At 37.7% G+C, this 57,671-nt stretch carries 39 protein-coding genes, 4 tRNA genes and 1 other RNA gene (2 of these 44 cut by a window edge); 23 read left to right on the forward strand and 21 right to left on the reverse strand.

Features of this window, described 5'->3' with window-relative positions; translation table 11 throughout:
- Window positions 1-2,092, forward strand: partial view of an NAD-dependent DNA ligase LigA gene (gene ligA, locus PVV64_RS01745; protein WP_273759368.1) — the 3' portion only. It extends 59 nt beyond the left edge of the window; only the last 2,092 of its 2,151 coding nucleotides appear in the window; its start codon lies off the left edge, out of view; the stop codon is at window positions 2,090-2,092.
- 742 nt (window positions 2,093-2,834) lie between these two features.
- On the opposite strand, the gene PVV64_RS01750 is transcribed toward ligA, so the two are convergent.
- From PVV64_RS01750 to PVV64_RS01760, 3 genes are read right to left on the reverse strand one after another with little or no spacing between them, the layout of a single operon-like run.
- Window positions 2,835-4,661: an aminopeptidase P family protein gene (locus PVV64_RS01750; RefSeq protein WP_273759369.1), complete on the reverse strand. Its 1,827-nt coding sequence runs from the start codon at window positions 4,659-4,661 to the stop codon at window positions 2,835-2,837.
- Window positions 4,662-4,675: 14 nt separating this feature from the next.
- On the reverse strand, window positions 4,676-5,545 hold the full coding sequence (locus PVV64_RS01755; protein ID WP_273759370.1) for a 50S ribosomal protein L11 methyltransferase: 870 nt from the start codon (window positions 5,543-5,545) through the stop codon (window positions 4,676-4,678).
- Between the two features lie 28 nt (window positions 5,546-5,573).
- Window positions 5,574-6,152, reverse strand: a complete 579-nt coding sequence (locus tag PVV64_RS01760; protein ID WP_273759371.1) for an SCO family protein — start codon at window positions 6,150-6,152, stop codon at window positions 5,574-5,576.
- A gap of 130 nt (window positions 6,153-6,282) precedes the next feature.
- Between PVV64_RS01760 and PVV64_RS01765 the strand changes: the two genes are divergently transcribed.
- Window positions 6,283-6,912, forward strand: coding sequence for a DapH/DapD/GlmU-related protein (locus tag PVV64_RS01765; RefSeq protein ID WP_273759372.1), 630 nt, complete (start codon window positions 6,283-6,285; stop codon window positions 6,910-6,912).
- Between the two features lie 69 nt (window positions 6,913-6,981).
- Here PVV64_RS01765 and PVV64_RS01770 read toward each other — a convergent pair whose 3' ends face one another.
- The 5 genes from PVV64_RS01770 to ssrA form a co-directional block, all read right to left on the reverse strand.
- Entirely contained in the window at window positions 6,982-9,315 is a 2,334-nt protein-coding gene (locus tag PVV64_RS01770) for an ATP-dependent helicase (RefSeq protein ID WP_273759375.1), read from the reverse strand.
- Between the two features lie 117 nt (window positions 9,316-9,432).
- Window positions 9,433-9,684, reverse strand: coding sequence for a ribbon-helix-helix domain-containing protein (locus tag PVV64_RS01775; protein ID WP_273759377.1), 252 nt, complete (start codon window positions 9,682-9,684; stop codon window positions 9,433-9,435).
- A 10-nt stretch (window positions 9,685-9,694) separates the two neighbouring features.
- Window positions 9,695-9,877, reverse strand: coding sequence for a DUF4169 family protein (locus PVV64_RS01780; RefSeq protein ID WP_273759379.1), 183 nt, complete (start codon window positions 9,875-9,877; stop codon window positions 9,695-9,697).
- 12 nt (window positions 9,878-9,889) lie between these two features.
- Window positions 9,890-10,435: an SspB family protein gene (locus PVV64_RS01785; RefSeq protein WP_273759380.1), complete on the reverse strand. Its 546-nt coding sequence runs from the start codon at window positions 10,433-10,435 to the stop codon at window positions 9,890-9,892.
- Window positions 10,436-10,608: 173 nt separating this feature from the next.
- Window positions 10,609-10,961: a transfer-messenger RNA gene (gene ssrA, locus PVV64_RS01790) on the reverse strand.
- A 110-nt stretch (window positions 10,962-11,071) separates the two neighbouring features.
- On the opposite strand from ssrA, the gene PVV64_RS01795 reads away from it, so the two are divergent.
- A complete protein-coding gene (locus tag PVV64_RS01795; protein ID WP_273759382.1) occupies window positions 11,072-11,377 on the forward strand; it encodes a DUF2853 family protein in 306 nt (101 codons plus the stop codon).
- A 77-nt stretch (window positions 11,378-11,454) separates the two neighbouring features.
- Here PVV64_RS01795 and PVV64_RS01800 read toward each other — a convergent pair whose 3' ends face one another.
- From PVV64_RS01800 to PVV64_RS01810, 3 genes are all read right to left on the reverse strand, one after another.
- Window positions 11,455-12,762 carry an MFS family transporter gene (locus PVV64_RS01800; protein ID WP_273759384.1) on the reverse strand — a complete coding sequence of 436 codons (1,308 nt, stop codon included), beginning with the start codon at window positions 12,760-12,762 and terminating at the stop codon, window positions 11,455-11,457.
- Between the two features lie 522 nt (window positions 12,763-13,284).
- Complete coding sequence (locus PVV64_RS01805) at window positions 13,285-14,592, reverse strand: MFS family transporter (protein ID WP_273759386.1); 1,308 nt, start codon at window positions 14,590-14,592, stop codon at window positions 13,285-13,287.
- A 577-nt stretch (window positions 14,593-15,169) separates the two neighbouring features.
- Window positions 15,170-16,477: an MFS family transporter gene (locus tag PVV64_RS01810; protein WP_273759388.1), complete on the reverse strand. Its 1,308-nt coding sequence runs from the start codon at window positions 16,475-16,477 to the stop codon at window positions 15,170-15,172.
- 216 nt (window positions 16,478-16,693) lie between these two features.
- On the opposite strand from PVV64_RS01810, the gene PVV64_RS01815 reads away from it, so the two are divergent.
- From PVV64_RS01815 to PVV64_RS01845, 7 genes are all read left to right on the forward strand, one after another.
- Window positions 16,694-17,488 (forward strand): thymidylate synthase, encoded by a 795-nt coding sequence (locus tag PVV64_RS01815; RefSeq protein WP_273759390.1) that lies wholly within the window; start codon window positions 16,694-16,696, stop codon window positions 17,486-17,488.
- A complete protein-coding gene (locus tag PVV64_RS01820; protein WP_273759392.1) occupies window positions 17,485-17,994 on the forward strand; it encodes a dihydrofolate reductase in 510 nt (169 codons plus the stop codon). The genes PVV64_RS01815 and PVV64_RS01820 overlap by 4 nt, the downstream gene beginning before the upstream one ends.
- 118 nt (window positions 17,995-18,112) lie before the next feature.
- Complete coding sequence (hflK, locus tag PVV64_RS01825; protein ID WP_273759393.1) at window positions 18,113-19,258, forward strand: FtsH protease activity modulator HflK; 1,146 nt, start codon at window positions 18,113-18,115, stop codon at window positions 19,256-19,258.
- 2 nt (window positions 19,259-19,260) lie between these two features.
- Entirely contained in the window at window positions 19,261-20,196 is a 936-nt protein-coding gene (gene hflC, locus PVV64_RS01830; protein ID WP_273759445.1) for a protease modulator HflC, read from the forward strand.
- 154 nt (window positions 20,197-20,350) lie between these two features.
- Window positions 20,351-21,868, forward strand: a complete 1,518-nt coding sequence (locus PVV64_RS01835; RefSeq protein ID WP_273759395.1) for a Do family serine endopeptidase — start codon at window positions 20,351-20,353, stop codon at window positions 21,866-21,868.
- 561 nt (window positions 21,869-22,429) lie between these two features.
- On the forward strand, window positions 22,430-23,302 hold the full coding sequence (miaA, locus tag PVV64_RS01840; RefSeq protein ID WP_273759397.1) for a tRNA (adenosine(37)-N6)-dimethylallyltransferase MiaA: 873 nt from the start codon (window positions 22,430-22,432) through the stop codon (window positions 23,300-23,302).
- A 271-nt stretch (window positions 23,303-23,573) separates the two neighbouring features.
- Window positions 23,574-25,373, forward strand: a complete 1,800-nt coding sequence (locus PVV64_RS01845) for an acetolactate synthase 3 large subunit (protein WP_273719918.1) — start codon at window positions 23,574-23,576, stop codon at window positions 25,371-25,373.
- A gap of 654 nt (window positions 25,374-26,027) precedes the next feature.
- Here PVV64_RS01845 and PVV64_RS01850 read toward each other — a convergent pair.
- The 3 genes from PVV64_RS01850 to PVV64_RS01860 form a co-directional block, all read right to left on the reverse strand.
- Window positions 26,028-26,399, reverse strand: coding sequence for a TauD/TfdA family dioxygenase (locus PVV64_RS01850; RefSeq protein WP_273759399.1), 372 nt, complete (start codon window positions 26,397-26,399; stop codon window positions 26,028-26,030).
- A 527-nt stretch (window positions 26,400-26,926) separates the two neighbouring features.
- Complete coding sequence (locus PVV64_RS01855) at window positions 26,927-28,225, reverse strand: MFS transporter (protein ID WP_273759401.1); 1,299 nt, start codon at window positions 28,223-28,225, stop codon at window positions 26,927-26,929.
- Window positions 28,226-28,486: 261 nt separating this feature from the next.
- Entirely contained in the window at window positions 28,487-29,413 is a 927-nt protein-coding gene (locus tag PVV64_RS01860; protein WP_273759403.1) for a D-2-hydroxyacid dehydrogenase family protein, read from the reverse strand.
- Between the two features lie 1,042 nt (window positions 29,414-30,455).
- Between PVV64_RS01860 and PVV64_RS01865 the strand changes: the two genes are divergently transcribed.
- The 3 genes from PVV64_RS01865 (at window position 30,456) to ilvC (ending at window position 34,407) form a co-directional block, all read left to right on the forward strand.
- Window positions 30,456-31,577 (forward strand): ATP-dependent RecD-like DNA helicase, encoded by a 1,122-nt coding sequence (locus PVV64_RS01865; RefSeq protein WP_273759405.1) that lies wholly within the window; start codon window positions 30,456-30,458, stop codon window positions 31,575-31,577.
- A 78-nt stretch (window positions 31,578-31,655) separates the two neighbouring features.
- Window positions 31,656-32,390, forward strand: a complete 735-nt coding sequence (locus PVV64_RS01870) for a pyridoxine 5'-phosphate synthase (protein WP_273759407.1) — start codon at window positions 31,656-31,658, stop codon at window positions 32,388-32,390.
- A 997-nt stretch (window positions 32,391-33,387) separates the two neighbouring features.
- The gene (gene ilvC, locus PVV64_RS01875) at window positions 33,388-34,407 is read left to right on the forward strand and encodes a ketol-acid reductoisomerase (protein ID WP_273759409.1); all 1,020 of its coding nucleotides are present in this window, start codon (window positions 33,388-33,390) and stop codon (window positions 34,405-34,407) included.
- 100 nt (window positions 34,408-34,507) lie between these two features.
- Here the strand turns inward: ilvC and PVV64_RS01880 are convergent, their stop codons facing one another.
- On the reverse strand, window positions 34,508-35,908 hold the full coding sequence (locus tag PVV64_RS01880; protein ID WP_273759412.1) for an amino acid permease: 1,401 nt from the start codon (window positions 35,906-35,908) through the stop codon (window positions 34,508-34,510).
- 1,804 nt (window positions 35,909-37,712) lie between these two features.
- Window positions 37,713-37,788, reverse strand: a tRNA-Lys gene (locus PVV64_RS01885).
- A 475-nt stretch (window positions 37,789-38,263) separates the two neighbouring features.
- Between PVV64_RS01885 and PVV64_RS01890 the strand changes: the two genes are divergently transcribed.
- Window positions 38,264-39,817, forward strand: coding sequence for a TerC family protein (locus tag PVV64_RS01890; protein WP_273759414.1), 1,554 nt, complete (start codon window positions 38,264-38,266; stop codon window positions 39,815-39,817).
- An 897-nt stretch (window positions 39,818-40,714) separates the two neighbouring features.
- Here the strand turns inward: PVV64_RS01890 and PVV64_RS01900 are convergent.
- The 3 genes from PVV64_RS01900 to secD all read right to left on the reverse strand — a co-directional run bounded on the left by PVV64_RS01900 (window position 40,715) and on the right by secD (window position 46,052).
- Window positions 40,715-41,668 (reverse strand): YbhN family protein, encoded by a 954-nt coding sequence (locus PVV64_RS01900; RefSeq protein ID WP_273759415.1) that lies wholly within the window; start codon window positions 41,666-41,668, stop codon window positions 40,715-40,717.
- 6 nt (window positions 41,669-41,674) lie between these two features.
- Window positions 41,675-43,438: a YbaL family putative K(+) efflux transporter gene (ybaL, locus tag PVV64_RS01905; RefSeq protein ID WP_273759417.1), complete on the reverse strand. Its 1,764-nt coding sequence runs from the start codon at window positions 43,436-43,438 to the stop codon at window positions 41,675-41,677.
- Window positions 43,439-43,538: 100 nt separating this feature from the next.
- Window positions 43,539-46,052, reverse strand: a complete 2,514-nt coding sequence (gene secD / locus PVV64_RS01910) for a protein translocase subunit SecD (RefSeq protein WP_273759419.1) — start codon at window positions 46,050-46,052, stop codon at window positions 43,539-43,541.
- Window positions 46,053-46,683: 631 nt separating this feature from the next.
- Here secD and PVV64_RS01920 point away from each other — a divergent pair.
- From PVV64_RS01920 to PVV64_RS01930, 3 genes are all read left to right on the forward strand, one after another.
- On the forward strand, window positions 46,684-49,050 hold the full coding sequence (locus PVV64_RS01920) for a mechanosensitive ion channel family protein (RefSeq protein ID WP_273759423.1): 2,367 nt from the start codon (window positions 46,684-46,686) through the stop codon (window positions 49,048-49,050).
- Window positions 49,044-49,316, forward strand: a complete 273-nt coding sequence (locus tag PVV64_RS01925) for a hypothetical protein (RefSeq protein ID WP_273759424.1) — start codon at window positions 49,044-49,046, stop codon at window positions 49,314-49,316. Before PVV64_RS01920 ends, PVV64_RS01925 begins: the two co-directional genes overlap by 7 nt.
- A gap of 846 nt (window positions 49,317-50,162) precedes the next feature.
- Window positions 50,163-51,092 carry an outer membrane protein gene (locus tag PVV64_RS01930; protein ID WP_273759425.1) on the forward strand — a complete coding sequence of 310 codons (930 nt, stop codon included), beginning with the start codon at window positions 50,163-50,165 and terminating at the stop codon, window positions 51,090-51,092.
- A gap of 345 nt (window positions 51,093-51,437) precedes the next feature.
- Here PVV64_RS01930 and PVV64_RS01935 read toward each other — a convergent pair.
- Window positions 51,438-51,523 (reverse strand) — tRNA-Leu (locus PVV64_RS01935).
- A 145-nt stretch (window positions 51,524-51,668) separates the two neighbouring features.
- Here PVV64_RS01935 and ilvA point away from each other — a divergent pair.
- The 3 genes from ilvA (at window position 51,669) to PVV64_RS01950 (ending at window position 55,191) form a co-directional block, all read left to right on the forward strand.
- Window positions 51,669-52,946, forward strand: a complete 1,278-nt coding sequence (ilvA, locus tag PVV64_RS01940) for a threonine ammonia-lyase IlvA (protein WP_273759426.1) — start codon at window positions 51,669-51,671, stop codon at window positions 52,944-52,946.
- 36 nt (window positions 52,947-52,982) lie between these two features.
- Entirely contained in the window at window positions 52,983-53,513 is a 531-nt protein-coding gene (locus PVV64_RS01945) for a hypothetical protein (protein WP_273759427.1), read from the forward strand.
- A gap of 316 nt (window positions 53,514-53,829) precedes the next feature.
- Window positions 53,830-55,191: a DEAD/DEAH box helicase gene (locus PVV64_RS01950; protein ID WP_273759446.1), complete on the forward strand. Its 1,362-nt coding sequence runs from the start codon at window positions 53,830-53,832 to the stop codon at window positions 55,189-55,191.
- A 792-nt stretch (window positions 55,192-55,983) separates the two neighbouring features.
- On the opposite strand, the gene PVV64_RS01955 is transcribed toward PVV64_RS01950, so the two are convergent.
- Window positions 55,984-56,058: transfer RNA gene (locus PVV64_RS01955), tRNA-Asn, on the reverse strand.
- A gap of 187 nt (window positions 56,059-56,245) precedes the next feature.
- On the opposite strand from PVV64_RS01955, the gene PVV64_RS01960 reads away from it, so the two are divergent.
- The 3 genes from PVV64_RS01960 to PVV64_RS01970 form a co-directional block, all read left to right on the forward strand.
- A tRNA-Cys gene (locus PVV64_RS01960) sits at window positions 56,246-56,319 on the forward strand.
- 211 nt (window positions 56,320-56,530) lie between these two features.
- Window positions 56,531-57,205: a protein-L-isoaspartate O-methyltransferase gene (locus tag PVV64_RS01965; RefSeq protein ID WP_273759428.1), complete on the forward strand. Its 675-nt coding sequence runs from the start codon at window positions 56,531-56,533 to the stop codon at window positions 57,203-57,205.
- Window positions 57,206-57,302: 97 nt separating this feature from the next.
- A protein-coding gene (locus tag PVV64_RS01970) for a TolC family outer membrane protein (RefSeq protein WP_404978411.1) crosses the window boundary here: on the forward strand, window positions 57,303-57,671 show its beginning. Its footprint extends 891 nt past the window's final position; only the first 369 of its 1,260 coding nucleotides appear in the window; it begins with the start codon at window positions 57,303-57,305; its stop codon lies off the right edge, out of view.

Here is a 57,671-nt window from a genome sequence, read left to right on the forward strand (position 1 = left end):
GCTGGCAAAAGAGATTGCACGTCATGATATGCTTTATAATCGTGATGACCAACCTGAAATTTCTGATGCGCAATATGATGCTCTGCGTCGGCGCAACGCAGAAATTGAAGCTCTCTTTCCTGAACTTATGCGTCCTGATTCTCCTTCACATAAAGTTGGAGCACCGGTTTCTGAAAAGTTTGAAAAATCTGTTCATGCACAGCCAATGCTTTCACTTGATAATGCCTTTAGTTCTGAAGATGTCAGTGAGTTTATTGAGCGGGTTCGTCGCTTTTTGCGGTTGCCAGAAAAACAAGTCTTGGAAATAACCGCAGAGCCAAAGATTGATGGTTTATCTTTATCTTTGCGCTATGAAAAAGGGCAGCTTGTGTGTGCTGCAACACGTGGTGATGGAACTGTCGGTGAAAATGTCACGGCAAATGCACGAACAATTTTTGATATTCCACAAGTTTTGCAAGGAAAATTTCCTGATATTCTTGAGGTGCGTGGTGAAGTTTATATGCGGCGGGAGGATTTCCAAGCACTGAATGTGAAGCAACAAGAAAAGGGCAAATTAGCTTTTTCTAATCCTAGAAACGCAGCAGCTGGATCGTTGCGTCAACTCGACTCACGGATAACTGCCAGCAGAAAGTTACATTTTTTTGCTTATGCGTGTGGCGAAGTGAATGAAGTGTTTGCAACAACGCAAATGGAGATGATGAAAAAGCTCCAAGAATATGGGTTTGTCATCAATCCATTCACAAAAGTTTTTAAGACTGTAGGAGAGATTATTTCCTATTATCACGATATCGAAGAACGCCGTCATGCTCTAAGCTATGATATTGATGGGATTGTTTATAAGGTTAATGATTTGATGCTGCAAATGCGTCTGGGTTTTGTCTCTCGTTCGCCACGTTGGGCAATAGCGCATAAGTTTCCAGCAGAAAAAGCTATAACACTTTTAGAGGGGATTGATATTCAGGTTGGTCGTACAGGAGCCTTAACTCCTGTTGCACGCCTTGCTCCTATTACTGTTGGTGGTGTGGTGGTTACCAATGCAAGTTTACATAATGAAGATTATATTAAGGGCATTGGTCATAAAGGAGAACCCCTTCGTGAAGGGCGTGATATCCGTGTAGGTGATAGGGTGATTGTACAGCGTGCTGGTGATGTCATTCCTCAAATTGTTGATATTGTTGCTGAAAAGCGCCCTAAAGACTCTTCTGCTTTTGTTTTTCCTCATATCTGTCCAGCTTGTGGGAGTCATGCTGTTCGTGAGATAGGGGAAGCTGTGCGTCGGTGTACGGGGGGGCTGATTTGTCCAGCACAAGCGATTGAGCGTATTCGTCATTTTGTTTCGCGCAATGCCTTTGATATTGAGGGACTTGGAAAAAAACAGGTGGAGTTTTTCTTTCATGTTCAAGACGAGACGCTTCGTATTCATACACCAGCTGATATTTTTACTTTACAACGGCGCCAAGAAAATTCTCTGGTACGTTTGGAAAATATGGAAGGCTTTGGTATTGTTTCAGTGCGTAAACTTTATGATGCCATTAATGCACGACGAAAAATTCCTTTAAGCCGTTTTTTATTTGCCTTAGGAATTCGTCATGTGGGAGAGGTTAATGCCCGCCGTCTTGCACGTGCTTACCAAAATTATACGGCTTTTGAGACAGCGGTAAGGGCAGCAATCATATCCTGTGAGAAGAAGAATGAAGAAGGCAATGAAGCTTGGTTGGAACTTACCAATATTGAAGGGATTGGACCACAGGTAGGGAGTGCAATTGTTGATTTTTATGAGGAAGCACATAATCGTGAGGTGTTGTCTGTCTTGCTGCAAGAAGTAACGCCTCTTGATGAGGAGCCTGTTTTAACAGATTCCTCGCCCGTGGCAGGAAAGGTTATTGTTTTTACTGGAACTTTGGCACGTATGTCACGCGATGAAGCAAAGGCATTGGCGGAGAGATTAGGGGCAAAGACCTCAGGATCTCTTTCTAAAAAAACTGATCTTCTGGTTGCTGGACTTGGAGCAGGATCAAAATTGACTAAAGCACAAGAGTTAGGCGTTGAGGTTATTGATGAAGAGGCTTGGCTGAAGTTGATTGGTGGATAGGAGGTTTCTCACAAGTAGATGAATGGAGTAGTTTTAGTTATTCTTCCCAATGCCGGATTTTATGAACATGAGAAGTTCCTATGTCACTCTGGAGAAGCTTATAATTTTTCTTCAGAATGGTGACATAATAAGGAGATTTTTTTGCTTTGTTATGAGGAGAAAGATACAGCTTTTCATGTTTTGTGTGCTGATTTCAAGAATATTTTTCTACTCGTTTTTCAAAAAAATCGCATCACAGATGCAATGGAAGCACTCTCTTTTATTGCCAAGCAATAAATATATTTTTAATCTTGGAAAATTTGAAGAAATGGTGAGTAGGTTATTAAAGAATCCTTGTCAGAAAGGCATTTTTTGATATGGGGTTTTCTTTATTGAAAATAATTCTGAAATAGTATGTTTGAATTCGTGATTGGGTGCGTTTTTATACTGTTGATGATTGTGCAAAATGCCATAATGAATTGATTATGGTCGGCATGATAGAGATTATACTAAGGATTATAATGAAAGTTTCTCGGTGAGAAAATAAGAGACAGAGCCGTATAGAGGCAGTAAGGGATCTCTTTGTTAAGATTAAGAATGCTCCAGTGACTATGCTCTGTTTTACGTGGATGCGTGTCTATCATATCAGCAAAAAAATGAATCCTCTAAGAAAAATATTTCCTGATAGTCACATATTCTTTTCTTAAAGAGAAAAGGTTCAGTCTTTCGTAAGAAGCGCCAGAAGATGTTCATGCTCTCTGCTTTAAAGGGGCATGGTTGCTTCTTTTGCCCATTTTTTCTCTTCTTCATTTAAGTAAGGTGCATTGGTCTGATAGACATGCGCATGGTAGTCGTTGAGCCATTGTCGTTCTTCCTGTGTTAAAAGCTCTGGAAGAATCAGTTTTCGGTCAATGGGACAGTTTGTGAGTGTTTCAAATGAGAGCATTTCTCTTTTTCCACCATTGATTTTTTGCGCAGGTTTTACAATGAGCAAATTTTCAATACGAATACCAAAAGCCCCCTCGCGATAATACCCAGGTTCATTAGAAACAATCATTCCAGGAAGCAATTCTTGGCATCCTTTGCGTGAAATATTTTGCGGTCCTTCATGGACAGAGAGATAGGAGCCAACTCCATGACCTGTGCCATGGGCGTAATCAAAACCGGCGTTCCATAAGGAAATGCGTGCGAGAACATCAAGATCTTGTCCGCGTGTTCCTTTAGGAAAGCATGCCGTTGAAAGGGCAATCATGCCTTTGAGAACAAGAGTAAAACAACGTTTTTCTTCCTCTCCAATATTTCCAATGGCTACTGTGCGTGTGACATCTGTGGTGCCATCACGGTATTGTCCCCCTGAATCTACAAGATAAAGTTCACCAGCATTGAGTTGTCTATTTGTTTCATTTGTTACGCGGTAATGAACGATAGCACCATTTGCTCCTGCTGCGGAGATTGTATCAAAAGAGAGATCTTCCAGTTTTTTTCCCATTTCGTTCGCTGTATTTATACGGAACTCTTCTAATTTTTGAGCTGCTGAAATTTCATTCACAGTGCCTAATGTTTGTTTGTCTAACCAAGAAAAAAAACGGGTGAGTGCGACCCCATCACACAGATGCGCTCTGCGTGCACCATCTAATTCTGTACTGTTTTTAATGGCACGGGGGAGAGCAGCAGGGTCGGTCAGTGTGATGAAAGACTTTCCATTTTCTTCAAGTACCGTGCGTAATTTTTCGCATGCTAATTGTGGATCTAGAGCAAACACTGTTCCTTTTTGAAGATCATCTTTGATTTTTGCAATAAACTGTTCTGGTTCATATAATTTTGCATAACGTTGCAGATATTGTTTTTGTTCTTCACCAAGCTTTTTGCTGTCAATAAATAAGGCAGGTTTTTCGTTAATGTGAATGAGAGCAAAACAAAGAACAAAAGGTGTATTAGACACATCATTGCCCCGTATATTGAATATCCATGCAATAGAAGAGGGGTCTGTAAAAATAAAAGCATCAGCATGGGCTTTTTTGATATTTTGCTGAATTAAATTTAGCTTTTCATCACTATCCCATCCTGCATATTGGAGAGGATGAATTGACAGGGGAGATTGTGGGAATGGTGGTTGATCATGCCAGATAAGATCAATAGGATTTTGCCGAACTGCTATCAGCTTTCCACCTGCGTTTATTTCAAATGTTTTTTTCAAGGTATCTATAGCAGCAATGGTGTGGAGCCATGGATCAAAGCCAATAAAAAGATTTTTTCCATTTTTTTCAAGCCATTGTGAGGGAGGACAAGTTATGAGATCTTCATATTCAAAAATATGCGGATCAGTTTGTTGACGAACTTGGAGCTTATAGCGTCCATCGGTAAAGAGAATGGCTTGATTTTTTAAAATGAGTGCCACACCCGCTGATCCAGTAAAGCCAGTAAGCCAGCTAAGGCGTTGGGCGTGCGGGGGGACATATTCTCCTTGATGTTCATCGCTACGTGGAACAAGGAAGCCATCTAACCCGAGACGTTCAAGCTCTTTACGAAGGGAGGAAATGCGTCCCGCAGCATGCGTGGGATTTGTTGTTGCTACAAAGGATTGATACATAATAACCGTCCTTTTTATTTAAGATGTATCGTAACCCATCCTTGACGGTGGTATGTTTCAATATGTTTGAGACCTTGTTTTACATAAGCTTCTAGCACATGGGAATGTTGTTCTTCAAGAATTCCAGAGAGTATGAGTGATCCACCGCTTTGGAGTGCTTGGACCATTTCTTGTGCAAGTTCAATGAGCGGGTTGGCAAGGATATTGGCAATAATAAGATCAAAAGGTGCACGAGATGCAATCTCTTCATGAGCAAAACCTGTTGCAGTAACAGCTGTAATATATTCTTTTACGCCATTGAGTTCGATATTATGTTGGGCAACTTTGATCGCAATCGGGTCAATATCGGATGCAAGGACAGAAATCGGTTTGAGCATTGCGATGCCAATGGCTAAAACTCCACTCCCCGTACCAAGATCAAGGGCATTTTGTGGATTTTCTTGCTTCATCACCTTGGCAATCATTTCTAAACAACCGGCGGTTGTTCCATGATGTCCAGTACCAAAAGCTTGATTTGCTTCAATTTCAATAGGAAAAATATTCTGTGGAATGTCCTTGCGGTTATGGCTTCCATGTACAAAAAAAGGACCAGCACGTACAGGTGTTAGCCCCTCAAGGCTTTGTTTAACCCAATCAATATTGGGCAAAATTTCACAGTTAATTTTATGAGGATCAACAGAAAGAATTTGTGCAAAATGCTGCAAAATACGCTCTTGGTTTTCTTTATCTACATAGAGTGAAAGTTCATAAATGGCGTTTTTTTCATCAATCTCTGCAAGAGCAAGGGGGTATCCTTCTTCGTCAAAGGCTGTTTCCATAACAGTATATAGTTGTTCTGCTTCATTTTTAACAGCATTATAATACAGACGAATTTGTTGCGACATTCTGTTCTTTCTTTAATCAGCTTTTTATTTAGTTGGAGACAAGTTTTTTAAGCCGTTCAATGGCGATATCATCTTTTAGTTCATTATCGCCCTCTTTTTCATAAGGAATGACACCATACAGTTTACCACCTTTTTTGAGCAAAAAAATCGCGGCTGTATGGTTATAGGTGTAATTCCCATCGGTTCCGGATACTTTTTCAGCAACAATTTTAAAAGAATTGACCATTTTATGAACTTTTTCAGGATCTCCACTGATCCCAATAATTCTATTGTTAAAATTACTGAGATAATCATGGAGTACTTGTGGTGTATCACGTTCAGGATCAACAGTGATGAACCATACCCCTAATTTATCAGCTTCAGAGCCAAGGGCTGTGAGCCAGCGATCAAGATTAAGCAATGTGGTCGGGCAAACTTCAGGGCACATGGTGAAGCCAAAGAAAACAATTGAAGGCTTACTTCGTATATCATCTTGTGTAATGGTATTTCCATTGGAGTCAGTGAGGGTAAAATTATCGCCTAAAGGCTTATTTCTTAACGCATCATAAAGAAAAATACCGGCAAGAAATATAGCTGTTAACCCTAAGATACGTATGACATTTTTCATAGTTTAACTCTCTTAAAAAGACAAAAAAACTGTAGCATTGGTGGGTTTGTTTTGCAATCGTTGTTTCATGGTTGATTTTCTTTGCTTGCTATGTCTTTTGTGTTCTTTTTAAGGAACAATTGGTGGATGGATGGAGAGAGAAAAAGATCTTCGATTCCATGAGAGTGAGCCTCGTATTCATACGACAGCACGATTGCATGGTTGTAAATTGGGGCGCTATGTGGAAATCAATGAACGGGTGGTTTTGCGTGAAGTAACGGTGGGAGATTTTTCTTATTTTGAGCGTAATAGTGAAGCTATTTATAGCGAGATTGGGCGTTTTTGTTCTATTGCATCCCATGTTCGTGTCAATGCGCTAGAACATCCTGTCGAGCGAGTTTCAACGCATAAAATAACATATCGTCCTAATGAATATTTTCGCTATATGCCATTAGATTGCTCTTTTCGTGAAAGGCGCCGTGCAAAGCGTGTTATTATTGGGAATGATGTATGGATTGGACATGGTGCGGTTATTATGCCTGGGATCACAATTGGGCATGGCGCTATCATTGGTGCTAACGCTGTTATAACTAAAGATGTTCTCCCCTATATGATTGTGGCTGGTGTTCCTGCAAAGCTGTTGCGGATGCGCTTTTCAGAAGGTGTGATTCAGGCACTTTTGGAGATGGCTTGGTGGGACTGGTCCCTTGATAAAATTTACAATGCATTGCCTGATATGCAAAATCTTACTATTGGGGCTTTTATTGACAAGTGGAAATAATATGCAAAATAACATAGAAAAGCGATTTTTCGTTTGGAAAGGTTATTTGTGTGATCTTTACCTTGTGCTTTAAGCTTTGCCTACAAAGTTATCGAGAACGCGCTTTTCTCCAGCTTTTTCAAACATAATGGTTAATTTATGATCATCTATTGCGGTGATATGGCCATAACCAAATTTTATGTGAAAAATCCGATCACCAATTACAAAGTTTGATGGTTCTTCAGAGACTGATTGGTTGATGATTTTTCCTTCAATGTTTTTTTGTGTACGCTTTTGTTTTGGTGTAACATAGTTATTGTTAAAGGAATTGGGGTATTTAAAGGAAGATCTTCCATAACCACCATAAGATGTTCCCATTTCTATGACTTCTATATGTTCTACTGGTAATTCATCTAGAAAACGAGAGGGCAGCGCAGGTTGCCAAAATCCATGAATTTTTCGATTGGATACAAACCATATATGTAAATGTTTTTTTGCTCTTGTTAGTCCTACATAAGCTAATCGGCGTTCTTCTTCTAATCCTAAGCGGCCGCCTTCATCCAATGAGCGTTGATGAGGAAAGAGGCCTTCTTCCCAACCTGGAAGAAAAACGGTTTCAAATTCAAGTCCTTTGGCGGAATGGAGAGTCATAATGTTGATTGCATCGGTATTTTCATTGTTTTCAGTATCCATAACCAGTGCGACATGTTCTAAAAAGCTTGGAAGGTTTTCAAATTGTTCTATTGAGCGGACCATTTCTTTAAGATTTTCTAGTCGTGTTGCTGCTTCGGGTGAGCGATCTTCTAGCCACATAGCTGTGTAGCCTGAATCATCAAGAATTGTTTCGGCAAGTTCTCTATGGGGTGTGCATTGCAGCATATTTTGCCAACGGCGGAAATCTTCAACAACGTTTCGCAAAGCACTGCGTGCCTTGGGTTTTAGCTCATCCGTTTCAATGATTGCGGCTGCAGCAGAAAAGAGAGGAATGGCGCGTGCTCGAGCGCTTTCATAAAGAGTGCGTAGGGTAGCATCTCCTAAGCCGCGTTTAGGTGTGTTGATAATACGCTCAAAGGCTAAATCATCTGCTGGTTGAACAACAACGCGCAAATAAGCCATGGCATCGCGTATTTCCATTCGTTCATAAAAGCGTGGACCACCAATGACGCGGTAGTTAAGACCAAGGCTTACAAAGCGATCTTCAAATTCACGCATTTGAAATGAGGCACGCACCAATATAGCCATATGATTGAGAGAATGACCAGCTTGTTGTGCGCGTTCAATTTCTTCTCCAATTGCACGTGCTTCTTCTGCTGAATCCCAAGCTGCATGAACTTTTACTTTTTCTTCTTTGCTCTTTATTTGATGAGAAAATAGTGTTTTGCCAAGTCTTCCTTGGTTATGAGAAATAAGATGAGAAGCCGTTTTAAGAATGTGTGATGTCGAGCGATAATTGCGTTCTAAACGAATAATTTTTGCAGGAGGAAAATCTTTTTCAAAACGCAAGATATTGTCAACTTTAGCACCTCGCCATCCATAAATGGATTGGTCATCATCACCAACACAACAAAGGTTAACGTGTCGCCCTTTAGATTGTTGTGCTAAAAGGCGGAGCCAAAGATATTGTGCTGTATTGGTATCTTGATATTCATCTACAAGAATGTAGCGAAATTGGGAATGATATTGGCGAAGAATATCTGGATTATGTTGAAAGAGAGAGATAGAATGAAGCAGAAGATCACCAAAATCACAGGCATTAAGACTTTTTAATCTCTCCTGATAGCTACGATAAAGTTCGCGTCCCATACCGTTACCAAAGGAATAGGTATCGCTTTCTGAAATGTGTTCTGGTGCAAGACCTTGGTTTTTCCAAGAATCAATCATTATGGCAAGGTTTCTAGCAGGCCAACGCTTATCATCCAATTCTGCAGCTTGAATAAGCTGTTTTAAAAGTCTGGTAACATCATCACTATCAAGAATTGTAAAATTGCTTTTTAAATTAACAAGTTCTGCGTGGCGGCGCAAAATTTTTGCACCGGTGGCATGAAAGGTTCCAAGCCAAGGCATACCTTCAACAATTTCACCAATAAGCTCACCAATACGCATTTTCATTTCACGTGCTGCTTTATTGGTGAAAGTGACAGCAAGTATTTGTTGAGGAGAGGCTAGTCCAGAACGCAAAATGTGGGAAATACGTGTTGTCAAAACGCGTGTCTTTCCAGTACCGGCACCTGCAAGAACTAACAGGGGGCCTTCTGTACTTATAACGGCTTGACGTTGTTCAGGATTGAGTTGTTCTAAATAACCGGTATCGAACTGTGTTTGTTCTTTTGTTGTTATCGCGTGGGTAGCGGCATTAGAACTCTGTTCATGAGGAGAGAGGGTATCTTCTTCAAAGAATGGTATGTGATCAGAAAAATTATTCATTATACCTTTTGTGTAGTCTTTTTTTTGTTTAAGTGCTAGATTTAAAAAACTTTAAAAAAAAACACCACATCTTCGGTTAAATTAAGAAAACAAAAATTGTAAAAATAACAATGAATATCAAATGCTTTGGGTGAGAATACTTTGCAGGGCATAGACACGTAATGAAGCTGAAAGATTTATCTGTTGTGGTCTTTTTCTGTCAATGTCCGTGATAATAAAGGCTAAAGATTGTCTTCTTTTACGCGCTATGGTTTTAAGAATGTCAAGAAATGGTTGTTCTAAAGATATGCTTGTTGCGTGTCCATCAATCCGAATGGATATTTTTTTCGTTACCACTTTTGACCAATCAATAGAATCATTTTCGTGCATTTTTCTACTCTTATTCGTCGTGGTGTAAACGATTTTGATCAAGAAATTTTTGTACCTTTAAAGCTTCTTTTTGCTCGAAAAGTTTTTCAACCTTGGTTCGTCCAAAACGATGGCGATTTTCTTCTGCATGAAGTGCTTTGTCTGCACGCTTTTTTCGCTTGCGAAATTGGCGAAGGTTAATTGGTTCTGTCATCAGCAAATTTATTTACTTTTTCCGAAAAGAATCTAATGAAACAACATCAGCGCTTTGTTTTGTATCATTATTTGAAGGTTCCTTATTTGTGCTGAGCTTTTGTTCTTTTGGAAGCGTATTTTCTTTTTTTTGTTTATCCGATAACACGACAGGTGCGGGTGAGCTCTTTTCCGAAATTTCACTCTCCTCAGAGGTCAGATTTGAGGGCAGATCAAATGCTGCTTCAAATGAAGCGACAGGGTCATAAAACACTTGGATAGAAGAAAAAGGAATCACCAATTTTTCGCTAATTTCTCTAAAAGAAAGTGTTACTTCAAAAGCGGTCTCCGAAACACTTAAATCTCTAAACTGATGTTGTAAGACAATAGTCATTTGTTCTGGATAACGATTTTTTAGCCGAGGAGAAATTTTTACGCCTGGAGTATCTGTTAAAAAAGTAATAAAAAAATGATGATTTCCCGGAAGCCCTGCTTTAGCAACTTCCGATAAAACTTTACGGATAACCCCACGAAGCGCATCCTGAACGAGAATATCGTAGCGGATTTGATCTTGAACCATCGAAGTTTATTCCTTTTATTTCACGTAGCAGATGAGCATGTGCAATATTGTGCAATAGAATGTATTTTTAAGCTAGTAATATTTTATCGACTATGCACTTAAATTAACTGAAAAAAGAATATGAAATTCTGCGACAAATCATATCTGAGAGATCAGCCAATAACATTTATAAGAGTGAAGGCTTCTGTTGCCAGGTGCCTTCGGACCCCGCTTAAACCTGCGACGGTTTAAGACTTAATTTGAAGCATTCACACCACCTTAGGCAGCGAGACGTGCTTCCGCATAGTTGTCATTTGCAACTACTCATTTAGTCCGATAACGGTGGTACTATGCCGAGTAAAAGAGCAATCTTTACACTCTTGTCGATCCTATTTCGCCCCCACCAAAATATACCTTCTCTTATACTTTGGTGGAGGCGCCGGGTACCGCCCCCGGGTCCAATAAGCTTATTTCATTGTCCATTTATTACCATAGCTGGCAAGCCAGCTCTTTAAATATAGATGAAGAATGGTCTTTGTAAAAGGGGGGTTGTTAATATTTTAAATCCTCTAATTATTTACAAGGTTATTATACAAGGTTATTATAAGCGCGGCTGTAAAGTATAGCCGCTCATTCTTGGAGAGGAGATGGCAAACAATGACAAATGATCTAGCAGATATTAAACTATATGATCCAAATCCCGATGAATCTGCCGTAGAACGACTTGGCCGTCGTCTAGCTTTGGTCATGCAAAAGCAGGATGCATCGCTTGTTGCTACATCAGATCCAAAAGAATTAGAGCGCGTTGAAAAATGGGCTCAAGATGTGTTAGGTGCTGATGCGCAAAGTGTTAAAGCCGCTGTTTCGAAAGTTGCGGAGATGATGTCTGGGGATCGTAGAAAAAGTCGTATGACTTTTTATTATTTACTCGCGAAGCAACTCAATGCGCTTGATAAAATTTAAATAATATTGAATAAGAATTTTTATGTGAAGGATAAAAAAGCCCAAGAAATTGGGCTTTTTTTATTTCATACAAAGCGTTAATGAGCCTCATCCTTTTCGAGGTATCCTCCTTTACTCATACTTGGGACAAAGAGCAGTGCAATGAAGGCAACGATCATGACACCGGTTATATAAAAATAAAACAGTGTTTCATGTCCTATATCTTTTAAACCAAGTGCTACGTATTCAGCAGAACCACCAAATAATGCATTCCCAATAGCGTGGGAGAGACTTACACCTAATGCTCGTACTGAAGTAGGGAACATTGCTGATTTTACGACACCGGAGATGGATGTATACATGCTCATAATACAAAGCATTCCAATAATGACAAATAAAGCAACCCATGCACTATGCGTGTTGCCGATTATACTCAGCCCAGGAAACGTAGTGAGTGCAGAGAGTATACTCCAAATGATGAGTAAAGTTTTTGTGCCAATTTTATCAGCTAATACACCTGCTAGGGGCTGAAAAAGGACAAAAATAAACAGGGCGGCAGTCATTATCGTTGTGGCAGTATGTTTATCAAATCCGGTTGTTGTGACCAGATATTTTTGCATATAAGTGGTGCAGGTGTAAAAGGTGAGGGATCCTCCTGATGCAAAGAGAGCAATGACCACAAAGGCTTTACTGTGTTTGCTAAAAAGCTCTCTAAGACTACCAGTGTGTTTTTTAGAGCGACTTTCTTTGGTGGTTGTTTCATGAAGCGAACGACGCAGATAAATGGCGACTACTGCTCCACAGCCACCGATGGCAAAAGGAATACGCCAGCCCCATGATTTTAATTGATCTTCGTTAAGGTAAAGTGCTAAAATAAAGATAATAAAACTCGCGAGAAGCTGTCCCGTGATTAGTGTGCCTGATTGGAAAGAAGCAAAAAAGCCACGATGTTTTTTTAGGGCAACTTCGCTCATATAAGTTGCTGCAGTGCCATATTCACCACCCGCTGAAAGTCCTTGCATCATGCGGATTAAAAGCAGAAGGATTGCTGCTGTTATACCAATGGTTTCGTAAGTAGGGAGTATGGCGATGAGGAAAGAACCCCCACACATCATAAAAATAGATATCAGCATTGAGTTTTTGCGTCCATAACGGTCAGCAATGAAGCCGAACATCCATGCCCCAATCGGGCGCATGAGAAAACCAATAAAAAAGACTCCTGCACTTTTTAACAGTTGTGTAACAACATCACCATCTGAGGGAAAAAATTGTGATGCAAAATAAATTGACGCAAATGAGTAAACGTAAAAATCATACCATTCTACGAGGTTGCCTGATGCACTAGCTATGATAGCAAAAATACGTTTTTTCCTATCATCTGATGCGAAAATTGTCTCATTTTCCATGAAATGTTCCCCTTCTAAATTTATAGTTTATTTTTTATAGTTAAATTTGTTGTACGCTTTGTATTATCAAAATGCAATTGTCTCTCGTAATTCTTATGAAAGCTATTGGAGAGGGCTTCTTTTGTTTATGACTAAACCGTTTGAGATTTTATTTTGTAGAGGATTTAAAATGCATCATAGAGAATCGCAAAAGGAAGTGCGTTGAAAAAGTGCTTCAAGCTGGGTGAAATGTTGATAAAAAGGATGATAGCTGTTTTTAAAGGTGATGATATGAGAGGACAGGTCATAGATTTTTAAAAGTTTTGATTATTTCATGACTTAACAATTAAAGATATTTGCTGAAATCTAAACAACATAGAGTTTGAGAGAGGTGTTGTCACCATATAGGTGAGAACACTATTTTTTACCTTTAAGGTAGACTACAAGAAGTAAATTATTTTATATTTCTGCTTCTTTTTTTCATTTTTATAGGATTCATTTAAAAAAGCCCAACGTTGGGCTTTTTTATTGTGTGTAGAAATTTTAATGGATCTCATCGTCTTTCAGGTATCCTCCTTTATCTATATCTGGCATCAAGAGAATTGAGATGAGTGCAATGAGCATCATAGCGATGATGTAAAAAGGGAAGACAGTTTCATATCCCATATCTTTTAATCCAAGTGCTACATATTCAGCAGAACCACCAAACAGTGCATTACCAATGGCAAAAGCAAGCCCCACTCCTATTGCGCGGACTGAAGCAGGGAAAAGTTCTGCTTTTATGATACCAGCAATGGAGGTATAGAGACTCATAATACACAGCATTCCGATAATGATGAAGAGCGCAGCCCATGCATTGTGAGCATTCCCAATCATTTTAAGGACAGGAATTGTACAGATAATGGATAGAACACTCCAACCAATAAGCAAAGTCCTTGTGCCAATTTTATCAGCTAGAGAACCAAAGAGAGGCTGGAGCAACACAAAAACAAAGAGTGCTGCCGTCATTATCGTTGTCGCAGTGTGTTTATCAAAGCCAGTGGTGGTAATCAGATATTTTTGCATGTAAGTGGTGTATGTATAAAATGTGAGCGATCCTCCCGCTGTAAAGCCAATAACCAAAAAGAAAGCTTTTATGTGGTTGCGTAAAAGCTCTTTAATACTCCCAGCATGTTTATGAGAGCGACTTTCTTTTGTGGTTGTTTCATGAAGCGAACTACGCAGATACATTGCAACCATTGCTCCAAAGCCTCCAATAACAAAAGGAATACGCCAGCCCCATGCTTTTAACTGATCTTCAGTGAAGTAAAGAGCTAGAACAAATATAATAAAACTCGCAAGAAGCTGTCCCGTAATAAGTGTAGCATACTGGAAAGACGCAAAGAGCCCACGGTGATTTTTAAGGGCAACTTCACTCATATAAGTTGCTGTTGTACCATATTCACCACCAACGGAAAGTCCTTGGAACATACGGATTAAAAGCAGAAGGTATGCGGCTGTTATTCCTAAGGTTTCGTAGGTGGGAAGTATCGCAATAAGGAATGAGCCACCACACATCATAAAAACAGAAATAAGCAGTGAGCGTTTGCGTCCATAACGGTCAGCAATGAAGCCAAATAGCCATGCTCCAATCGGGCGCATAAGAAAGCCTATAAAAAAAATTGCTGCAGTTTTTAACAATTGTGCAACGGTATTATCATCTGCAGGAAAGAATTGCGAAGCAAAATAAATCGATGTAAAAGAATAAACATAAAAATCATACCATTCTACAAGATTTCCAGATGCACTGGATATGATCGCAAAGATACGTTTTCTCGTATCATGCGGTGCTGAAGTTGTGTCGCTTTTCATGAAGTGTTCCCCCTTTTAAATCTATTTTTTATTTTTTAGTTAAAGTTGATAATAATTTGTACCATCAAAATTCAATGATATAATAGTCATTTTTTATAAAAGTTGTTTAAAAGAGTCTTTTGGACTTGGGAACTTGTGATATGCAGAGGGTAGAGTTGTAGTAAAATATGTTTTTATTCTACACATAATGTTGCGATAATCCGTACTGTTTACGTTAAAGAATACTGTTGCTGCTCATTTTCTTTCATGCTTGCATTATTGCATAAAAGAGGGTGGGTGCGTTTTCACGGAAAGAAGGCATTTTAAATAAAATTTTATTATTATTGATAAAAAGAATGAATGTTTGTGAGCTCAGGTAAGTGTTTTTGAATCTTGAATGCACAATGTATTGATTGGAAAAAAGACTTACTTTATGTGTGCTAATAGGAAATATGTACTCCTCATAATTTACGTTATAGAAAAGAATGTTGCTTTTACTGTAAGAAGGGGAGGATAACAATGACTATCAATACCTTATTTTTATATTACGAATATAACAAAAAGCCCAAAATGTTGGGCTTTTTGTTAACGTAAAAGTTTAATGAATATCATCTCCTTGAAGATATCCTGTTTTTCTGGCATCAGGCATCAAGATAACTGCGATAAATGCAATGATCATCATGCCGGTTATATAAAAATAGAAGATAGATTCATAGCCAATATCTTTTAAGCCGAGCGCTACAGCTTCAGCAGAGCCTCCAAACAGTGCATTAGCAATAGCATAAGAGAGCCCAACTCCCATGGCGCGTACTGAAGCAGGGAACATTTCCGCTTTGACGATACCAGAAATAGACGTATAAAAGCTCATAATGCATAGCATCCCGATAATGATGAGAAGAGCAATCCATGTATCGTTGGTACCGGCAATCATTTTAAGTCCAGGAATCGTGAAGATAATAGATAAGGCACTCCACATGAGAAGTGAAATTTTTGTGCCTATTTTATCCGCTAAAAAGCCAAATGCAGGTTGAAGTAACATAAAAACAAACAGTGCAGCAGTCATTATCGTTGTCGCTGTATGTTTATCAAATCCAGTAGTTGTGATCAGATATTTTTGCATATAAGTGGTGTATGTGTAAAATGTCAGTGATCCTCCTGCTGTAAAGCCAATAACGAGAAAAAAAGCTTTTCTATGATTGCGTAAAAGCTCTGTAAGGCTACCAGCATGTTTTTGAGAGCGACTTTCTTCTGTGGTTGTTTCATGAAGAGAACGACGAAGATAAATGGCAACAATCGCTCCTAATCCACCAATTGCAAAAGGAATACGCCAGCCCCATGCTTTTAATTGGTCTTCTGAGAGATAAAGGGCAAGAACAAATATAACAAGGCTGGCTAAAAGTTGGCCACCAATAAGGGTGGTATATTGGAAAGAACTAAAGAATCCACGATGATTTTTTAAGGCAACTTCACTCATATAAGTTGCTGTTGTGCCATATTCACCGCCAACCGAGAGGCCTTGAAGCATTCGAAGCAAAAGTAAAAGAACTGCTGCGGCCATTCCAATGGTTTCATAAGTAGGAAGTACGGCGATTAAGAACGAACCACCGCACATCATAAAAACAGAAATAAGCATTGAGCGCTTGCGCCCATAACGGTCAGCAATAAATCCAAAAAGCCAACCGCCAATTGGGCGCATAAGAAAACCAATGGCAAATACACCTGCAGCTTTTAAAAGTTGTGCAACAACATTGCCATCTGAGGGAAAGAATTGTGATGCAAAGTAAATCGATGTAAAAGAATAAACATAAAAATCATACCATTCAACCAAATTACCTGATGCACTGGATACGATAGCAAAGATACGTTTTCTCGTATCATGTGGTGCTAGAGTTGTTTCATTCTCCATAAGTCTATCCCTTTAATTTGTGTCCATGTGTGTTGATTACCCCTGTATTTATTCCCCCAAGAATTGTCTATAGTATTTTGTCTTTTGCGTCAAAAGTTTAATCGGATCATGGTAATTTCTTGTGCAAGATGTTGGAGAAGAGAAATTTAAATTGTATTTTTATGAATTTTACAGTTTTTATTTTCTATAATTAAGAGAATCGGCCATAATATCCATATGAAAACTTACCTTGATCTTTTATCTCATGTTTTAAATTATGGTATTGATCGTACTGATCGCACCGGTGTTGGAACGCGATCGGTTTTCGGCTATCAGATGCGGTTTGATTTACAGGCTGGATTCCCATTATTAACAACAAAGAAGCTGCATTTGCGTTCAATTATTTATGAACTTTTATGGTTTCTTAAAGGTGATACAAATATCGCATGGTTGAAGGAACATGGTGTATCGATTTGGGATGAATGGGCTGATGAGAAAGGGAATCTTGGTCCTATTTATGGTTATCAATGGCGTTCTTGGCCTGCTCCTGATGGAAAACATATCGATCAAATAAGTAATCTTTTGTCTATGATTAAAGAAACGCCTGATTCTCGTCGCTTAATTGTATCAGCATGGAATCCAGCATTGATAGAAGAGATGGCTCTTCCCCCATGTCATTGTTTTTTCCAATTTTACGTTGCTGATGGCAAATTATCTTGTCAACTTTATCAACGTTCAGCGGATATTTTTTTAGGTGTTCCATTCAATATTGCTTCTTATGCGTTGTTAACAATGATGGTTGCGCAAGTAAGTGAGCTTAAAGTAGGTGATTTTATTCATACTCTTGGTGATGCGCATCTTTATTCTAATCATTTCGAACAGGCAAAATATCAGTTGTCTCGTAACCCAAATGCTTTGCCGTTTATGCGTATAAATTCAGAGGTAACAGATCTTTTTTCTTTTCAATTTGAGGATTTTGAATTGCTAAATTATGAAGCACAACCACATATTAAAGCGCCGGTGGCAGTATGACCCTTCCCATTTGTCTCATTGCAGCTGTTACAGAAAATGGTGTGATCGGTCGTGAAGGGGCTATGCCTTGGACGCTGTCAACAGATTTACAACGCTTTAAAGCTTTGACTTTCGGTAAACCCATTATTATGGGACGAAAAACTTGGGATTCTCTAGGGCGTCCTTTGCCAGGGCGGACAAATATCGTTATTACCCGCAATGGCACATGGAGAGCGGAAGGCGCTGTTGTTGTTCATTCTTTGTCTCAAGCTTGTTCTGTTGCAAAAAGGATTGCATCGCAAAATGATGCAGATGCAATTTTTATCATTGGGGGTGGTGAAATTTTTCAACAAGGGTTGCATATTGCTGATAAAATATTTCTTACAGAAGTTCTTGCTTCTATTAAAGGGGATAGTTTTTTTCCTGTTTTCGATAAAGAAAAGTGGACTCTTGTGCAAACACAATATATTCCAGAAGGAGATAAAGACAGTCATCCGACACGGTTTGTAGTTTATGAGCGGAAATAACTGTTTATAATGAAGTGGAAAGAGCATGTCTGTTACATTGTAATCAGATAAGAAGAACTCTATAAGATCAAGTGAATGGTTGGTATTTGACGAATGGTAGTCAGTTAAAGAGGTGATGATGCCCTGGACAAATCAAAATGGTAGTGGCCCGTGGAGCGGCGATAAAAATAAACTCGGTAGTGACAAAAAAACATCTGCTAAAAACATTTTTGGTTCTGGTGGCAGTAGTGGTGGGGGAAATGGTTCCAATCTTGATGATCTTTTGCGTAAAGGGCAAGATCAATTTCAACAGGTTGGAAGAGGTGGGTTGCTTGTTTTATTGCTTCTTCTTGCTGTGTTTTTTTGTTTGTATCAGTCTCTTTATATTGTTCAACAAAATGAACAAGCGGTGGAGTTGCGTTTTGGTGTGCCTAAGGCAGAAATTATCGGTGATGGTTTGCATTTTCATTTTTGGCCAATTGAGACGTATATGAAAGTGCCTTTAACCGAAAAAACAATTGCAATTGGTGGTCAATCTGGTCAAGCACAACAAAGTGAGGGGTTGATGCTTTCGAGTGATCAGAATATTGTTAATGTCAATTTCTCTGTTTACTATCGGATTTCACGTCCTGGGCAATTTCTCTTCAATGTGAATGATCAAGAAGGAACAGTTCGTCAAGTTGCTGAGAGTGCAATGCGTGAGGTCATTGGCTCAAGGCCTGTTGATGACGTTTTACGGGATAAAAAAGAAGAAGTTGCCAATGACGTGAGAAAAATTATCCAGTTGACTGTAGATAAATATCAACTTGGTGTTGAGATAAGTCGTGTGTCAATTAGTGAAGCTGCTCCTCCTACAAAGGTTGCAGCGGCGTTTAATTCTGTCCAGCAGGCAGAGCAGGAACGGGGGCGAATGATTGAGGAAGGAAATCGTGTGCGTTTTACTAAAATTGGTTTAGCAAATGGTGAGGCTTCACGTACACGGGAAATTGCAAAGGGTGAAAAGGCTCAAATGGTTGAAGAGGCAAGAGGGCGTGCTGAGCGTTTTCAGGCTATAGCACGTGAGGCGGCATTTTCACCAGAAGCTACGCGTTATCGTCTTTATATGGAAACGATGGGGCGTATTCTTTCCTCACCGCATAAGTTGATTCTTGATCAAATGAACTCTCCAGCGGTGCCTTATCTTCCTCTGAATGAATTGCTAGGCAGCAATTCATCAGAAAACGCGAAAAAAACATCAGCGCGTTCGGCATCGTTTTTAGATTCTCGTATTTCTGGAGGACGCTAATGATGCTGCAATCTCGTTTTTTCTTTATATTGAGTCCCATCGTGCTGCTTTTGATGATTTTGTGGATGTCTGTTTTTATTGTTTATCCTCGTCAACAAGTGGCAATTAAACGTTTTGGGCAAATTGTTAAGGTAGAATCTAATCCTGGGCTTTATTTTAAAGCGCCCTTTGTGGATAAGATGATCGTTGTTGATAATCGATTGTTGCGTTACGATGTTCCTACACAATCTGTGCAGGTTCGAGGTGGTGCTTATTATGAAGTGGATGCGTTCTTTATTTATCGTATTACAGATCCTAAGTTGTTTTTACAGCGTATTGCGTCAGGACGTCCGCAGATTGCTGCGCGTGAAAATCTTGCTCCGCGTTTTATTGACGCTTTGCGTGCTGTTTATGGTAAACGAGAATTTAAGGCTGCTTTATCCGATGAACGGGGAGCAATGATGGCCGAAGTGCAACGGCAGTTTTCTGTAGATGCTGGCTCATTGGGCATTACTATTCTCGATGTGCGTATTCGCAAAACTGATTTAACGGATGCTGTTTCAGAAGATGTTTATCGGCAAATGGCAGCTGAACGTGAGGCGGCAGCAGAAAATATTCGTGCTCGGGGGCAGCAGGAGCGAGACCGTATTGTGGCGGAGGCTAATCGTGAATATGAAGAGATCGTTGCAGCTGCAAAGCGTGATGCTGAAATTACTCGCGGTGAAGGGCAAGCTGAAAGTATTCGCCTTTTATTGACTGCTAGGGAAGCCAATCCATCCTTTTACGATTTTTGGTTGGCGATGGAACAGTATAAAAATTTGGAGCGTATTCCGATGGTGGTTTCACCAAATGAGAGTTTCTTTTTGTATTTCCACAATCCTTTGCAGGAAAAGAGAAATTTTTCATCTAACATGAATACTGGCTTGAATAAAACTGATCAGAAAATCGGAGGAGAGTAGAAACAACGGTGGATTGTAAACTTGTGCTTTTGCATGAAAAATGTGATCTGTTGTTGTTTTCTTTTCTAGTGTAAGTGGTAAAGTGTTGAGCCATGCATGATTTTGCATAGATAAATTACGTGAGGCTCTTGTAGCGTTTTGTTAAAGGCATGTTATGGGTAGAAGTGTCGTAGATAAAAATACGTCTTTGAAGTTTTTTGTCACAAGAGTTGCTATCTGTGTGGTTTTGTTTTTATCAGGATCGATCAGTTTATCTTGGGGAACGGAAACAAAAGAGACACTTCTTTCCGTTCCTGATTTGGCTGCAGAGCTTTTGGAGACCGTTGTCAATATTTCCACAGCTCAGACCGTTGAGGGTACTGAACAAGACGAGAATAGTCCGGTGCCCGTTATCCCAAAAGATTCATTATTACAAGAATATTTTGATGATTTTTTTGCACCTAAAGATGATCAAAAAGATAGTCAGTTTCAAAAGGTGCGTTCTTTGGGGTCTGGTTTTGTAATTGATGCGCAAAGAGGGCTGATTGTTACAAATTATCACGTTATTGTTGATGCTGATGATATTGAAGTGAATTTTACGGATGGTGCAAAACTAAAAGCAAAATTACTTGGAAAGGATAGCAAGACTGATTTGGCGCTGCTGCAAGTGGATGCAAAAAGTAAAAAGTTAAAAGCTGTCCGCTTTGGTGATTCAGAAAAGGCGCGTATTGGTGATTGGGTTATGGCTATCGGTAACCCTTATGGTTTTGGTGGAAGTGTGACGGTTGGTATTATTTCTGCACGTAATCGTGATCTTAATGCTGGACCTTATGATAATTTTATTCAGACTGATGCAGCGATTAACCGAGGCAATTCTGGTGGTCCTTTATTTGATAGAAGTGGTAAGGTCATTGGCATTAATACAGCAATTGTTTCACCTTCTGGAGGATCTATAGGGATTGGTTTTGCTATACCATCGGATATGGCTCTTTCTGTCATTAATCAGTTGCGTGATTTGGGAGAAATAAGACGTGGTTGGTTGGCTATACGTATTCAACCGGTGACAGAAGATATTGCCAAAAATCTGAAGCTAGACAATGCTATGGGAGCGTTGGTTGCTGGGAAGATAGAACAGGCGGATGTGGATAATAGTCAATTACAGATTGGAGATGTTATTCTGTCCTTTGGAGATGTACAAATTAAACATGCGCGTGATTTACCCCGTTTAGTAGCGGAAAGTTCAGAAGGAAAAGTGGTGGATGTTACTGTTTTGCGAAATGGGCAGAAAAAAACAGTAAAAGTTAAGCTTGGACGTTTAATTGAGACAGATGCAAATGAGGCTTTACAAGAAAAATCCGATAATGAAAAAGGCGATGCTGTATCGGAAAGTGTAACAATGCAATTTATGGGAATGACATTATCTGAGCTTACAACGGATTTGCGTCAACATTATTCTATTAGCGATAAACTGCGGGGATTGGTGGTGACATCTGTTGTAAAAAATAGTGCGGCGGATAAAAAGCGTATTCGCATAGGGGAAGTGATTGTTGATATCAATCAAAGTTCTGTCACAACAATTAATGAGGCTAAAAAACGTATTCATAAATTACGTGAAGCTGGACGCAAAAATGCTCTTCTCATCGTTGCTCGTCCTGATGGAGAATTACGGTTCGTAACGGTTCCAATGGATTGATGATGAGGGGATTGATATTTTAGAAATTCATTTTTGAGATGTTTGTTTAAGCATTCGTGTTTTTTATCGCTCTCACAGTATGCGGGAGTTGGTATTTTTCCCTTCAGTTTTTAAATATTCCTGATGTAGAAGGATTCATATCAGAACTCTTCATTTGTGGATGTTGCCTATCTTGGTTTTGAGGTTAATGGAAAAAAACAGTTGTAGGAAAAATGAAAGTATGAAAGCAAGAATCTGCTGTGTATTTATTACGATCAGAATATTCATCTCTTTTGTATAAAAAGATAAAACTGTTTGATTGTATAGGTTAAGTTCTTGTTTTTTCTTACTCTTGTAAAGCGCGTGTTGTTATGGCGAACAGTGTGAAAGAGCTCCTATAGCTGTATTTTGTTGTTTTTGCAAAGAAAGTAGAATTATTATAGGGGCGTCTTTGCACTTTCTATAGAGATTTTTATATATTTTGTTTGAAGAGTTCATTTTATGATAGTCTAGATGAAAGATTATGCCTTTGGGGGATGATGTTGCATAAATTTTTTATGATGGATAGAGGAATTTCCATTCATGACGCAGAGGACAATTACATTGATAGCGGGGCCAACGGCAAGTGGGAAATCAGCGTTTGCCTTACAAGTGGCGCAAGAAAAAGATGCTGTTATTATTAACACGGATTCCGTGCAGGTTTATGATGTTCTCAATATTTTAACAGCTCGACCAACAAGGGCTGATACTGCGATTGTTCCACACTATTTGTATGGTCATGTGAGTCCTGTGGTGAATTATTCGGTAGGAAAGTGGTTGTGTGATGTTGAAAAGTTATTGACGACGTTTACATCCAAATCGCTTATTTTTGTTGGTGGAACAGGGCTTTATTTCCGAGCTCTTTTAGAAGGAATGTCAAAAGTTCCTCCTATTCCAGATGTGGTGCGACAAAAGTGGCGACTTCGGCTTGATCAAGAGGGGGTGGAGAATCTTTATCGCCAGTTGTTGCTCATTGATGCTGCTCTTGCCGAGAAAATTTCTTCGCAAGATGGGCAGCGTATTGTCCGTGCTTTGGAAGTTTATGATGCAACAGGTAAGAAATTAAGTTGGTGGCAAAAACAAAAAACAGCACCTCTCATTCCACCACATGTTGCAGAAAAATTTCTTCTTATTCCACCCCGTCAACAGCTTTATGAACGTATTCATCAGCGGTTAGATTCTATGGTTGAGAGAGGTGCTTTAGAAGAGGTGATTGCTATAAAAAAGCTTGCACTTTCCCCTATGTTACCAGCGATGAAGGCTATTGGTATCGCTGAGTTTATAGCGCATTTGGATGGACACAGAAGTTTTGAAAATGCTCTTGAAATGGTGAAAACACAAACAAGGAGATATGCCAAAAGGCAGATGACATGGTTTCGTCATCAATTTAATGAAGAATGGATGCTTCTTTCTTGATAGATAAGCTGAAAAACCTAAAAAGCATTTGAAAAAAGTTCATTGTAAATGGATTTTTTTAAGAAATATAATTTTTTATTGACGGACGCTATCAATGTAATTAGAAATGTGTTTCACAGGAAGTATTTTCCTTATAGGTTTTGTGTATCGGAATAAGGGGGGTAGTCATACAATAGATGTTTTTTGTGTGTAGTAGGCTCTCTCAGAGCCTTTTTTGATAGGCTCCTTCGGGAGCTTTTTTATTGTGCTATCAAGTAAGCGAGTGGGAAAAATGACAAATCATCCAAAAATGCAACAGAGTGCGGACGGTAAAAGAATGTCTGGTGCTGAAATGGTGGTTCAAGCTCTTATTGATCAAGGAGTTCAGCATCTCTTTGGTTATCCTGGTGGAGCTGTGCTTCCTATTTTTGATGTCCTTTATCAACAGGATTCACTGCGGCATATTTTGGTGCGTCATGAACAGGCGGCGGGTCATGCTGCTGAAGGTTATGCACGCAGTACAGGGAAGGTAGGGGTTATGCTTGTGACTTCTGGTCCAGGGGCAACAAATGCTGTGACACCTTTGCAAGATGCACTTATGGATTCGATCCCGCTTGTTTGTTTTTCTGGTCAGGTATCGACAACTGTGATTGGAACGAATGCTTTTCAAGAGGCTGATACGGTTGGTATTACAAAACCCTGTACGAAACGGAATTGGTTGGTTGAAGATGTCAATGATCTTGCCGCCATTATTCATGAAGCTTTTGCCGTTGCTCAATCAGGGCGTCCAGGACCGGTTTTGATTGATATTCCCAAAGATATCCAATTTGCTTTGGGTATTTATAGAATGCCTCAAGTTATGGCATCTCAGCATTCTTCTCCACAGTTCAAAGGGAAGAGTGAGGCACTTGAATGTGCTGTTGCTCTTTTAGCAGAAGCAAAACGTCCTGTTATTTATTCTGGTGGTGGTGTGATTTCATCTGGCCCACAAGCTGTACAGCTTTTGCGTGATTTGGTTGAGTTGGGAGACTTTCCGATTACATCAACACTCATGGGACTTGGTGCTTATCCGGCTTCTAGCAAAAATTGGCTGGGAATGCTTGGAATGCATGGAACCTATGAGGCGAATATGGCCATGCATGATTGTGATGTCATGTTAGCTGTTGGGGCACGGTTTGATGATCGTATCACTGGACGTCTTGATGCTTTTGCACCTCATGCGCGTATTATCCATATTGATATTGATCCTTCTTCCATCAATAAAACTGTAAAAGTGGAAGTTCCATTGATTGGCGATGTGGCTGATGTTTTGAGAGATATTAATCAACGTTTGCATATGTACAAACCGATATTTCATCATGAGAGTCGTGATGCGTGGTGGAGGCAAATTAAGCGCTGGAAAGCGCGTAATTCATTGGCATATATGGAAACAAAAGATGTCATTATGCCACAATATGCTCTTGAGCGGCTTTATGCATTGACCAAAGATGCGAATGCTTATGTGACAACAGATGTTGGACAGCATCAGATGTGGGCCGCACAATATTATCGTTTTGATAAGCCAAAACGTTGGATGACTTCTGGTGGTCTTGGAACTATGGGGTATGGTCTTCCTGCGGCTATCGGTGTTCAAATAGCACATCCTGATGCGCTTGTTGTTTGTATTTCTGGTGATGCCTCTATTCAGATGAATATTCAAGAGCTTGCAACAGCAATTCAGCATAATACGCCAGTGAAAATTTTTATTTTAAATAATCAATATATGGGGATGGTTCGTCAGTGGCAGCAATTGTTGCATGGTAATCGTCTCTCTCATTCTTATACGGAATCGATGCCTGATTTTGTAAAATTGGCACACGCTTATGGAGCCATGGGAATTCATTGTTCAAAACCCGATGAACTTGATGATAAAATTCAGCAAATGATTGATTGTGATAAGCCTGTTCTCTTCGATTGTCGTGTTGATAATTTAGAAAACTGTTTTCCTATGATCCCATCGGGATGTGCCCATAATGAGATGTTATTACCCGATGAGGCAAGCGAGGAAGCTGTTGCAAATGCTGTTTCTTCTGAGGGAAAGATTCTTGTATAAAATGAATATGTTAACAAAAGAGTGAAAGATGGTGATGATGAAGTCTTTGGAGGCTTCATCTCTGTTTCTTCTTTGTGGAGCGTTCCCATATCCTTAGAGCTTATTTTATGATTTTCATTCTTTGTTTAAAGACATGGGGTGTATTATTATATGTTCATCTAAAAAATGTTATAAGTCGTGTGCCTCATTATGATTGAATTTATTTGTACGCAATGTTTGTTTTTTAATTCATATATTCATAGTTATTTCGTTGCATTTTTTAGATAATACATTGAATTATCTGTTATAAATTAATTTATATTATCTCATCTATGTAAGATTCCATTGTGCAAGAAAAAAAGCTACCGTGCTTGAAAGGTGCAACTATGCAAACCGTCATACTTGTGAAAACAATAGAAAAGTTTTCAATCTATTTTTGTTTCGCATGATGAAATTACTCCAAATCACTCTTTTAAGGGGTTGATAGGATAATTCCCCTAGCGGCTTGGAAGGAAGGGCAAAAATAACAAAGATCAAATGCAGACATAGAAAATTAATTGGCCACTATAGCTTATAATCAGGTAGTAACCTCACTTGATTATGCGGGAGAAATCTATACATATGAGATGTATCGTCAATATATATAATACTCAACATCATATCATGATCAAGACATTAACATTGAAAGTCAAAGACTCTTTCTTTTATTTGTTCTAAATATCGATGTTTCCATAAATCTGCAAACACAAATACTCTTTGAATCCACCGCATTGGATTTTTATAACGATCGAATGATCCAGAAAATTTATCTCTAGAGTGTAGAGCCATTCTGTTATCAATGTATAATAATCTTCCTGGTTGTACATCAATTCCAAAAGATACAGCCTTAATAGCTTCATAAAAATGATCTAAAGCGTCCTTGGCTTTTTTTGACTGTGGTTCTAACATGCCCAGATAAAAAACAGCGCTGATATTTGGGAATTCACTGTCCCCTTGAACGAGGAGCGCTTTACTTGTAAAGATTCCCCCATTTTTTCTCCATCTCATAGGGAACATTCATTATATATAAATTATCCCTTAAGCTCCTCAAATCCTCCTCACTTAAAAGTTGTAAAGTTAGACGTGCATCAGGTATTCTCGTTAATGGGCCATCAACATCATTGTGAACACCAGAGCAAAATGTCCCTTTAGGAGATAAATTTAAACCCGTTATAAATTTTCGTGCAGTATTTTCTCTATGAAAATCTCACTCAACTTCAGATCCTAATTCTGTATAATTTTTTTATTATCCTCTAAAGGAACTAGGTTATTTACTATATGTTCGTCTTCAAACTTAATTGAATAAGGCTCTCCGATTAATAAAGAAAACATCATAATTAAATTTTCTCTTATATAACCGCTTTTATAAGACGCATCTCAATTATAAGGATTAGGTGACGTATTAATTTTTCTATCAATAGGAAGGTTTTCAAAGACTAAATATGGTCTAGGGGTAACAGACATCTTTTGATTCATAAGAATTGCCAAGATTCTATGGGGTAGCAGCGAAAATGCTATTTTTTTAGCTTAACCGACTATTCAATACCACCGTATGGATCATAAATAATATGGTCTAAAGCCTCCCAAAGATTGTCTCTTTCGACATTGCTCAACTCAACAGTATTTTCATTTATCATTATAGTTTCCTCCTCAATTATATTCCCATACTTTTTTATTAAGAAAAGTGAAAAAACAATCATTAAAATTAAAATCAACCATGTTAGTAAATAAGTGTCTGTAAAATCTTGGATTAATCCAAATAATGGTGGAGCAGCAATAATTGCGATTTGATTGACAGACATTGCTAATCCCAGAGAAAAGCCAACGCTTTCTTTCGGCGAGGAGTCTACAATATAAGCAACCCAAGGGCCATACCATCCTAATCCCAAAAAACCTAACCAAGCAGATAAAAGAGTTAAATAAATTATGGATCCATTCATGCCCAAAATTAATATTAAAAATCCAAAAACGACTGCAATCATGCAAAACAAGACAGGAAAAAATCGTCCTTTTTTACAATGATCACTCCACGCTGCTAAAATAATTCTTCCTAAGGCACCAGAAGCCTGTGAAACAAAAAACAAATAAGCACTTTTATCTAGAGGCAGGTGGTAGATTCTATAAAAATAAACAGTTATAAAAATGGTTAAAACATATTGGACGATCACAAGTGAAACGCCTGAGAAAATAATATTCTTCATATGCGGCGCAGCCAACATCGCAAGACGAGACCTTACATTTGCATAGAACGAAACTTTTGCGTTGCTTTTTGGAACGATAGCGACAACTTTTGCTGGTGCGTGATAAAAGATAATAAAGATATATCCCCCTAAAAAAGAAACAATGGCACCGACCAAAAACGCACCTTGTATGCCATAGACAAGCGCACTCGCAGGAAGAACCATCCCAGCTAATGCCCCACCTAATGGTAGCCCCGCCTGCCTTATTCCCATTGCAAATCCGCGTTGCGATTGTGGAAACCATGCAGAAACAGATTTAGCACCACCAGGTTGAGCAGAACTATAAAATCCCCCTACAATGAGCAAACAAACCAAAAGGAAAATATAGTTATCTGCGATTGCTCCCAACAAAAGAGCGACAGAAACGCCGAGTGTGCCAACGCCAACAATAGAGCGCTCGTTAAACTTGTCTAGTAATTCGCCAGCTATAAGTAAGCCAATAATAGGTAGGAATTGCGCTGCTGAAGACAGCAAACCTATTTGAGAGTCACTCAGTGAGAAATCCTTCTTAAAAAATTCAGCTAAAGGACCAATTCCTTGAACAAAGAAGCAGGCTGATGCTTGAGCGATAGTGGCAACAAGCATATAATCCATCGATAATAATTTTTTTCTATAAATTGATGATTGCTCACTACGCCCCCTACAATGAAAGTTTCCTTGTAGCCTTTTTAATAATGATTGCAACAATAAATGAGGTATTTTATGCGGATGACATAAAAATCTGTCAATATGATTGGTATTAATATGAAAACTAAGGAATATGCTTCAATTTAAGGAAATAAGCTATTATGTGTCGTGCAAATTTAATACGCTAGTAATATAAGATAAATTTTACAAACATTGGCTCAGCCGGTATTAAGCGTTCTTCATAAAAGACGCTATATTTTGGCAAGCTTTTTCCATATAATTCTCAAAGCTTTCTTCAGTCACATAGCCCAGATGCGGTGTGCAAAGAACTCTCTCTGATTGCAATAATTTGCTCTCATATACTGGCTCGCTGTCATAAACATCCAGTGCAAAGTAAGTTGAATTTTTCAAACTTAGTATTTTTTCTATCGCCCCTTTTTCAACCAAAGCTGAACGCGCTGTGTTGACAAAAAGAGCATGGGGTTTCATATTCCACAGATCATCTACTTGAATGATTTCTCTGGTTTTATCGCTTAAACGTAAATGTACGGATATAATGTCAGGACGTGTAAAAAATTCATTTTTTGAATGCGTAAAATGATAACCTAAATTTTTTGCTTCTTGCGTTGAACGCTCGCTCCCATAAACCAAAATGGACATGCCAAAAGCTTGAGCATATTGAGCAACCATTTTACCAATACGCCCAAACCCGAATATTCCAAGAGTAGCCCCTTTCATTTGGTTGCTAAATGTTGTTTGCCATCGTCCTTTTTTCATATCAGACACAGATTTATAGAATTTTCTCCGCGCAGACATCATTAAGAGCCACGCAAATTCAGCAGCAGAAGTTGGATCTCCACCACCATCTAATATTTCAATTCCTAAGTCTCTACAAGCTTCTATATCAATATGTGAACTTATAGGGCCTGTTTGACAGATTAATTTTAAATTTGGCAGTTTCAGGAGAAGATTTCTATCAACTATAGTCCGCTCTCTGATTAAGATAAGAATATCTATCTCTTTGAGCTTATCTTCTAAATCATATTCTTGAGCTAAATTATTGATAACCAGCACTTCATGCGATTTCATTAATTTTTTAATAGACTGTAATGTTAGGGTGGCTTTTTGATAGTCATCTAGAATTAATATTTTCAATTTAAATCCCCCGTTTTATTCATCAATATTTGTGCTCATGATTTTATTTCTAAAACAACCAAAAAGCAATCTGATCGCTGATATTTTGACATAACGCCAAGCCTATTAACAAATTATACTCCTTGATTTCATTGTTATTTCTAGCAATAAGAATAGCATTCATTGGTTCGTTTTTATAAACTTTAATACCTTGCGACAAAAAGAAAAAGTTTGATTGAGTAAATGGAGAATTACGCTTTTCTCATATTTTAAGGACGAATCTAAAATGCTATGCTGGACATAAAACCATGTCCCAGTTTTCTTATAATAGACTACCAAGAAGGTCATACTGACAAAACAGATTTTGTTGTCAAAATAAAAAAAGCTCCATATTTGTGTGAGATAAAGCGTGCTTCATATAAGCGTGATGTCTCTCTTTATTCGTTGAGATATAACTTCTTTGTAGAATGAAGAGTCAATTTATTAAACTCATGATAAGAGGAAGATAGGAACTTTATAGGTGTCTCATCATAGGATTAAGTCGTTTTATAGAGAGCTATTTCTCTTTCTGCCAAAAGGTTTTTGATATATTTAATTCTTATTTCGTAAGAGTGCATGTTCTTTATTTTTATGTGCAAGAAAGCTAATTGATTGTGTAAAATAGTATTCATAAAATTACATTATTCTTATCCTGTTAAGAACATTTTTTTTAGCGAGGGTTTTGCAATTGCAATGTTCTTTTTCTCATTCTGAATTTGGGTTAGAAAAGCGTATAGAGGTGTTATTTTAAATTTAAGATATGCATATTCCATTGTTGGTGTTACTGTTGTAAAAATGATATCTTATTTGATAAGTATAAGGTGGTGCCAAGAAGATCGATGTAGAGATAAAATTTAGATTGTTACAATATCTTCAAAAAGTAATGGGTAAATAATCGATAATTGTGCTGCGAAATTTGTTAGATGGGCGTGTGTTAGCAATTTTTAATAAAAAAGTTTTTCTTGAGAATGGTTTTGGTGGCAAAATACTTGCTCTTTTTATACGAATCTTATTTTGATAAATTATGCAATTTTCACGGGAACAGGATAATGCATTGAAGGCTGTTTCCGCGTGGTTGAGGGAAGGGCGTTCTCCGCTTTTTCGCCTCTTTGGCTATGCGGGGACAGGAAAGACAACGCTTGCGCGCTATTTTGCTGAAACAGTTGATGGCTCTGTTCAATTTGCTGCCTTTACAGGTAAAGCAGCACAGGTTTTGCGTTCTAAAGGTGCAAGCAATGCTTGTACGATTCATTCATTGATCTATTGTCCGCGTGGAGAAGAAGAAGTTTCCGATGAAGTAACGGGAAAAAAATCTATTGCACCGACATTTGCGCTCAATCGGAAAAGTGCGGCTGCGCAAGCTGCGCTTATCATAGTTGATGAGTGTTCGATGGTGGACGAGCAATTGGCTCGTGATTTAATGAGCTTTCGAACACCTATTCTTGTTCTGGGTGATCCAGGCCAATTGCCTCCTATATCAGGAGGGGGCTTTTTTTCTAATGGTGAGCCAGATTTTCTTCTTTCAGAAATTCATCGGCAAGCACGTGATAATCCGATTGTCCGTTTGGCTATGGATGTGCGTGAAGGACGTGATATTGCTTATGGTGATTATGGAGCAGCGCGTGTTATTACACGCAAAGAAGTGGATCAACAATTGGTTTTGGATGCTGATCAGGTGTTGGTAGGAATTAATCGAACACGCCACCTTTATAATAAGCGTTTGCGTGCGCTGAAGGGATTTACTTCAGATTATCCACAAGCGGGAGATAAGCTTGTTTGTTTGCGCAATGATCCTCCTAAAGGCTTGTTGAATGGTTCTTTATGGAAAGTGATGACTTCACAGAAGGAAACTGTTAAACCAAGTATGAGCCTTCTTATTAAGCCAGAAGAAAGCGAGCGTGGGGTAGCGAAAATTAAGCTTTTAAAAGCAGTGTTTGAAAATCCTGATCATGAGATTTCGTGGGCGTTAAAAAAGAGATATGATGATTTTGATTATGGATATGCGTTAACTGTTCATAAAGCACAAGGATCTCAATGGGATAACGTTGTTTTGTTTGATGAGAGTTTTGCATTTCGCGATATGTATGCGCGGTGGCTCTATACAGGAATTACGCGTGCGGCAGAGCGTTTAACAATTGTTCGCTAGATAAAGAGTTTTATTTTCTGGAATTATAGGGCTGAGAGTCTTTTTTCTGTCTTTAAGTATAGAAATGGAGGAGTGTGTATGGCAATCAAACTTTCTGTTAATCTTAATGCTATTGCTGTTTTGCGCAATCGGCGTAATCTTCCTTGGCCCAATGTCAACAATATTGGGCATATAGCTCTTACAGCTGGTGCAGCGGGTTTGACAGTTCATCCACGTCCTGATGAAAGACATATTCGTTTTGCTGATTTACCAGATATACATGGTTTAATTCACAGCATGTTTCCTCGTGCTGAATTTAATATTGAAGGTTATCCAAGCGATACCTTTTTGGATAAAGCAGAAAAATATGCTGATCAAATTACTCTTGTTCCTGATGATCCAGCACAATCAACTTCTGATCATGGTTGGGATTTTGCGCGTCATGCAAAATTTTTAGCACCTATTATTCAACGCTTGAAAGCAAGAAAAATTCGGGTATCACTGTTTGCTAATCCTGTTGTTGATGGTCTTGATATTGCTAAAGAGATTGGTGCTGATCGCGTGGAATTTTATACTGGGCCCTATGGGGGAGCGTTTAATGATAAGACAAAACAGGAGCAAGAACTCAATAAGCTTGTTTTAGCAGCAAGAAAAGCTCAAGAGCTGCAGCTTGGTGTTAATGCAGGGCATGATCTGACAATGACAAATCTACCTGCTCTTGTTCATCATATTCCTTGGCTTGATGAAGTTTCTATTGGGCATGGGCTTATTGCGGATGCATTAGAGTATGGAATGCATGAAACTGTTCAACGTTTCATTCAGGTGTTGAGGTAATTTTTCTCTATCAATAAGAAATGGTGCGTTTTTATACAATTCTATTCGTTTGTAAAAGAATAATTTTGCATAGGTTTCGTGAAATAACATTGTTGCATGTATAATGATAGCAACAGAAATGCCATGCTTCATTACATAGAATGGGCAAAACATATAAAGGGCAGCGATTTTCACTATATTCGTTCGGAGCGGAAGACAACAAAGCTTTGTAGCTTTGGCAACCTCTTTTAAAGGAGCAGGAACTCAACTGTAGATTTTATGAGAAATATAAGATTTCTATTCGTTTTTGAGAATGTTTTTGGAGAAGAAAAAACTTTTAAATTTATGGTTACTGTGCAGTGATGAGGGTCGTTATACATGATTATCAAGCAGTGGTTGCTCCGAGTCTTTTTAAAAGAGCCATGTGTGATAAAATTCTACAGATATTGATCGGTATAAATACTTTTCTGTAACGACTCTATTGTAAATGTATTCATCTAAAACACGCGATATGGCCTATAATAGGGCTGCCAAAACTAATAGCTGTACAAAAAATGGTATCGATTATGGGAAAGAAAAAATTGAGATAGTGTACTCAAGATAAAATATAAAAACGATAGCCTTTATTTATAATTTTTCTTGCTATCCATTTTGATTTGGTTCATGTTAAAAACTGTATAGTGTATCTTTCATTTTTAGGGATACATGCCTCATGATGCGGAAGAAGAGAACTTTATTTTACGTATATTTCTTTTCAGAAGTATTTTTTGTACAATATATTGTTTTTGTAGAGCAGCATTTGAAGCCTATTTGGGGATCCAGATATGTTTTTGGAAGGTTGGGGGCATAGTTTTTTATGCAGTGTATAAATTTTAAAAGATTGCCCAGTTGCTTTGTTATTATAAGCAGTGTTTCTGTTATTTATTGTGTGTGAAGCACTGAAGGTCGTTTTTTACTTTTTATTGAATAAAAATAATCTGAAATTTAGTTTAAATGTTAGAGAGAAGGAAGTATTTTTATGCGTGTTTATTATGATCGTGATGCAAATGTTGATTTGATAAAAGGAAAAAAAGTAGCCATTGTGGGTTATGGTTCACAAGGGCGTGCACATGCTTTAAATTTAAAAGATTCCGGTGTTCAGAATGTGCAAATTGCTTTGCGTGCAGGGTCAGCGACAGCTAAGAAGGCTACAGTAGATGGCTTTGAAGTTGTGAGTGTTGCTGAGGCTGCAAAATGGGCAGATCTTATTATGATGGCAACACCAGATGAATTGCAAGCTGATATTTATAAAGAACATATTCATGATCATTTACGTGATGGTGCTGTCATTGCTTTTGCACATGGCTTGAGTATTCATTTCGGCCTCATTGAACCTAAAAAAACAGTTGATGTTGTGATGATTGCTCCTAAAGGTCCAGGACATACTGTACGCAATGAATATCAACGGGGTTGTGGTGTTCCTTGCTTAATTGCAGTTGCACAGGATGCATCAGGACAAGCCCATGATGTAGCACTGTCTTATGCATGTGGTCTTGGTGGGGGACGTGCTGGAGTGATTGAAACAACATTTAAAGAAGAATGCGAAACTGACCTTTTTGGTGAACAAGCTGTTCTCTGTGGTGGTCTTGTTGAGCTTATTCGAGCAGGTTATGAAACACTAACAGAAGCAGGTTATGCGCCTGAAATGGCTTATTTTGAGTGTTTACATGAGGTTAAATTGATTGTTGATCTCATGTATGAAGGTGGTATTGCAAATATGAATTATTCAATATCCAATACAGCGGAGTGGGGAGAATATATGTCTGGTCCACGTGTGATTACTGATGAAACAAGAGCAGAAATGAAGCGTATTTTGAAAGATATTCAGACCGGTAAATTTACGTCAAATTGGATCCAAGAATATAAAGCTGGTGCTGCTCACTTTAAAACTATGCGGCGTTTAAATGATAGCCATCCTATTGAAGAAGTGGGTAAAAAACTCCGCTCTATGATGCCTTGGATAAAGTCTAATGCTCTGGTTGATAAAGAGCGCAATTGAAGTTTGTAATAGGAATGTTATCTAAACAGCTTTTATGCTTTATTTACAAAAAGGGTAACCGAAGTTACCCTTTTTAAATATGTTTTTTTATGTATAAATTTTATTTGTTCTTTGGGGCTGTTTTTTTTCTTATAAATAAAAAATACATTATGCCTAGGAAAATAAACCAAAAAAAACTGTATTTTAAAGCTGTTAGGGTATCATGTTCTAATGTCAACAAATAGAGCATGAAAGCAAAAAACACTAAAACAATCCCGCACATGATAACACCTCCCGGCATTTTATAGACGGACTCAGCATGTAGATGAGGGTGATTGCGACGATAGACAATATAGCTAATCAAAATGACAGACCATACGAATAAAAACGCAATTGCTGAGATACTGGTCACAATTGTAAAAGCGCTTATGATGCTTGGAGATGAGGATGCAATGGTATAGCCTAATAAAATACATAAGCAAGAAAAGAAGAGGGCATTGGCTGGAACATGGAATTTGGAAAGCTTCCCCAAAATCGGAGGTGCACCTTTTTGTGTTGCAAGCCCATATATCATGCGACTGGTAGAAAAAATACCACTATTTGCTGAAGAGGCAGCCGAAGTCAGAACGACAAAGTTCACCAAACCAGCAGCTATTGGAATGCCAGCAAGCCAAAACATCGAGACAAAAGGACTGTTTTCTGGAACAATTTGATCCCAAGGTGTGACTGACATAATCACAGCCAGAGAAAAGATATAAAATAGTACAATACGAACTGGTATTGCATTAATTGCTTTAGGGAGAACTTTTTTAGGTTCTTTCACTTCAGCTGCAGTTGTTCCGGCAATTTCTATACCAACAAAAGAAAAAATGGCAATTTGAAATCCGGCAAAAAAACCTGTCATCCCTCGAGGAAAGATATCTCCACCATTCCATACGTGACTAAGAGAAGCAACAGTACCATTTGGTGTGGTAAAGCCAGTCGCTATCATATAAAATCCAACAACGATTAATGCTAGAATTGCTACGACTTTGATAAGACCAAACCAAAATTCAAGCTCACCGAAAAATTTCACGGCAAGGAGGTTAAGGATTAAAAAGAAGCCAATGCAAGAAAAAACAACAACCCATGGATTGAGTGTTGGCCACCAGAAATGCATATAGTTAATGATAGCAATAATATCTGCAGCTCCAGTCACAACCCAGCTTAACCAATAGTTCCAGCCAACAAAAAAAGCAACTCCTGGTCCTAGCATATCGGTTGAGAAATCAACCAGAGATCGATATTGTGGATTAGAAAGTAATAATTCTCCCATGGCGCGCATCACAAAGTATAGTGCACAACCAATAATAGCGTAAACGAGTATAATGGAAGGGCCTGCTACACTGATTGTTTTTCCTGATCCCATGAAGAGACCTGTTCCAATAGCACCACCGAGGGCTATAAGCTGTACGTGACGGTTATCTAGTCCACGTTGCAATCTTTTATGCGGATCAGCTTCTAAATTTTGTGTATCATTCATTTTTTGAAGGTTCCCTTTAATTTTTTTAAGATTCAAAATTACATTACAATGGAAAAGTAATCTCACTTATCGAAGCATGATATAAATGAGGAGTAAAGGGGAAAAACATTTTTTTGTTGCCTTGATGTGGATAAAGAAAAAATATGAAAATAACGAAGATATACAAATTCATGCTAAAACAATGCAACAGGTATTTGCATTCAGCGTTTAAGGTGGTTGTTGAGATGACTGATAGATGGTTGATAAAAACGTCATATTATGATGGTGGTTACGTTTAGGCTAGTCTCAAACAGTCATTAAGAAATTGCTCTTGGGTTATGGTAAATTCTGATCATACAATAGGAACGGTAATAATTTGTTTTAGATATTATAGCAGAAAAATATTTTTATTTTCAGCAAAATAGAGCGTAGAATTGTTATCTTACTTTAAAAAACTGATAGCAGGGAATTTTAAATGCTGTTCATACTTACTTTCATTGGCTTTCATAAACGGAAGATAATTTGCTTCTTTACGCTAGGTTTTACTGAGAAGTCTATAGGATCTTTTATTTTGAAGTTTGAATAAGAATTCTATTCCGATTTTGCATACTTTGATAAAAGATCATGAGAGCTTCGTATTGAAGCTATAAAAGCTTGTTAGAGAAATACAGTGTATTTGTAGTATTTTTTTCTTTTGGATAAATTATAAGAAAATTGTTTCTATGCGTTTTGATCCAAGAGAGGGGATGCTTTTAAAGGTCAGAGACAGTTTCTTATTGATGATTGAGTCGAAAAGTTGTGGGTGTGTTTGTGAGAATTTTTGATCATTTTTTCGAAAATACTTGAGCAGAATTTTCTCAATTAATAGAACAAAAAATTTGTAGAGGTAAATGCAAAATCCTCTTTTTTCATTTCATTATGAGTGTAGTTTGACATTAGGTTTTGTGCTAAGCGGGAAAGATGGGATTAGGTAACGGCTGTTGATTTTTTTCACTCAATACACTGTAAGAGATTTGATTCGCAGAAAATAAGAAAGAGTATCACATAAAAACCAATATTGGGCACGAAGAAAGAGTACAATTCTTTAGAAGGGATCAATCGGTATAAATCGAGTGCCGAACTACAATGCCTTTTAAAGTAGCACAAGCTTGTGGGAAAGTTTTTATAGTCAACATTTTTGATCTCTTGCAACATGAAACTCTTGGTGCACTTGTTAGATTTTTAAATAGTTTCCCTCAAAGGAATTTAGCAAGGACGCAAAGAAATATGAAAAATAATTTGCCAAAAGCATATTTTTGTAGAGAAAGGTTGAAAATCTTATTCCCAAACTTTTATTTATATATCCCGTATCTTTAAAAAAAATCTATAAAATCAAAAAGTTATTTATGGCTGTCGTTAGACAGTAGGTTTTACATTACGTGGAAAGAAATAAAATGCATATTGATATGGCGAAAAAGTTAAATATATCGGTAACATTTTTATTTTCTGTTGAGATTAGCAAAAAATCAGTATCGGTTGTCATGGAAGACAAGACCATAGAACTTTGTGGATTCTCTCTTAAGAAAAGAAGTCTATGCTTGTTGAAAAAGTGTTACAATAAAGTCTTCAACTCATTGCGACATGAAACTGTGGTTGCGGTCATTAAGATTTTTAGATGATTTACCCCAAGAAGCGTTAGATCTTTCAAAGACATATTAGAAGTATTCTGCAAAGTAGGAGCTTTGTAGAGGTGTTTTGGGAAAAACGATTCTCTTATTTTTATTCTAGCATCTCTCCCCCTAAAAAATATGAGAACTCAATAAGTTATTTCTGGCGTAAAACGCTATGGTGGGTGATGAGGGGATCGAACCCACGACCCGCTGATTAAGAGTCAGCTGCTCTACCGACTGAGCTAATCACCCATAACTTCTCAAAAGATGAGAATTGTGCGGTTCTATAACGCTCCTAAGGGAGGATGTCTAGATAATTTTGTTGTTTTTTATAGGAAATTGATCAAACCTGTCGCTAAATTGGTTGTACAGTTAAAAATATCATACTATACCTCTTGATCTTAGATAAAAATAGACCCATTATAAAAGGCTCTAGGATAAATGTTCTGATTGTTATACAGGACTGTAGTTGGAGGATCGTCGAGCGTAATGCCCGAGAAAAATTCAGAGGAGCCTTCTTGTGGTTGTAAGCAGTGTAGGCCAGCGTTCTCTTTTATAAACTTTATCAATAACTATCTATGTTTAAAGAATATTTTGCCGTTGTTTGCTTTGAGCGCAATTTCTTTGTGTTCAATGCTTTTGATCAATTGTGCGAATGAAGGCTTATGAATTTGTTTTATCAATCGCGCGCTTTTAAGCTTTCAAAGATGTTTTTAAAGGGTGAACTATGATGGAATGGATCACTGATCCCCATGCGTGGTTTGGTTTGGTCACGTTGGTTTTTCTCGAAATTGTTTTAGGAATAGATAATCTTGTTTTTATTGCAATTTTAGCTGAAAAACTGCCTCTCCATTTGCGGGATCGTGCGCGCTTGATAGGTCTCACTTTAGCATTGGTTATGCGGATTTTTCTTCTTACGGTTATTGGATGGGTGATGAATCTTGAGACAATAATTCTTTCTCTCTCATCTTTTGTCTTTAGTTGGCATAGCCTTATTTTAATTAGTGGTGGAGCTTTTTTGCTGGCAAAGGGAACGCTAGAATTACATGAAAGGTTAGAAGGCGTACCGCATGAAAGAAAAACAGGGGTTGCTTATGCGGTTTTTTGGCAGGTCATTGTGCAAATCGTGGTGTTGGATGCCGTTTTTTCCTTAGATAGCATTATTACTGCGACAGGTATGATTGCAAAAGAACAAGCAACTGTTATGTATATAGCAGTTATTGTTGCTATGGGAGTGATGATGTGTGGATCTGGCGCTCTTATGCGTTTTATTAATCGCCATTCCACTATTGTAATTCTTTGTCTTGGCTTTTTGATGATGATTGGTTTTACTCTCATCGTTGAAGGATTTGGCTTTCATATTCCAAAAGGGTATTTGTACGCTGCTATTGGTTTTTCTGTTCTTATTGAAGCTTTTAACCAAATTGGACGTCGTAATCGTGAAAAGATGATTACAACAAATGATCTACGTGGGCGAACTGCAGATGCTGTGTTGAAGCTCTTAGGAGGGGGAAATAAAGACGATCATCTTGGTGAGACTGTGGATGTCATTGCTGAACAGGCGGCAGCTTCTGAATTGTTTCGACCTGAAGAAAAAGAGATGATTCGTGGTGTTCTTGATTTGGCCGATCGTCCTGTTCGTTCTATTATGTCACCACGCAATGAGATTGAGTGGTTGGATTTAAATGGTGATGAGAATGAAATGCGTGAAGAATTACAACAGGTTAAACATAGTCGTTTAATTCTTGCTCGTGAAAAAGTAGATGAATTTGTTGGCGTTGCTTTGACAAAAGATCTGCTATTGAATTTAGCTGAGGGTAAAAAAATCAATTGGAAAAAAGCTATGCGAGAACCTCTCGTTGTTCATGAAAATACTAGCGTTTTACGATTGATGGAGCAATTGCGTCATTCGTCGATTCAGCTCGCAATTATTGTCGATGAGCATGGATCTTTTGAAGGGATTGCAACACCAACGGATATTCTTGAAGCCATTGCCGGTGATTTTCCTGATGATGATGAAGAACCTATGATTGCAGAAAAACTTGAAAATGGAAGCCTTCTTGTTGAGGGATATGCCGATATCCGCCGTTTGAGCGGTTATCTTGGGCGTAATCTTGTTGATGAGGCAGATCGTTATACGACTCTGGCTGGGTTTATGCTTTGGCAATTTGGTCATTTGCCAAATGAGGGGGAGAGCTTTGAAGCTGATGGTTTGCGCTTTAAAGTTATCGAAATGGATCGTCGCAATGTATCTAAAATCCTTATTTCTCCGCTTGTATAGTCAAAAAAGACCGTCTGTTTGAAGAAATAAGCTTTCTTGCCAAAGGGGAGGCGGTGATAATCGGCTAAAGCGTAAAAAAGGATCTAGAATTATTGTAAAATGACCATTCATCTCAAAAGTGATCATTACATATACATATGCGTTATTTCTCCATTTGTAACTTTTAAAAATTTTATGAAATCGTTATTTGGATTTTTGTATGATCCTTTATAGAAATTCCTGTCACCAAAAATGTTATAATATTATAGAGCCTGTTACATAAAAAAATAACGGTGGTAATTTGACATTAAAAGTCGATAGAGACTTATGGAAATGATCATTTTTCTCTAAAGAAATCATTTGATGGTTTGATAAATGCTTTTATGAGAGAAATTAAAATATGATAAATTTTGTATCATGAAATTGATACGGGAAAAGAGGCGCTTTAGGGGGTAATAGAAAAAGATAAATGGAAGTGGGGTTGTTTTCATATGAGGACAATTTGCTGTGATTATCTTTTAAAAAGACATTTCTCAAGGCTCTCAAGTTTATTTCACTACGTCTCCCATAGATGCTATAATGATAAAGCCATTGTGCTCTATTATCTTTACGCTTATGGAGAAGAAAGCAGGCACCATCATACTGTTTATTAACCCCAATGTTGTTACAGTCTTTGATATTTGAGAGCATTCAATAAAGTTTTTTAACCTTTTCTCTATTTGTTTTTTCTACACATGCTCATCTTACTTGTGATGTGTCAACACATCATTTTGATTGATTTAATTACAAAGGTTTGAAATGAGAGAATTGCACAATATGAGAGATACTCATTAAAGTTGTAAGAAATAAATTGTTATTATCAATCAATATATTGCAATTTTATGTTTATGGGCAAAAAGAGCAGCATTGATTTTTTACTTACTCAGGCGGTATTTTAGGAGAACGTTTGCAGTATTGTTGGGCTTCAAAAATTGCTACAACAAATAATGAAATGATGAGTGGTATAATTAAATAAAGCATTCGAAAGACAATAAGTGCCGCAACAACATCGGTTGGATTTACACTGGGCATACCTGTTATGAATAAAGCTTCCAAAACACCAATGCCTCCAGCTGGAGCATTGGAGAGAAGGGTTATGGTAAAAGATGCTAGGAAAACGCCAAGTACAGAAATAAAATGGATATCCGCGTTGTAGGGAAGAACGGCATAGATAATTCCTGCTGCTCCTAAAAGCTCTAAGGGACTAATCAGAAGCTGTTGAATGACAATTTTCAATCGTGGGTAGGAAAGTTGAACTTTTTTGCTCAAGCGTAAAGGTTTTAATTGAAGCCAACTGCCAAAAGTATAAAGCGCTATACAACCGAGCAGAATTGCACCAACTGTTATTCCAAGCCATTCAGGAAGCCCGTCATGAATGAGTGTAATAATTTCGGGTTGTAAAATCAAAACAATCCCAAAAAGTAAAATCGTGCCGATCACAAAGGTAAAAGAGCAAAATCCTACGAGTATAGCGATTTCTGTTCCGTTTAATCCTTTCATTTTATAGGCGCGATAGCGCACGACGGCACCAGAAAAAACTGAAGCACCAATATTATGTGACAGAGCATAGGTGGTAAAAGAACATATAGCAATAAAAAACCAAGAAATTTTATGACCAAGATGTTGCAAGGCAATGCGATCATATCCAGCAAGAGCAGCATAAGCTAAGAGAGAGCATGCACAGGCTAAAAACCAGTGTTGTGCATCTAAATTGCTTAAACGTTCTAATACATCACTAAAAGAAATGGCAGAGAGCTTTATATAAAGAATGCGGATAGATACCAACATTGCTAAAATACCAATAAATGGCCATATCAATTGCTTTATTTTCACGCTTCTTTACCTATTTGTGTTTTCTATGAAATTTGACTTATGATTGTGCATATTCTTGACAGATCTCTGTCCCGTTATATATTCGATTACACCATTGGCAATTACCTCATCGTCAGTTACTACGATATCTGCACCTAAATCAATGAGATAAGTTGTTTCTACATCGGAGAGTGCATGCGTGATTATTTGAATATCCTTTTTCATATCACGTATATTCACTATGCATTCTCCCACTTCAATAGGACTTCGCATTGTAATAACAACTTTGTATGCGTCGTTTATATTTGCTGCGTTCATTATTTCTCGTTGAATGATGTTGCCACAAATGACCTCGAAGCCGTCTGCAATTGCTTGATCAGCTAGGCGTTTTGATTCTTCTACTATCACTACAGGTTCACCTTTGTCTATTAAAGATAATGCAACGCATTGACCAATACGACCATAACCAATAATCACGATATGGTTGGTTTTTAAGGATGTTGGTAATAATTCTTGGTCTGGATCTTGCGGATCGATATCAATAATTGTTTGTGTATCTTGTAGATTGGTAGAAGAATTTTCTAAACGTTTTTTCATTTTGTTACAAGCAATGAAAACAAGAGGATTGAGCAAAATAGAAAGAATCGCCCCTCCAAGAATTAAATCATGGGCATCGTTGTTTAAAAGTCCTAAACTCAAACTTAAACCTGCAAGAATAAAAGAAAATTCTCCAATTTGGGCAAGGCTTGCAGAGATGGTCAAAGCTGTTGCATTAGAATAGCGAAAAGCTTTAACAATGAAGAAAGCAACAGCAGATTTACCTACTATAATAATAAACAATGTTGCGAGGAGAGGGAAAAAATGAGTCAAGAGTTTCCCTGGATCAAATAACATTCCCACAGAAACAAAAAAGAGAACAGAAAATGCATCTCGCAATGGTAAGGATTCTTCTGCTGCACGATGGCTTAATTCTGATTCACTCATAACCATACCGGCAAAAAAGGCACCAAGAGAGAGAGAAACACCAAATAAATGGGCGGCTGCGAAAGCCACTCCTAATGCAATAGCAAAGACACTAAGCCGAAATAATTCACGTGATCCTGATTGTGCGCTCATTTTTAGTAACCACGGGATAACACGTCGCCCAATTATAAGCATGAGGGCAATAAAGAGAATAACTTTCAGAATAGTAAGACCAAAAATTCCCCAAATACTTAAATCTAACCATTGAACAAGGGGATCAAAGGCTTGCTTTTTTGTATTGCTAAGAACATTCGCTAATGATGGTATGAGAACAAGTATAAGGACCATCGCCAAATCTTCAATAATTAACCATCCAACAGCAATACGTCCTTTTTCTGTTTCTATGAGATGGCGTTCTTGCAAGGCACGCAGCATAATAACAGTACTTGCTATTGATAAAGCTAAACCAAATACTAAACTGCTGCTCAATCCCCATCCCATGATCATACCAAGGCACAATCCTAGAAGAGTAGAAAATGCCATTTGTGCAATAGCAGCAGGGATAGCAATAGCTCTTACGGATAAAAGGTCTTTTAATGAAAAATGGAGTCCAACACCAAACATGAGCAAAATGACACCAATTTCAGCCAGTTGATTGATAATAACGGAATCTATTCTAAACCCACCTGTATTGGGGCCTACAATAACGCCGGCTAACAAGTATCCTACCAGTGGCGAGATACGCAAACGACTAGCAATCATTCCTAGCAGAAATGCTAAACATAAGCCTGCAACAATCGTTGTAATTAATGGTGTATCATGGAGCATGGATTATTTACGACTTTTTATCAAAAAATGAATGAATTGAAACAATGGTACTTTTTAATTAAGAGGAAGAGAGAATATCATAAGAAACAGCATGGTACTTTCATTTTAGGTTAGTGTTTGTACGATTATTGCGTCCACGCCACCAATTTCCTAGCAGGAGTAAGATAGGGGCGGCAATAAAGATAGAAGATGAGGTTGCAATGATAATTCCAAAAACCATGGGAAGAGCAAAATTATGAACAGCGCTTCCACCCCATATCGCCATAGGTAACATAGCGAAAACAGTGGTCGCTGAGGTAAAGAGACAACGTATAAGAACCTGGTTAATTGAGAGATCAATGAGTTCACGCAACGGCATGTTTTTATAAAGGCGCATATTTTCACGCATGCGATCATACACTACAACTTTATCATTTATGGAATAACCAACAATTGTTAAAAGAGCAGCGATGGCTGTTAAATTGAAGTCAAATTGAAATAAAGCGAAAAAACCAATCATTTTGGTGGTATCTAAAATGAGCGTTACAATTGCACCAACTGCAAAGAACCATTCAAAGCGCAACCATATGTAGAGGGTCATGGCAATTGCTGCGAGAATAACAGCAGTAAAGCCAGCTGTAGCAAGTTCACCTGAAATTTTAGGACCAACAACCTCTATTTGATCAAATGTGGCATCTGGATAGATGGTTTGTACTGCTGTTTTAACTTTATCAATGGCAGCAGTTTGTTGTGTTTCGCCACCACTTTGTTTTTGCATACGAATAAGCACACTGTTCGCATTATCAATATTTTGCAAGGTAATTTCACCAACATTAAGGGTGGAAAGTTTTGAGCGCAAGGTGGCTAGGTTCGCTGGTGCTTTGGTGGTAATGCTTATTTGACTGCCACCAATGAAATCAATTCCGAAATTTAAGCCCGGCTTAAAAAACAGAAAAACTGAAGCAAGTGATAAAATAATTGAAACGCCAATACCAATGAAGCGTGCTTTCATGAAGCGGAAATTTGTATTTTGTGGAATGATGTTGAAAATAGAGCGAAGATGTAACGTCTTAATTTTCCATTTACGAATAACCCAAATCATCATGATGCGCACAATGGTGATATTCGTGAACATGGAGATGATGATGCCAAGTAGCATTGTGACAGCAAAACCACGAACGGGGCCAGTGCCAAACCAAAACAGCAAAATAGTTGCAATAATTGCCGTAACATTGGCATCAACAATGGTCGCGAAAGCATGTTTGAATCCACGATCTAAGGCAGCAAAGGCACTGACACCTTTTCGGCTTTCCTCACGGATACGCTCGTTGATCAGGATGTTAGCATCAACGGCAATACCGATACCTAAAATTATACCAGCAATACCCGGTAATGTGAGTGTTGCACCGAGAAGACTTAGCGCAGCAAAGGTTAGAATAGTGTGGAGTGCGAGTGCTATATTCGTAATGAGCCCCCAAACTCTGTAGAGGAGAAGAATAAAAACGGTCACAAGAATAAAGCCAATTATGCCGGTGTAAAGCCCCATTTGTATGGCATCAGCACCAAGATTTGGACCTACCGTTCTCTCTTCAATTATGGTGAGCGGGGCTGGCAGGGAACCAGCACGTAGAAGAGCAGCTAGAGTAGAGGCTTCTTTAGGATCAAAGTTTCCTGTAATTTGGCCTTGTCCGTTGGGAATGACACTATTGATGGTAGGAGCAGTTAAAACTTTGTTATCTAGAACGATGGCAAAAGGACGGTTAATATTTTGTCGTGTGATGTCGGCAAATATTTTTGCTCCAGCGGAATTCATGGTAAAGGAAATAATAGAACGTCCTGGTATTTGTGGGTCGAAACCTGCACGGGCATCTTTAAGAACATTTCCATCTAAGGCGATTTGATCATAAATGGCATAGCGCTGGGTCTCATCGTTATAGCCAGGAAGGATCGAAACACCTAGAGGTGGGTTATTTATATCCACCTGAGAGGGAACAAGATGAAAACTCATCTTAGCAGTTGTACCTAAAAGATCACGTAATTGCTTTGGGTCTTGTAAACCAGGTAATTGGACCATAATACGATCCGTCCCCACTTTTTGGATGGCGGGTTCTGTAACACCAACTTGATCTATGCGGCGACGGATGATTTCTAAACTTTGTTCAATCGCATTGTTGATACGATCTTTTATACCAGCTTCAGTTAATCTGATACGGATAGTTTCATTTTGCGCACTTATACTTATGTCATTGGCTGTTGCGCCGAAGCTACTGTGTATGGGAGTGATCAATGTCTGCAAAGCAGAAAGTGCTTTGTCAGTTTTTAATGGATCAGCAAGAAGGGCAACGATACTATCTTCAATGATACGAATACTTGATGTACGGATTTGTTTTTCACGCAGAGTATTGCGTACATTGCTCAAAACTATGCGCAATTGATCACGCTTTAGCGTTTTACTGTCAACCTCGAGGAGGAGGGAAGAACCTCCTTGAAGGTCGAGGCCGAGTGTTACACGGGTGTCAGTTAAGAATTGTGAGTTTTTAACCTGCTCTTGCGAAAATAAATTGGGCAAGGCAACATAAATGCTGCTTAAAAGAATCAAACAATAAAAAGTAGTCAACCAACTAGGTGTACGCATGATATATTCCGCTAATAGGCAATCTAATAGTTATTAAAATGAAAGGCAAAAACGATATAAGAAGATCGTTTTATAATTCAAGTAAGAGGAGGAGCACGCTTATTTGTAAAATATTGCGTTTGAAGATGCTCAAATCGTGTGCAAATCATTATGCTCGTTATTAAAAAGGGATTCAATGTTAGGATATCTTGAACAATATTGATAGGCAAAATAGAATTCGTATGGAGTGTTACAAGCTTTTTATTTTTGCTAACATTCAAATGATACTTATTTTGTAGATCAAGAGTATTCATTTTCACTATATTATTTGCTTGTGGTTGTTTGATTAAATAAGTTAGCGTTTCTACATTGCTCGCCAATAATACGCCAAAGCTGGATAGAAGAAGCCAAGTCGTAAAAGGGAGAAAATTTTCTTTTTTGCAAGAGAGGTGCAAAAAAAGCATTCTAGAGAGCCTCCTCTTTATCTTATAAGTTTCACAAGCTTACATTATCCTTTCTCTTATTATCAGTATTATGGGATGAGGAAAAGCTTTTATAAGCTTATTCTATAAATTCTATAAAAGTTGAAAATATTTGTTTTATGCCATATTTTGGGAAGGGGTAGTTTCCTCTTCATATATTTAAGGCAAATATGTATTCATTTTTTAGAAAAAAATTACGCATCGTTTTCTTTATTTTTGGCTTTATTGTTGTATTCAGTTGTGGTGCACAGGGAAATCTTGAAGCGCAAAATGCGGTTATCGGACAAGGGATCTCTTCTTATTCAATTGATGAAATTATTCAACAACAACAGCAGATTATCAAGACTCTTGAAGAAAATACAGAAACTTTAGAAAAAGAGTTTGAAAATAAATCAGAAGATGAGCGGGCTTTGTTAGAACTACGGTTACGTGCACACGATATCAGTAAACGTGCTCTAGAAGCAGCATTTGTTTTGCGTACTCCTCTTAATGATATTAATGCACTTCTTGATCAACTAACAGAGCTCCATGATGATTTGAAAAAAAACATGGATGAGCGCTCTGTGTTGATAGAACAAAAAACTCAAGTTAATAGTATAGTCCTTCGGTTTGAATCAATCTTTTTGTCTGCAAATAGGATCGCTGATCTTGCTATTTCGCAATCTCGAGAACTTTTTAAACGCACACTTACGCATAGGCTTGAGTTTTCGATGCCGATGGTGAAACATCTTGTCCAAAAAACCAAAGAGGCTTCCTCTGATTTTCTTTTGTTGTTGAGCTCTTGGTTGAATTTTGTATTTTATTTCAAGTTATTACAACTGTTTCTTTCCTTTTTTATTCCACTTCTTATTGCTTTAGGACTTTCTTATTTTTCTCGCAAAATTCTGGTGCATATCCGTTGTCATTTTATGAAGAATAATGAAGAAATATCGTATTTACAACGCTTATTGGTTGCTTTTATTTCGGTTCTTCTTCCTTCACTTATATGTGTTGTTTGCGTTTATCTTATCTTATTTTTATTTCGTAGTTTTGCTTTGGATCCAGGAAAACTTACAACAGTGTTTGATATGATAGGCTATCAAATTGTATTCGTTTTTTTGATCAATCGTTTAGCGGTTGTTCTTTTAGCATCAAATATAACGCGCGTGCATCTTCTCAATATTACACCGTCGGCAGCGTATCAATTGGTGATTTTGATTACTTTTTTAGGGAGCGTTTTGGCATTTGATGCTGTTTTTGATAGCATTTATCAAATTGTTTCTGCCTCGCTTTCTTTGACGATTGCTAAAAGTTTTATTGCTGTTTTTCTTTTTGCGATATTGCTGTTGATTATCGCATTTATACCTTTACGTTTTAGACGTGAAATTGCTCAAAGGAAGGAGAGAGAACCACGCTTTTTGCCACTTTATATACGTATTCCTCTTCTTGTATTGGGAATATTACTGATTGTGATGGATTGTTTAGGTTATGTTGGTTTAGCGCGTTTTATTATGCAGCAGATTATGATTGGTGGGGCATTTTTAGTTCTCATGTATTTGGGAATACAAAGTGCTCAAGCGCTTGGAACAAAAGGCCAATTTATGAAAACAAGCCTTGGGCATGCTTTAACGCAATGGCTGCATTTAGACGAGAAAACAATGAATCAATTAGGGGGGCTTTTAAGTATTTTCCTCAATTTGGTTGTGATTGTATTTTGTGCAATGCCCATCGCTGTACAATTTGGATTTTCGTATTCTGATTTAAAAGCAGTGTTGTGGCAGTTAATAACAGGCTTTCAAATTGGAAATGTCTTCATTTCTTTGATTTCTATTGTAACTGGAATCGTTGCTTTCTCTATTTGTTTATTTCTCAGCCGACGAATGATCGGTTGGTTAGATGAAACTGTCTTAGAGCATGGGGAACTTGATTCTGGTGTACGTAATTCTATCAAAACGGTTATAGGCTATGGCGGTATTGTCTTATCGGCTTTGATAGGAATGTCCATGGCAGGTTTGGATCTCAAAAATTTTGCGCTTATTGCTGGTGGGCTTTCACTTGGTATAGGATTTGGATTGCAAAATATTGTGCAGAATTTTGTATCTGGGCTTATTATTCTGATTGGAAGACCATTTAAGATTGGAGATTATGTAGAATCTGGATCTGTGGGTGGTATTGTTAAACGTATCAGTGTGCGTGCAACAGAACTTGAAACATTGCAGCGTAAGACGATTATTATTCCTAATTCAAGTCTGATCAATAACAATGTTAGTAATTGGACGAGGCGGAGTAAAATGGGGCGAATTGATATTCCTGTTGCTGTTTCCGCTAATATTGCTCCAGAACGTGTTGTGGAAATTTTGCTAGAAATCGCTTCTGCGACCGAGGGAGTTTTAAAAAATCCTGCACCACAGGTAAGTTTTACTGCATTTGATAGTAAGAAATTCTCATTTAATTTGGCTCTTTATATCCCTAACATTACCTCACCTTCTAAGGTTACAAATGCTCTTCGCTTTGTATTATATAAGCGTTTTGTTGAGGAAGGAATCTTAGAATGCTAAAGTATATTCATGTTTTTATAGCAATTACGCTGTTGGATATTTTGTCTATGACGGCTTTTGCAGCAACAGTGAAAAATACTGATTTAAAAGTACAATCTCTCAACATTGTTGAAGGGAGTGTCCCTTTCAATATTTCGTTGAATTCGCAGCAAATGGTTACAATTTGTATGAAAGGGTGTTTTATTACTTTTCCGAATAAAGATCGTTTTGCAATAAAGGCAGAAGATAATATAGAAATCAGTGAGGGTAGAGCAGTTTTTAAATAAAAAATTTTAAGATTTTTATTCTTAGGTAAAGTTTGGACGCATCATAGATCTTTTTGTACTCATTAGATTAACTGCATATTTGAAGAGTAATAGATGAAAAGATTTGGTTTGCGTGTAATGTGGGGGAGAATATGTGAAAAATTTGCAATGGTGTTTTAAGCGTGATTATTTTAAAATCTCTTTATAATATTTTTAGTATCTTGTATCCAGTATTCATTATAAAAATTAAATGACTGGCGTTTATTTCTTATTTTTTCTGTAAAATTTATGAAAATATTCGACTTATAAATTAATTTTTTATTATAGTAGAAATTTTATAATTTTAATAAAGTTATTTATGTACTAAAGTTCTTATTTAATAAGATAATTGATTTTATTTATTAAAATAATAAATAGATTATAGCTAAAAATTCATTATATATCTATATTTACAATTATCTCATATATATTTATGAATACAATAAATATAAAATAATTTTTTATATTTTTATAAAAATTAAAATGGAAATAATTATAATTATTTTTATAGTAATCGTCTTTATTTTTTAATATTTTCTCAATAAGAAAAGCTGTTGAATGGTTCAATTTTTAGATTTTTATGAAATAGTTTGTTTTTAAAATATAACAAGTATTTAGAAAAAAATTTTACGATATAAAGTATTGATTGTTACGGATATTTTAAAAATAATTAAAATTTATTTGCTAATCTTAAAATTTGATGTAATGATGAAATCCAGTGTAACTATAAAGGAGTACATATAATTTTGCAGCATAAGATTTTATAACACTTTGTTTTTCTAATGTGATTTTTGATTATGTTTGAATTTAGCAATGGGGTATAATTTTATGAATACAAAATTTGTAACAGCATCTGTTTTTTCTTTGGTTTCATCTTCTATAGTACAGGCAGCAGATGTGGTGGTTCATGAAGAGCCGGTTCATGCCGCTTCATCAGTTGTTGTTCCCCCACCTTTTTCTTGGTCAGGTTTTTATTTTGGAGCCCAGATTGGTGGTTTTTCGAGTAAAATTTCTGCAACGACGCCTGATGTTAATATTCCTCTCTTTCCTGATAACGAAGGGAGAAGTAAGCCGTGGATACCAATTGAAAAAAAGTATATGCCTGAGCTTTCAGGATTTATAGGTGGTCTTTATGCTGGTTTTAATTTTGATCTTGGTAATAATTTTATTTTGGGAGTTGATACGGATATCCTTTTGACTGACAAAAAAGATACAATTACCAAGACTGTAGAAGCTGGTGATGATGAACAGGATCCTGAAGAAGCTGGTACTGGAGAAAATGGTAATGGAGAAAATGGTAATAAAGAATCTGGGACTGAAGGGAGTGAAAATGGCAAAGCAAAGGCAGGGATTGTAAAAGTCCGAGCTGGTGGAGCTTATCGGACAGCAGCAGAAAAAAATGTTGCAACTTTTAATCATACATTCAAGCAAAAATGGACAGGCGCTACACGGGTGCGTGTTGGATTTTCTACGGGGCGTATAATGCCTTATATTGCTGCTGGTGTTGCTTATGGGCAGTTTCAAGATATCTTGTCTATGTCAATTACCGGAGATGATCCTTTTAATAGGACAGTAGATACTAAAAAGACGATGGTTGGTTATACGTTGGGTGGTGGTATTGATTTTGCAATAACAGATAATTTTATTGTGCGTGCTGAATATCGTTACTCAGATTTTGGTAAAAAGAAATTTAATGATGAGATTGAAATTAAGTATAAGACGAATGATTTTCGTGCTGGAATAGCTTACAAATTCTGACTTTTGTGAGATTAAAATGGTTTAAGAGGTCCTATCCAAGATAGGACCTTTATTGTTGTTGTATTGTGAGTACGCTCTTTGTGGCAAAGTGGGCGTTAAAAATTGGGAATGGTTCTTTGATGATAGTAATCAGGTAAAACAAAGTTATTTGAGTTTCTATTGTGTAGAATCAAGCTCTTTTAGATTATAAGATAGGGCTAAAATACTTTTTTAAAAGAAGAGATGATTCGCTTTTTCTATATACAATCTCTTTTGCATATTACTATAACGTTACAATAAGCAGTCTTAAAGATTGTTTCTTGATAATTTTAAATTATTGGAAAATAAAGGAAAATCCACATGTTGTGGTGCGGACGGCGGGACTTGAACCCGCAAGGTCTTAGACCGGCAGATTTTAAGTCTGCTATGTTTACCGTTTTCATCACGTCCGCGATAAGAGCTCCCTCATAAGCTATATTTTTTATTGAATCAAGAATTAATGATAAGAGAAAAACTTTTCATATTGGGATAGATTTTGACTGACAATAGTTGCCTTTATCGCTAGAAGGATTGTTAATAATATGGATGTAGCATGAAATGATTGGTGTTATGAGTAAATTTATTGGAGACGTAACAAAAGCTATGAGAGCTTTGCATCATGTGTTTGCTGAAACACCACTTCAAAGAAATGACTTTCTCAGTCAAAAATATGATGCTGAAATTTATTTAAAGCGTGAAGATTTAACACCAGTGCGATCTTATAAAATTCGTGGTGCTTTTAATTTTGTTTCAGAAATGTTGGGTAAGATATCTCCAGATGCTGCATTTGTTTGCGCGTCGGCAGGGAATCATGCGCAAGGGGTTTCTTTTGTTTGCCGCTATTTTAAACGTAAAGGCGTGATTTTTATGCCTGTGACGACCCCGCAACAGAAAATTGAGAAAACGCGTATTTTTGGGAAAGAGTTTATTGATATCCGTCTTGTTGGTGAAACATTTGATCAATGTTATGCGGCTGCACAATCTTTCGCTGTGGAAAGTGGAGGGGTGATGGCACCACCTTTTGACGATATGCGCATTATTACAGGGCAGGCAACGGTTCTTTGTGAGTCTGTTTTGCAATGGAAAAGACTCAATGGGTTGAGCGAACCAGATCTTATCATTGTACCAGTTGGTGGTGGTGGTTTGGCTAGTGGTGTGAGTAAGTTTTTACATGAATATGGTTGGAAAACGCAGCTGCGTTTTGTTGAACCACAAAGAGCTGCAAGTTTGCTTGCCTGTTTGAAGAGTGGAGAAAGAGTTAAGCTTGAAAACATTGATACCTTTGTAGATGGTGCTGCTGTGGCTGAAATTGGCGCTTTGAATTACACAATACTCAAGAAATTTACAGCTGATTCTGTTATTACAGTTCCTGAAAATCGTGTTTGTTCTACAATGGTTGAAATGCTGAATGTTGAAGGGGTGGTTCTTGAACCGGCGGGTGCTTTATCCATTGATGCTCTTAACAGTCTTTCATCCCAAGAGTTGAAAGGCAAAAGAATCCTCCTGATTATTTCAGGCGGTAATTTTGATTTTGAGCGTTTACCAGAGATTAAAGAGCGTTCTCTGCGTTTTCAAGGATTGAGAAAATATTTTATTTTTAGTTTTCCACAACATCCTGGTGCATTGCGTAGTTTTCTTGCCACATTGTCACCCGATGATGATATCGTGCGCTTTGAGTATCTTAAAAAATCGGCGAGAAGTTTTGGTTCTGTATTGATTGCCATTGAGACAAAAAAATATAATAATTTTCGTCTCTTAGAAGAAAAGTTTCAAGATTTAGGTTGGCGCTATCGTGATATTACTGACGATCAAACATTGTTTGATTTTGTCGTTTGAGAAATGGAAATTTTTGCTGAAAAAAGAGACATAAAAATGAAGTCTATTTTTTATTTTATACTGAGCCTGTTTTTGTTTTTTAGTGTTGGTCAACAGAGTTTAGCATCTGAGCCAACGGAAACACAAAAAGCTGAGCTTTTAAGATTAATTGTTGAGGCAAATCAAGCCGTAAAAAATGAGGACTTTGTATCTCTTTCTCATTATATGCCTGATCGGCTTTATCAAGAAATGGCGCGTCGATTGAATACAACAGAGAGTGATTTGCGGAATAAGTTTCTTGAACGATTGCGTATTCAATTTGAAAATTTGCCTGCTGATGCTTATCATTTAGATGAAACAAATATCGATTATTTGCAAGCGGTCCATGGTACTTTTTATGCTTTAATTCCAACAAGACTTGAAACGAAAGATCGCATCATTGAATATAAAACTTTGGCAATTTTTGATAAAACGCAGTGGTATTTAATCTATGGTGGTCAGAAGACTGTACAAAATCCAGTTTTTTTAGAAATTTATCCCGATTTTAATGACGTACATTTACCAAAGGAAATTATAATTAAGAAATAGATTGCTTAAACATTGTTTTTTGTTCGTATTAAATAACTTTTGTCAAGTCCTTGCTTTTTTGTCATAATCCAACAATAATAACGACAAAGGTATTTAGGCTGGTGAGCTGGCTATTTGTAAAGTAAAGATTTATATGCCTTTACTTTGTTATGGTACCCGTGGGGTGCGCAAAGCGCTTATTTAAGCGTTGCTTCATAAATTCAATATGTCAGGATTTCCCTTGCGCGGATTCTTGAGGAAAGAATTTGAGCTTATTACTTGTTGAGAGTTCTTAAGCTTAAGGAAAGACTTTATTTTGCATATCAAACAAGAAAATATGTTCACTAAGGTGGGCTTGCCTGCTCTTTTGATTAAAAATTTACGCATTGCTGGGATAAATAAACCTAAGCCTATACAAGAACAAGCTATTCCAATGATGTTGAAAGGAAATGATATTTTAGGTATCGCTCAGACAGGCTCTGGAAAGACTTTGGCATTTTCTTTACCTATTTTGAGTCAGATTTTAGCTTTGGGAGATAAACGTTGTCCTAAGACTGCGCGCGCTTTGATTTTGGTTCCTACGCGTGAGCTTGCTGTTCAGATTGATGAAGCAATTCGTATTGTTTCGAAAGGAACACATCTTTCGACATGTCTGGTTTTGGGTGGGGTATCACGTTTAAAACAAATTAAACGCATGGCAGCGGGCGTGGATGTTTTGATAGCAACACCAGGGCGTTTAAGAGACCTTGTTGGTGAAAAGTGTGTTGATCTTTCTCAATCTCGTTTCTTGGTTTTAGATGAAGCAGATCGTATGTTAGATATGGGCTTTATTCATGATGTACAGCATATTGCAAAGCTTTTGCATCAAGAGCATCAGACAGCACTTTTTTCTGCGACAATGCCGAAAGAAATCATTGCTCTTGCCAAGAATTTGCTCAATGATCCAGTGAAAATAGAAATTGCTCCTCAAGGAACGACTGCTGGCGAAATCACTCAAAAGTTATACTGTGTTTCTACCCGTGAAAAAAAGAATGTTTTAAATAAACTTTTGACGAATCCAGCTTTTGCTTCGGTTATTGTCTTTACTCGAACAAAACACGGCGCTGATGCTGTCACACGGAGTCTGGGAAAAATAGGTTATTTAGTTGCGACAATTCATGGAAATAAATCACAAAATGCTCGCCAATCTGCACTAAAAGCTTTTCGTGAAAGAGCGGTACGGATTCTTGTTGCAACAGATATCGTTGCACGCGGTATTGATGTACCAGGAATAAGCCACGTTATTAATTATGATTTACCAGATGAAGCAGAAAGTTATGTGCATCGCATTGGTCGTACTGGGCGTAATGGTGCATCGGGAGAAGCAGTCACACTTTTTGATGAAGGCGTAGAAGGAGCGCGGTTGCGTGCTGTGGAACGTTTGATTCGTATGCGATTAGTGCGTGAATCTGTTCCAGAACAGTTTGCTGCGTTTCCAGCAAAGCCAATTATGCCAGAAGGTGGAGAAAAAGAAAACGATAAGGAACTTCGTTTTGGAAAATCTAAACGTCAAAAGAAATTTTCAAATCATAAAAATAAAGCTAAACAGTTACAGGGTAAAAATGCTTTATCTCCCAATGAAAGACATAAAAAAGCAAAAGCAGGAACAAAGCGTGCAAAGCCTTTTCATTGCCGTAAATCAGTAAAAAAGGCAGCTTGAGTAAAATATTGAGAAGAAAGTCTATGCTAATTTTTCTATTTCTTCTCAAGTAAATGAAAGTAAGAAAAATACCAAACAACGCTCTTACCAAAATCAGAGAGGCTTTTATTGTTTTTTAGAAGTAGCACTCGCTTGGATGTCTCGTGGAATGAATATTTTGAAAAGGCATTTTTTCTTCATATGCTGTAGAGATATCTTTTAAAACTCCCTTTTTATACTCGTTGGTGAAGTTTCCATTTTTTTAAATATGCATAAAGATAAGTCCTCTTTAATAAGAAAAAGGTACGTTTTATTTTTCTATGCGAGCTTATAGTGGAGAGAATTGGGTAGCTGATGAAAACTTCATGTCACTACAGTTCTATTTTAAGGCTTGATACTATTGATGGATTTTGATCTTTGTTTAATAGGTGTGGCAATTTAAAGAATAGAATGTCGTGCGGTGCAATTTACATTTTAAGGATGGTCTTTGAAACAGGATAAGATTTTATTATTCCATAGTTTTTAAAACGATAGATATTTTTGTAGGTCGCATAGGCATAATATCTGAAAGTATGGCTTTGCTATTTTTTGAGATTGATTCTTTTAGTGGTAAAATTTTGAGTCTATTTCTTATAATTTTGAAAAGATTTTCTAAAAAGATCAGAAAAATTTAAAGAATTACAGGAGAAAGCTGATAAAAAAGCACTTCCGTAAAGTATTTAGTAGAAAACTTTCTTCTCTTACTTTTATTTGAGTGCCTCTCACCTTAAAAAAACATTGGTAAAACAACGGATTATAGCAACAAAAATAGAATGGCTCCCCGGGCCGGATTCGAACCAGCGACCAACCGGTTAACAGCCGGTTGCTCTACCGCTGAGCTACCGGGGAACACGGTGCCCAATTACTCAATTGCAAGGGCTATAGCAAAGCATTGTTGATTTGCAAAGTACAAAATTGCTTTTTTTTAAAAAAATATCATAAATTGCAGAAGGAGAGGAAAAAAGAACAGAGAAGATTTTTCTCTCTCTTGACGGATGCGCTGCCTTCCCTTATTGACACTTGATATGTTTAATGAGGCCTCGTGGCGGAATGGTTACGCAGAGGACTGCAAATCCTTGTATCCCGGTTCGATTCCGGGCGAGGCCTCCAGCCAATTTAAAACAAAATGGCTTTTAGGGGTAAAATACGAAAATAAATTGCTTCTCTTGATGGTAAAGCGCTTGATTAGGAAAGTGGTGCGGTTAAAATCTCATTGTTGACTATAGTGTGCTTTTTTGTAATACCCACAGTAAGGTGTTTTTAAGTTCTCATTATCGCCGTTTTGTTGTAATCTTATTGTATGTGGGAGAAGAGAGTCGTGATGGTTGCAGATTTTGCAGAGCTTCGCCGCAAAATGGTTGACAATCAAATTCGTACAGTCGATGTAACGGATTTATCAGTTCTTGAAGCTTTTTTAATAGTCCCGCGTGAGGATTTCGTATCAGAAGATATGAGGGCTTTAAGTTATGTGGATACCGATATTATTGTGTATCCAGCGCAAAATGGGCTATCTGCCGGCTATTCGATGCGGCCTGCTTCTTTGGCAAAATTGCTACAGCTTGCTGCTGTAAAATCGTCGGATGTTGTTTTAGATATTGGTGCCAATAGTGGTTATTGCGCAGCGTTGCTTTCAAAACTCGCGGCGACTGTGGTCGCTTTAGAAAGTCATAAAGATCTTTCGGAACGAGCTGCTGAGACTTTAAAGCGTCATCAGTGTGATAATGTGATTGTGGTGCATGAAGATTTAGAAAAGGGATATGCCATTGGGGGACCTTATGATCTGATTTTTATCGAGGGTGCAGTTGATTTTATTCCAGAGTGTCTTTTTGCGCAAATGAAAGAGCGAGGACGTCTTGTTGTGGTTGAAGGATACGGGAATTCCGGTGTTGCGCGAATCTATGTAAAAGAAGATGGGATTATTGCGTCGCGTCGTGCTTTTAATCTTGCGGTAAAGCCTCTTGCTCGTTTTTTAAAAACGCCTGTTTTTGTATTTTAGTGTTTGTTTTGTTCGTAAATAAAAGATAATTTTAATGTAATGTGGGGTTCGTGTTGTGTGTATTGTGCTCAAAGTAAACAAGAAATTTCAGGCGTGTGTGTTGCTGGCGTTAAATGTTCTATTATCAGGCTCGGTTTGTGCTGAAACATTGATGGATGCTTTTGCTAAAGCTTACATGCACAATGCCAAGTTGAACAGTGAACGTGCTGCTGTGCGTATATCAAGTGATGATGTGGTTATTGCACGCTCTGGGCTCTTGCCACAAATTGAAGGAATTGGAAGCTATGGGCGGAGCAAGCCCATGATGGGGGCTTATACGACTTCTGGATCTCTTGGTATAAGGGTGAATCAAAGATTATTTGATGGTTTTGTCACTCAAAATACATTTTCTTCAGCCCAAGTTAAGTTGCAAGCGCAGCGTGCATATCTTCGTAATGTTGAGCAAAATACTTTTCTCGATACTGTA

This window comes from Bartonella sp. ML70XJBT.G, assembly GCF_028618575.1.
Classification (GTDB): Bacteria; Pseudomonadota; Alphaproteobacteria; order Rhizobiales; family Rhizobiaceae; genus Bartonella.

What these genes read in the sequence shown, in the direction of transcription:
- ilvA (WP_273759426.1), top strand. Translation starts at nt 51,669, where the DNA reads ATGATTGGTGTTATGAGTAAATTTATTGGAGACGTAACAAAAGCTATG.
- ybaL (WP_273759417.1), bottom strand. Translation starts at nt 43,438, where the DNA reads ATGCTCCATGATACACCATTAATTACAACGATTGTTGCAGGCTTATGT.
- hflK (WP_273759393.1), top strand. Translation starts at nt 18,113, where the DNA reads ATGCCCTGGACAAATCAAAATGGTAGTGGCCCGTGGAGCGGCGATAAA.
- PVV64_RS01805 (WP_273759386.1), bottom strand. Translation starts at nt 14,592, where the DNA reads ATGAAAAGCGACACAACTTCAGCACCGCATGATACGAGAAAACGTATC.
- PVV64_RS01865 (WP_273759405.1), top strand. Translation starts at nt 30,456, where the DNA reads ATGCAATTTTCACGGGAACAGGATAATGCATTGAAGGCTGTTTCCGCG.
- PVV64_RS01835 (WP_273759395.1), top strand. Translation starts at nt 20,351, where the DNA reads ATGGGTAGAAGTGTCGTAGATAAAAATACGTCTTTGAAGTTTTTTGTC.
- PVV64_RS01810 (WP_273759388.1), bottom strand. Translation starts at nt 16,477, where the DNA reads ATGGAGAATGAAACAACTCTAGCACCACATGATACGAGAAAACGTATC.
- PVV64_RS01820 (WP_273759392.1), top strand. Translation starts at nt 17,485, where the DNA reads ATGACCCTTCCCATTTGTCTCATTGCAGCTGTTACAGAAAATGGTGTG.
- PVV64_RS01845 (WP_273719918.1), top strand. Translation starts at nt 23,574, where the DNA reads ATGACAAATCATCCAAAAATGCAACAGAGTGCGGACGGTAAAAGAATG.
- PVV64_RS01870 (WP_273759407.1), top strand. Translation starts at nt 31,656, where the DNA reads ATGGCAATCAAACTTTCTGTTAATCTTAATGCTATTGCTGTTTTGCGC.
- hflC (WP_273759445.1), top strand. Translation starts at nt 19,261, where the DNA reads ATGCTGCAATCTCGTTTTTTCTTTATATTGAGTCCCATCGTGCTGCTT.
- PVV64_RS01815 (WP_273759390.1), top strand. Translation starts at nt 16,694, where the DNA reads ATGAAAACTTACCTTGATCTTTTATCTCATGTTTTAAATTATGGTATT.
- miaA (WP_273759397.1), top strand. Translation starts at nt 22,430, where the DNA reads ATGACGCAGAGGACAATTACATTGATAGCGGGGCCAACGGCAAGTGGG.
- PVV64_RS01750 (WP_273759369.1), bottom strand. Translation starts at nt 4,661, where the DNA reads ATGTATCAATCCTTTGTAGCAACAACAAATCCCACGCATGCTGCGGGA.
- PVV64_RS01755 (WP_273759370.1), bottom strand. Translation starts at nt 5,545, where the DNA reads ATGTCGCAACAAATTCGTCTGTATTATAATGCTGTTAAAAATGAAGCA.
- PVV64_RS01920 (WP_273759423.1), top strand. Translation starts at nt 46,684, where the DNA reads ATGTATTCATTTTTTAGAAAAAAATTACGCATCGTTTTCTTTATTTTT.
- PVV64_RS01890 (WP_273759414.1), top strand. Translation starts at nt 38,264, where the DNA reads ATGATGGAATGGATCACTGATCCCCATGCGTGGTTTGGTTTGGTCACG.
- PVV64_RS01855 (WP_273759401.1), bottom strand. Translation starts at nt 28,225, where the DNA reads ATGGATTATATGCTTGTTGCCACTATCGCTCAAGCATCAGCCTGCTTC.
- PVV64_RS01800 (WP_273759384.1), bottom strand. Translation starts at nt 12,762, where the DNA reads ATGGAAAATGAGACAATTTTCGCATCAGATGATAGGAAAAAACGTATT.
- PVV64_RS01880 (WP_273759412.1), bottom strand. Translation starts at nt 35,908, where the DNA reads ATGAATGATACACAAAATTTAGAAGCTGATCCGCATAAAAGATTGCAA.
- PVV64_RS01795 (WP_273759382.1), top strand. Translation starts at nt 11,072, where the DNA reads ATGACAAATGATCTAGCAGATATTAAACTATATGATCCAAATCCCGAT.
- ilvC (WP_273759409.1), top strand. Translation starts at nt 33,388, where the DNA reads ATGCGTGTTTATTATGATCGTGATGCAAATGTTGATTTGATAAAAGGA.
- PVV64_RS01785 (WP_273759380.1), bottom strand. Translation starts at nt 10,435, where the DNA reads ATGGTTCAAGATCAAATCCGCTACGATATTCTCGTTCAGGATGCGCTT.
- PVV64_RS01775 (WP_273759377.1), bottom strand. Translation starts at nt 9,684, where the DNA reads ATGCACGAAAATGATTCTATTGATTGGTCAAAAGTGGTAACGAAAAAA.
- PVV64_RS01780 (WP_273759379.1), bottom strand. Translation starts at nt 9,877, where the DNA reads ATGACAGAACCAATTAACCTTCGCCAATTTCGCAAGCGAAAAAAGCGT.
- PVV64_RS01765 (WP_273759372.1), top strand. Translation starts at nt 6,283, where the DNA reads ATGGAGAGAGAAAAAGATCTTCGATTCCATGAGAGTGAGCCTCGTATT.
- PVV64_RS01770 (WP_273759375.1), bottom strand. Translation starts at nt 9,315, where the DNA reads ATGAATAATTTTTCTGATCACATACCATTCTTTGAAGAAGATACCCTC.
- PVV64_RS01925 (WP_273759424.1), top strand. Translation starts at nt 49,044, where the DNA reads ATGCTAAAGTATATTCATGTTTTTATAGCAATTACGCTGTTGGATATT.
- PVV64_RS01760 (WP_273759371.1), bottom strand. Translation starts at nt 6,152, where the DNA reads ATGAAAAATGTCATACGTATCTTAGGGTTAACAGCTATATTTCTTGCC.
- PVV64_RS01930 (WP_273759425.1), top strand. Translation starts at nt 50,163, where the DNA reads ATGAATACAAAATTTGTAACAGCATCTGTTTTTTCTTTGGTTTCATCT.
- PVV64_RS01965 (WP_273759428.1), top strand. Translation starts at nt 56,531, where the DNA reads ATGGTTGCAGATTTTGCAGAGCTTCGCCGCAAAATGGTTGACAATCAA.
- PVV64_RS01850 (WP_273759399.1), bottom strand. Translation starts at nt 26,399, where the DNA reads ATGAGATGGAGAAAAAATGGGGGAATCTTTACAAGTAAAGCGCTCCTC.
- secD (WP_273759419.1), bottom strand. Translation starts at nt 46,052, where the DNA reads ATGCGTACACCTAGTTGGTTGACTACTTTTTATTGTTTGATTCTTTTA.
- PVV64_RS01950 (WP_273759446.1), top strand. Translation starts at nt 53,830, where the DNA reads ATGTTCACTAAGGTGGGCTTGCCTGCTCTTTTGATTAAAAATTTACGC.
- PVV64_RS01945 (WP_273759427.1), top strand. Translation starts at nt 52,983, where the DNA reads ATGAAGTCTATTTTTTATTTTATACTGAGCCTGTTTTTGTTTTTTAGT.